We start from the raw sequence: 57,671 nt of genomic DNA on the forward strand, positions 1-57,671 counted from the left end.
TAGGTATTGTTGGCCGTCAGGATGGTCGTGCCGGTACCGATCTGGTCGACCGCGCCAGTGCCGGAGACCGTGCCGCCGAAAGTGAAGCTGTCCGAACGATCGAAGGCCAGCGTGCCGTTGTCGGCGACATTGCCGAGAATGCTGCCCGAGGTTCCCCCATTGCCGAGCTGCAATGTCCCTGCCGAGATCGTCGTGCCGCCGGTGTAGGTATTGTTGGCCGTCAGGATGGTCGTGCCGGTACCGATCTGGTCGACCGCGCCGGTGCCGGAGACCGTGCCGCCGAAAGCGACGCTGTCCGAACGATCGAAGGCCAGCGTACCGTTGTCGGCGATATTGCCGAGAATGCTGCCCGAGGTTCCGCCGTTGCCGAGCTGCAGCGTGCCCGCCGCGATCGTCGTGCCGCCGGTATAGGTGTTGTCGTCCGTCAAGGTCAGCGTGCCCGCGCCTTGCTTGGTCAGGCCGCCTACGCCCGACATGACGGTCGATGCCGTCACATTGAAACCATTGGAATCCAGGATCATGCCCCCGGCACCGATGATGAAATTGTCGGGCGCAAAACCATAGATCAATGCCGAGTCGGGCATGCTGTCGGCGGTCGCCCGCAGGGTGCCGTTATCAAATGTCGCCGTCGCGTCGCCAACGCCCGGCAGCAGTGCCGCTGTTTCGAGGACCCCGTTGGTGTCGACGGTCAGCGTGCCGTTAGTGCCGCTGTCGGCACCGACAAGTACCCCCTCCGACGCCGCAACAAGGCCGCCGTTGCTGATGGTCAGCGTTCCCTGCCCTGGCGTACCCCCGAAGGTGGTTTGCCCGATATAGAGAACGCCGGAGTCCGCGAAGCTGGAACCTGCCCCCGTCACCAGCATCGACGCGGCGCCGTTTACACCGATGCCGGCGTTGACAGCCTGGATCGTGGCGCCGTTGGAAACCGTCACACCGACACTGTTCGTCGCCCCACCCGCCGAGAAGTTGCCGGCGTTCCAGACGGTACCCGCTCCGTCCACCAGCACAGCGATGTTGGATGCCACGGTAAATCCCGGGCCTTCCCCAATCGAGGCGGTGCTGGTCGTGAGCCGGGCGCCGTCTGTCAACGCGATCGAGGCATCCCCGCCCCGGCCGACGGCAAGGTAGTCTGTTGTCAAACTCGAGCCGCTTCCCGTGACCGTCAGGGCGCCCGAGTTGAGGCTCAGGAAGCCAACCTCGACGGTGTCCGGGATCACGAGCTGAGCGCCGTTGGAAACGGTCAACCCGCCGCTGCCCGCCCCGTTGACATCGAAGGCGCCGCCAAAGGTACCTGCGTTCCAGACCGTACCCGCCCCGCTCAATGTCAGGGTAGAGGCGCCCGTGTTCAGGTTCAACCCGTTACCGGAGCCGCTGCCTACAGCCGTTCCGGTGGGCACCACGGTCCCGCTGGGGGTTGTGACATTTCCTGACAGGGTAAGGTCTGGAAGGTAGTCATTATTGGTGTTTGCGTCTGTAATCGCACGGGTCAGATCGGATGCCGTGCCCACGGAGTACGACGCCTGCGCGTTCGCCGGACGCACGCCGGCGGCCGCGCAGAAAAGCGCGGCAATCGCCGTCGACAGCATCAGGGAGCGGCGGGAACGCACGCCCGTGCCTGGGCATTTAGCGGCGGCACGTTCTTCCTTGTTTCCCGGTATGACACGTGAATTGCGTACAGAAACCGTATTTATGGTTTTCGCTGATTTATTGAAATTTTGTTTCATGACGTCCCCGATCGCCGTTATAGGCAGCACAGCATTTTCTAATGCGCATCACTCCCTATTTATTGTGCAAACAGGCGTGATAGGTATTTCACCCTTTCCAGACGATTTCCCCGTCTTCACTATTTTGTCGCGCAGGGCATTGAAGCGCACGTCGACGTCAAGCTCATCGATCTGTGCAGCGTTATCCCCGATACCGGGATTTCGCTTGTATGTGGAGCCCCGTTTCGCACCACCTGCCAGCGGCGGTTAGTCTTTCATTTATCTGTTATACGGATCAACCATGGCTTTGATTTTCCGTGCCAGAAGCGTAGTCGCCGGGCTAGCAAAAAGCAATCTTGATAAGCACACGCAAGACCCGCCCGTTTCGCACAATCGGTGCGACGATCAACAATGCCGGAGATTTGCAAAGGCTGTTAATTCTTGTTAAATACTGGCATTTGAAGCAGGGCTATCTCACGAAACGGTAGATTGCGTTGACGTTTCTGGTCACCAGGTTCTATACACCTGTCTGACGAAGGGCGCGGGTGCCGCATGGCATCTCAAGCCACTGCACCGTATGACAATTTGAACGGCCGGTGTGCTTCTCAAACCGGCCTGTCGATTCGATGGAATCGACAGGCCGCTCGGGGTCGGCTCATGCCTTTCGCATGAAAGGCGCGACCGAGGCAATCGCCGCACCAGGTTGTCGGGCGCTAGCCGGCCAGAAGGACAAGCTCAAGCTGTCAAGGCACGATTCGTTGAACAGCCGAAAGCGGCGGGCGCCCGCCGTTTTGCCGGAGGTCTCGTGCTGCATGGCACTTCCCGCCCGACTGGCGCTATTGCAAGGTCACAGCACCATCACCATCTCGTGCCAGGACATGCCTCCATGGTCGGAACTGGACGGCCTGACGTAGCGATAGCCCATACGTTCATACAGTGCTACGTGACGGTCCTTGCACATCAAATGGATGGTTTTCTTGCCCATCTGGGACATTTGAGCGACGAAAGTTCGCATCATCAGCGACGCGTACCCTTTTCCCTGATGTGATGGATCGATCACGACAGACATGATCACGACGTTGTCCGCAGACGGATCATGTCCGACAAGCTCCTTGAACGCCTCGTCGGACATGACGACTTCGTGCGCGCATCCGCTGTTGATGAATCCGATCAAGTTGCCGTGCAGTTCCATAACCAGAAAACCTTCCGGATATTCGGCAATGCGGGTTGCGATCCTGGCGCGCGTGGCTGCTTCGTCGCCCTCGTAAGCCGAAGTCTCGATTTCGAAGACGCGGTCAACGTCCATGGGCCGCGCCAGGCGGAAATTTGGAACTGTCATGAGTGAGATAGACCGGAACCGCCGGCCTGGAACATTTGAAGTGACAGGATGATAGAACACGCGCAAACTGCAAACACTGCATTTTATTCAGGAAGTACTGCACGTTATGCATTATTTGCTTCGACGGATAGACCTCAATCTGTTGTTGGTCTTCGACGCCTTGTTTCGGCATCGAGGAGTCGTCTCGGCTGCCGAAGAGCTTTCACTAAGCGCGTCTGCCTGCAGCCATGCGCTTGCACGTTTGCGCATTGCTCTGGAAGACGAGCTTTTCGTCCGGCACGGCAACGGAATGTTGCCAACCGCAAAGGCTGAGCAGATGGCTGTGGGAGTGCGCGAGGCGCTGCAGACGCTTACGGACAGCCTGGAAAACGCGAGTCCGTTCGACCCTTCGACCAGCAAGCAAGAGTTCGTGTTTGCGGCAACCGATTTCACCGCGTTCGCGGTGCTGCCGCAGCTCGTTGCAGCGCTGGAGCTGCATGCCCCGGGAACCCGCGTGCGCGTGGTTTACTCGACCCAGCGCGAGTCGCTGGAAGACCTCGCTTCGGGGCGGGTTCATTTCGCGCTGGGTTTTTCGGATGAGACGGAGCTGCAGGCTGCCGGACTCGCGTCTTTACAATGCTTCGTGGACGATTATGTCGTCGTCGTCCGTCGGGGACATCCACGAATCGGGCAGAAGCTGTCCTTGACTCGCTATCTTGCTGAACGGCATGTCGTCGTGACACCCTGGAACACCGAGGGTAGCGTCATCGATGCCGCTTTGCTGGATTCTCAACACATCCGCGATGTGGCAGTGCAACTTCCAAGCGTGATGGCTGCGCCATTCATCGTTGCCAATTCCGAGCTTCTGTTGACGCTGCCCCGACGGGCCGCGTTACAGCTTTCTCTGGCGATACCGCTCGTGATATACCCGGCGCCGTTCAACGTTCCTCGCTACGTTCTAAAAGCACTTTTTTACAAACGACACGCCAGATCGGCAGCGCATCGATGGATGCGGGAGTTGATGATCGATATTTTGGGCAAGGCGAGTACGCCTGATCCTGCTGGCAGTTGACCGCAACCAGATCGAGAGCGGACTGGGTCCCTCACTGCCTGGCGCGGCCCCTTGGGCCCAAACGAGAAAGCCAGGGTTGCAGCCGTACGGCGCGCCCACCGGACAGCACCCAACGAAAGCAACCCCGCTGCCCCCATCCGAACGCTACAAATATCGCGCTTGATCCAGATCCGATATGAGCGACGGTCCGGTCGGCCGCCAACCGAGGCGTGCCTGAGTCCACGCACTGGAAGCCGGCATGTCCATGCCGACGAACATGGCCATCCAGCCGAACTGGGCTTGCGCCTGCTCCGGAGCGATCGACACGACGGGCAGCTTGAGACCTCGCCCTAGCGATTCGGCAATATCTCGGCTGCTAACGCCCTCCTCCCCCACGGCGTGATACCGGGCCCCTCGTTCCGCTTGCTCGATCGCGAGCCGATAGAGCCGGACGACATCGGACAGATGCCCCGCCGGCCAACGGTTGCGGCCCTCGCCGACATAGGCCACGGCGCCTTTCTCACGAGCGATCGCGATCAGCGGAGAAATCAGCCCCTGCTTGAGCGGGTTATGCACTTGCGGCAACCGCATCACCGAGACGTTCACGCCCGCATCGAGCAGCGTGTTTCCCGCTATTTCCGATCCGATGCGCGGATTGGGATGACTCGTGTTGAAAACGCCCTCGCGCGCGAGCTCTCCGGGCTCGTCGTTGCCGACGCCGGTGCCCGACGTGATGAGGATGGGGCGATCCGAGCCGGCCAGCACCGAGCCGAGCGCGGCGATCGCGCGCTGGTCCTTTTCGCAGTTTTCGACGAATCGTGAAAAGTCGTGGTCGAACGCCGCGTGTATCACGGCATCCGCCTTTTCGGCACCGCGCTTCAGGCTTTCGACGTCTTCCAGCGTGCCTGGGTGAGGCTCGGCGCACGCCGCCTTGAGCGCCTGCGCGCCGGCTTCCGAACGAGTCATGCCAATGACATGGTGTCCGGCCTGAATCAGTTCAGGTACCAGGGCCGAGCCGATAAAACCGGTCGCGCCCGTCAAAAAGATTCGCATCGTCAACTCCTCCTGGTCGTGACCTCCACACTATCCGTCGATTTCTTATTCCGTTAAAGTAGTGACGTTATCATGGTAAAACGACTAACAGGAATCTCGTGCCGGTCACCCCGCCTACGTCGCTCGGCGACTTCCTGAAGAGCCGCCGCATCCGGCTCGACCCCGCGAGCTTCGGCTATTCGGGGCGTCGGCGCACGCCGGGGCTGCGCCGCGAAGAAGTGGCGCAACGTGCGAATATCAGCTCGACCTGGTACACGTGGCTCGAACAGGGGCGTGGGGGCGCGCCCTCCGCAGACGTGCTGGAACGCATTGCGAGCGCGCTGATGCTCACCAGCACCGAGCGCGAACATCTTTTCATGCTCGGATTGGGCCGGCCGCCGGAAGTCCGATACCGGGCCGTCAACGACGTCAGTCCGCGGCTGCAGCGCTTTCTCGATTCCCTGCAATCGAGTCCCGCCATCATCAAGAATCCGGTTTGGGACGTTGTCGCGTGGAATCGCGCCGCCGCCGTCGTACTGACCGATTACGGCGCGCTGCCGCCCGATGGGCGCAATATCTTGCGCTTTCTGTTCGGCAATCCGCTGGTGCGTGCGAAGCAGCATGACTGGGAGAGCGTCGCGCGTTTTGTCGTGGGGGCGTTCAGAGCCGACGTGGCGCGAGCGGGCCTCGTTTCGGAGGCCGGCGAACTCGTCGACGAGTTGTGCAGCACGAGCCCCGAATTCGAAGCGTTATGGCGTGAGAACGACTTGCATAACCACGCCGATGGCGGCGTGAAACGTCTGTCGCATCCGGAACTCGGACCGATCGAGCTCGAATACTCGGCATTCTCTGTCGATGGCCGCCCGGATCTAGGCATGATCGTTTATACGCCGCTCGACGACGACACGGCCGAACGTATCAAGGCGCTCGCGTCGTGCCGACCGAACCGCTCAGCCAAAAAATCGATAAACGCGCGCGCACGCGACGATTGATTCCGCTTGTTCGGGTAGTAGACGAACAGGTCTGCAAGCGGTTGAACGAACTCCGGCAACACCACGCGCAGGCGTCCGCTCTCCAGATATTTTGCGAGATCCCACTCCGAGCGCAACAGGATGCCGTGCCCCTCGACCGCCCAGCCGAGCACGATGTCGCCGTCGTTGCTCGACAGCATGCCGTGCACCTTCACCGAATGCGCCTCGCCATGGCGCTCCAGGCGCCAGACACCGTAAGCGTTATCGTTCTGCCGATGGACGATGCACTGATGGTTGGCGAGATCGGCAAGCGTGGCAGGCGTGCCGTGCCGCTCCAGATAACGCGGCGAGGCACACAGCAAGCGGCGGTTCGCCATGATGCGCCGCGCGTTGAGCCGCTTGTCGGGCAATTCGCCAAAACGGATCGCCAGATCCACCCCGCTTTCGACGAGGTCGACGGGCCGGTCAGTCACATCGAGCTGCACCTCGACATGCGGATGGCGCCTCGCAAACTCGGAGACGAGCGGCGCGATCGTCGTGCGTCCGAAGCCGAGTGTCGCATTGACGCGCAGCAGGCCGCGCGGCACCGACCGGCTCGACGACACCACGTCCTCCATTTCCTTCACTTCGGCCAGAATCCGGGTCGCGTAGTGAAGAAAAGTCTCGCCTTCGGCGGTCAGGCTCACGCTGCGAGTGGTCCGGTTGACGAGCCGCACGCCGAGCTTCGCCTCCAGCTGCGCGAGCCGCTTGGTCGCCGCCGGCGGTGTGATATCCATGTCGCGCGCGACGCTCGAAAGATTCCCGTAACGCCCGAGCAGGACGAAAAACTCAAGATGGGAAGTCAGGTCACTTTTCACCGCAGGTTAATAAAGATATGAAAACAAGTGAATCATAGTACCGATCCCGACGCCTAACCTAACGTCTCCCGCACCCCGCTGCCTCGAATGCCGGCCGTGCCCCCAGGAGACATCCGTGAGAATCGTTGAAATCCGCGAAAAGACCGTTCCGATCCGTTCCTCGATCCGCAACGCCTATATCGACTTCAGCAAGATGACGCTCAGCCTCGTCGCCGTGATCACCGACGTGATCCGCGACGGCAAGCCCGTCGTCGGTTATGGCTTCAACTCGAACGGTCGCTATGGCCAGGGAACGCTGATGCGCGAGCGCTTCATTCCCCGCGTCCTCGAAGCCGCCCCGGCCTCGCTCGTCGACGAGACGGGCGACAACCTCGACCCGCACAAGATCTGGGCCGCGCTGTTCACCAACGAAAAACCGGGCGGCCACGGCGAGCGCTCGGTGGCGATCGGCACGATCGACATGGCGGTATGGGATGCCGTCGCGAAGATCGAGGGCAAGCCGCTCTTCCAGCTGCTCGCGGACCGCTACGGCAACGGACAGCCGAACCGCAAGGTCTTCGTGTATGCGGCGGGCGGCTACTACTACCCCGGCCAGGACCATCACAAGCTGAAAGACGAAATGCGCAGCTATCTCGACCGGGGCTACACGGTCGTGAAGAAGAAAATTGGCGGCGCGTCGCTCGACGAGGACCTGCGCCGCATCGATTCGATCCTGAGCGTGCTCGGCGACGGCCAGAAGCTCGCGGTCGACGCCAACGGCCGTTTCGATCTGGACACGGCAATCCGTTATGCAAAGGCGCTCTCGCAATACGACCTGTTCTGGTACGAGGAGCCGGGCGACCCGCTCGACTTCGAGTTGCAGGCCGCACTGCGCAACTACTACGACAAGCCGATGGCGACCGGCGAGAATCTGTTCTCGATGCAGGACGCGCGCAACCTCGTCCGCTACGGCGGCATGCGAGCGGACCGCGACTGGCTGCAGTTCGACTGCGCGCTGAGCTATGGTCTCGTCGACTATCTGCGCACGCTCGACATGCTGCATCAGCACGGCTGGTCGGCGGCCCGCTGCATCCCGCACGGCGGCCATCAGATGTCGCTCAACATCGCGGCAGGCCTCGGGCTCGGCGGCAACGAGTCGTACCCCGATCTGTTCCAGCCCTACGGCGGCTTCCCCGACGGCGTGAAGGTGGACAAGGGCTACATCACCATGCCCGATCTGCCCGGTATCGGCTTTGAAGGCAAGGCCGACCTGTTCGCGGAAATGCAGAAGCTCTCGGCTTGAGGCCGAGGAAAGAAGAGGAACCGCGACCAGAAACACAATCGCTGCACGCACGGCGGTTGGCGGTCGCCCAGATCGACCCGGATGGCGCCATGCTCAGGAGACAGACATGCGGCCCTCGAAATTCAGGAAGTCTCTTTCGAAGCTTTACGTGCAGGTCCTGATTGGCATCGTGGCCGGCGTTCTCGTCGGCCATTTCTACCCGGATATCGGGGCCAATCTCAAGCCGCTCGGCGACCTGTTCATCAAGCTGATCCGCATGCTGCTTGCGCCGATCATCTTCGCTTCGGTCGTCGTGGGCATCGCCCGCATGAACGACCTGCACGAAGCGGGCCGCGTGGGCGTCAAGGCGGTGCTCTACTTCGAAGCGGCCTCGACCATCGCGCTCGTCGCGGGCCTCTTTGTCGTCAATCTGATCCAGCCCGGCAGCGGCATGAACATCGATCCGGCGCACATCGACAGCTCGACGATCGCCAGCTACACACACGCCGCGCATGAACACACGACGCTCGGTTTCCTGCTGAGCATCGTGCCGAACAGTATCGTCGGCGCGTTCGCGAATGGCGAAATCCTGCCGATCATCTTCTTCTCCGTCCTCTTCGCCATTGCACTGGCGAGACTCGGTCCGCGCACCGCGCCGCTCGTGGATATGCTCGACATGTTCCTGCAAGGGATGTTCGGCGTCGTCCGCATCGTCATGTACGTGGCACCGCTCGGTGCGTTCGGCGGGATGGCATTCACCATCGCGAAGTACGGCCTCGGCACGCTGGCATCGTTCGGACAACTGATGCTGTGTCTGTACCTCACGTCGGTCTTCTTTGTCGTGGTCGTGCTCGGCACCGTCATGCGGCTCTGCGGCCTGTCGCTCTGGAAATATCTTCGCTATATCAAGGATGAGATTCTCATCACGCTCGGCACGGCTTCGACGGAGGCCGTGCTGCCCCAGATGCTCATCAAGATGGAGAACCTCGGCTGCTCGCGCCCGGTCGTCGGCATGGTGTTGCCGACCGGCTACACGTTCAACGCCGACGGAACGGCGATTTACCTCACGATGGCGGCAATGTTCGTCGCGCAGGCGATGAATATCCATCTGACGTTGCTGGATCAGCTCGTCGTGCTGGGCGTGCTGCTCCTGACCTCGAAGGGATCGGCCGGCGTGGCGGGCGCGGGGTTCGTCGCACTGGCGGCGACGCTCGCCTCGATGCACAAGATACCCGTCGCGGGGCTGGTGTTGCTGCTGGGCGTGGATCGCTTCCTGAACGAAGCCCGCGCGGTAACGAACCTGATCGGCAACGGAGTCGCGACGATCGTCGTCGCACGGTGGGAAGGCGCCATGGACGTCGAACGGGCGCGCGCCGTTCTGAATCGCGATGCCGACCTCAGTATCGGGAATGCCTCTCCGGAAACGCCGGAATCCGTAGACATGTCGTTGTTGGCGGGCGCGCCTGCGCGCCGGCACCGGACGTGAAAAAAGTTTCACCCGAGTCTCATGGTCCCTTAATCGGCATGGTCTAACGTGGAAACCGCTATGGCCGGAATTGCGACCGATTCGGCGTGAACGGAGGACGAAAATGAAACGTCTCTATTCTTTGGCGGTGTCGTTTGGCCTGTTATTGCCCCTGGTGACACCGGGACAGCAAGCATTTGCGCAATCGGGCGGCGGCAACGGCTCGACGGCGGCAACGAGCCCCAGCGCCATTCCCGACAAAACGCTGGTGCGGCACGTCCAGTGGGCGCTGTCTCGTACCAATGGCCTCGATCCGACGCATATTTACGTCAATGCGCAAGGCGGCAGGGTCACGTTGACCGGCACGGCCATAAGCGAGCAGCAGCTTGAGCTTGCGGGTCAGACAACGCGCGGCGTAACGGGTGTCACCGCGCTTTCGAACCGGCTGACCATCCGCTCAGCGGGCCGAGAGTCCGATTAACCCCCACCCGCCGGGCGGCTCTTCACGTAATCAATGAACGCGCGCAGCTTCGGCAAGATCTGCCGGCGGCTGGGATAGCAGAGGAATACGCCCGGAAGCACCGGCGCGTACGCGTCCAGCGCGTGCACCAGCTTCCCCGCCCTCACCCCTGCGGCGACCATCGGCTCGGGTAGCTGCGCGAGACCCATGCCTTCGACCGCCGCGCCTAGCAGGGTCGGAAAGTCGCTCGCGATCAATGGACCGGATACGGCAATCTCGACGGCCTGACCGTCGCTGTTGAACGACCACGGCGCGAGTGCGCCGCTGGATCGCCGCCATCTGAGGCAGGCGTGTTGCCGCAGATCGTCCGTGTTCATGGGCCGCCCGCGCCCCGCAAAGTAGGCAGGACTACCAACGACGACGAGTCGGAACGGCGGTGTCAACGGCACCGCCACCATGTCGGCGGCGACGAGCTGCCCCAGCCGGATCGCGGCGTCGAACCCTTCCGCCGCGAGATCGATCAGATCCTTGCTGGTGGCCAGCTCCACTTCGATCTCGGGCCAGGCCTTGCAGAACGATGCGATCAGCGGCTCCAACAGCAGCGGCACCACCGCGCGCGGCACGGAAAGCCGCAGCAGTCCGGACGGACGCTGACCCAGGCCGCGCGCGGCCTCGCCGGCAGCAACGAGTTCCTCGAAAGCAGGCTTGGCGCGCGAAAGAAACCGTTCGCCGGCTTCGGTCAGGCCGACACTGCGCGTGGTGCGCGTGAAAAGCGCTGCGCCAATGCGCGTCTCGAGCACGCGCACCGTCTGGCTGACGGCCGACGGCGTCACGCCGAGCGCCGCAGCCGCCTTGCGAAAGCTGCGATGCTGGGCAACGCTCAGGAACACCTCCACACCATCGAGAGCGCCCTGCCTGACTGTGAAGTTCTGCTTCATAGCCCGTCAACATTGTGATGAATAGTCGCTCACTCCGGGTCATGGTACACCTGGCGCATGGGGATCAGCGCGCGTTCCCGCCGATCAATGCTCCCCACAACGGAGGAAGCCCGAATCATGTCGCCGAAACTTCTCTTTCAGTTGCATCTCGTCCTGGGGTATGTCGCCTGGCTGCTCTGCTTCGGCGCCTACGTCTGGCCCAAACTCAAGTCGATAACCCCGTTCGACGCGCAGCGCGCCATCGCCACGTTGCACAGCTTCCGGTTCTTCGGGCTGGTCTTTCTCCTCCCGGGCGTCGTCAGTCCGCAGCTTCCGGCCAGCTTCGCCGTGTTCGCCGCATACGGCGATCTCGCAACGGGCGTGCTGGCCATGCTGGCGCTCGTAACCGCACGGGTTCGCCAGGTCTTCTGGGCCTTCGTCGTAGCCTTCAACGTGGTGGGCACGATCGACCTCGTCGTCGATTACTACCACGCCATCCATGCCGATCTTCCCGCGCATGCCGGGCAATTTGGCACCACGTACGCGATTCCGGTTATCTACGTGCCCTTGCTGATGATCACGCACGTCGCCGCTTTCTGTCTGATGCTGCGCCCGCAGCTCAAGGCCACTCCCGGCTATTGGTCCTTCCGCAAGTCATGACGTCGAGCGGTACGTCGCCCGCTTGCGGCAACCGCGATCGTGGCCGGCTCGGGATCGCTGAACAACGCGAGCTATCAAGGCACCGGCATCAGGATCGATTTGCTCGCCGCAGACGGATCGACGGTGGTCGATAGCACGTTACGCAGCAATCTGACCGTGGTGCCCTTGAGCGGCGCGATGATCGCCGCGCCGAGCGAACTTGATCTGAAACGGCTGCCGCCCGAGGCGACCTGTTTTCCCGAATTCCAATATAGTGGGGTAAACGCGGGGCCTTGAATTTTCCAAACCCGTCGTCTCTCGCCTCGCTCCCCATCCTCGCAGAAAGGTTCATTACAATGTTCGATGCCCTCAAATCGGCTCTGTCTCCGCATCACACCTCGTCTGACCCGGCACACTCGACGCAAACCACAAACACCAGAAAGGTCGATGTCATGCTGATCGGCGGCGGCGTCATGAGCTCGACGCTCGGCGTCCTCCTGCACGAGCTCGAACCGGAGTGGTCGATGCTGATGCTGGAGCGGCTCGACGCGGTCGCGAACGAGAGCACGAACGGCTGGAACAACGCAGGCACGGGGCATTGCGCGCTCGCGGAACTGAACTACACGCCCGTGCAGCCCGATGGAACGGTTCAGATCGAGAGCGCCGTCGCGATCAATGAAGCGTTCCAGATATCGCGCCGGTTCTGGACGTCGATGGTCGAGCGCGGCGTGCTCGGCGAGCCGCGCCGCTTCATCAACGCGGCCCCGCACATGAGCTTCGTTTTCGGCGACGAGGACGTCCGCTTTCTCCGGCAGCGCTACGAAGCCCTTCAGGCCTCGCCGCTGTTCGAAGACATGCACTATTCGGAGGACCAGGCGCAGCTTCATCAATGGGTGCCGCTGATGATGGAGGGACGCAATCCGGCCGAGAAGGTCGCGGCAACGTGGTCGCAAATGGGCACGGACGTGAACTTCGGCGAAGTCACGCGCCAGTACGTGACCCATCTCCAGCGCCGTTCGGACTTCGATCTTCAGCTATCCTGCGAAGCGCGCCATCTGAAGCGCAATCCCGATGGAACCTGGCGGGTGTCGTGGCATAACCTGCGCGACGGGACCGACCACGTGGTCGACGCGAAGTTCGTGTTCGTGGGCGCCGGTGGCGCCGCATTGCCGCTGTTGCAGGCGTCGGGCATTCCCGAGGCGCGCGACTATGGCGCCTTTCCTGTCGGCGGGGCCTTTCTCGTTACCGAGGACGAGGACATTGCGCGCCGACATCTGGCCAAGGTGTACGGCCGCGCGTCGGTGGGCGCGCCGCCGATGTCCGTCCCGCACCTCGATACGCGCGTGCTCGACGGCAAACGGGTCGTGCTGTTCGGCCCGTTCGCGACGTTCTCGACGAAGTTCCTGAAGCACGGGTCGTATCTCGACCTGCTGCACAGCATCGGCCTGGACAACATCGCCCCCATGCTGCACGTCGGCTTCGACCAGTTTCCGCTCGTCGAGTATCTGGCCGAGCAACTGAGTCTGTCCGAAGAGGATCGGCTGAACGCGCTCCGCGAATATTTTCCGCGCGCGCAGGGCGAAAACTGGCGGCTGCTACAGGCAGGCCAGCGCGTCCAGGTCATCAAACGCGACGGCGCCAAGGGCGGCGTCCTGAAGATGGGCACCGAGATCGTAAGCGCCGAAGATGGCAGTATTGCGGGCCTCCTGGGCGCGTCTCCTGGTGCATCGACGGCAGCGCCGATCATGCTCGACCTGCTGCACCGGGTGTTTCGTACGCAATGCGAGTCGGGCCGGTGGCGCGACAAGATTCGCGAGCTCGTGCCGCATTACGGCAGCAAGCTTGGCGATAATGTCCGCGCACTGCGCGCCGAATGGGCGAGTACCAACGCGGTGCTGCAACTGGCTCCATCGTCCTTGCCGAGCTGAGCATCGCTACCGGTCTGCGTCTGATCCATTTGTTTGTTGGTCCAGCGGCAATGTCCCTGGGCCAGCGGCACGCTATCCGAAAACCCGGCCCCAAACCGCCCGGATGCGCCGCGCGCGATCTTCGAATAGCCAGGAGGCGATCAGCGCGAGTAGTCCGGACATGACCCCCGTTGCGATGTGCTCGACAATGGGAATGCGGTAGCGGCTCGTGTGCGAGTAGGCGTCGCCTAACGTCGTCAGGCAGCCGACGATCAGCGCATTGCCGTATCGATGCGCATAGAGTTTTCCCGCAGGCGTAAAAGTCAAAAATACGGCCAGAATTCCGGTGAACAGTCCCGTCTGGAGAGCAATCGTCCAGTGGGCCAGACTCATGACGTTGCCCCAGCTTCCTGGCATGCAGGTCATGCATGCGCTGGTCGGCTGCCAGAAACGCTGGGCAAAGAGCCTGATGCGGCGCTTCCACTCGCCTGACATGATGTATTCCCCGTCTGGATACGCTGGATTGTCGGCGAACTTGAACGATCGCGAAGGTACGGTGGAATACTACACCGCGATTGGGGCATCCCGGTGCAGGACGGCTTTGCCAGCAAGTGCATTCATGACTCGAACGCTTCACGCGCCGTTTTGCAAGGTGGGTTATTCTCGTAGGGACATGAAACGCAAACCATCCGAAGTGAATTTTTCAGCGTGGTTACCGGTTCTTAAAAATCTGGTGCGCGAGGTGGATCATGGCTAAAAATGTCGAAGAAGTTGCATTGGAGCTGACCGAGAAATTCAGCGAAAAATTCAGCGAAAGCACGCACTTCAAGACTTATTGCGAAATCGGCGCCTATCTCTCGTCTCTCGACCATTGCAAGGATGCGTTACGCATATTGGAGCATGCCCTGCTTACGCAGGCGTTGATTCGAATCCCGCTGATCGCTCATAAGATAAAGACCGAACTGGGAGAAGAATTCGAGCACCAGGCGTTATTCAAATTTTTTCTCGGGATTCGAAAGAAAAGATGGCTTGACAGCAACAAATCAGAGGGCGTAGAAAATTACAGAAAATATGAAAAAGAATTCTTCACGAAGCTGTTGAGTTCTACGTTAACAAAATGGGAAAGCCAAAATGGGTTCGCGATTATCGAAGGCGACTCGGCCGATATTTTGTTTGGCAACCCTACCCGGCTCTTTAACGAACAGTTGGCATCCGGGCGTCCGTTCAAAGACATCGGTGCGGGACCTATGCACGGGGAATACTCGCATCGAATACAGTGGTATCTCGCCGGCGTGGGTTTGAAAATCGATCAGATCGGCAGTCTCTATATGGATATAAAGAGATGGATAACGCGAGACAAGCTGGAAGGATTAGATAAAAGTACCGCCATAAAGCGCTATTTATGGGAATGCCTTCTTGATCGTGACGGGATACCGACCAATGCGGCTTCTGTAGCGTTCGGGGCAGACGATAAACTGGATTTCCGGGCGCCGAGCAATTTGAATCTCTACCTGACAAGCGAAGAAGCCGGAGAAATTTATCCTCTTCTTGGGCTTTGCGTGGCGGACCGATATCTAAAGCGGCAAGCCGAAGCCAAAGATTCCTCGCGAATCGATACGAGCTATGTTTACAAAATAGCGAGGAATAATGCCAGGGTACAAATCGTGCACAACGCCAGGCTAGGGGTTCTGGTGCACGGTGAAGCCACCGAATCCAACGCCAAGTACTACAACGTCGCCCAGTCGGGCTTGTTCATTCGACGAAAAGGCACTGTCGTCGATGTCAACTGGCAAGCGTGGCCGGCCTAGAATCAGAAGAGCCAGGACCCGCCGCCTCTCAGTGCAATCGTGCGCGGCTGCCAGTCAAAGCTGCGCTGACGGCGGCGCGACGCTCGCACGGACCCGGTAGAGCAGCGAAGGATCCTGGCCGACGATTTGCCACTCGACCCATTGACCCGCCGGCACGACCAGTCCCGGATGGCTGGCGCGCACCTGGCTAAGCTCCGGCGGCAATTTGCAGCCCTCCGGGGTTTGGGGTGTGGTATCGCTTTCGACCGTCTCCCGTGCCTCGATGGCGAGAACCGCCCCGGTCGAGTCCGCCCGCAGCGGCGAGACCGTGAGGGTGCGCTGCAGGTCGATACTGCCGGCGGGTTGATTCTTGCAGCCGACATTGTGCGTGACGACCTTGTGATGCGTGTTGGTGCTGCCCTGGCCGACGGCGGCCGATCCGTCGAATGAGTCGATCTGCTGGCCGTCGCGGATTACCTGCAGCGTCCAGTTGACGACGGGCTGCGCGGCAGGTTGCGTGTAGGGTTGAGACGCTGGTGCCGGTTGTGCGTAGGGCTGCGGTGCTGGCGCGGGTTGCGCGTAAGGCTGTGGTGCTGGCGCTGGCTGTGCGTAGGGCTGTGGCGTTGGCGCTGGCGGCACGTAAGGTTGCTCCGCCGGTTGCCGCGTTGGCTCAGGAAGAATAGGCGGTGCTAACTGCACAGTGGGCTGCGGGGCGGTCTTATAAGTGGGCTCATGAACACGCCTATGCGCAGGCTTGTGAGCCGCCTTTTCAGGCGGCTTCTCAGCGGGCTTTTCGACACGCTTTGCAGCCGGCTGTTGAGTGGGCTGCGGCGCGGACGCGGGCGGGTTCAGCGGAACGGCGTGCACCACCGGTTGCGAAGCCGAAACCGCAGGCTGCACCACCCCCTCCACCTGCGTTTGCGCCCTCGCGGGCACGAACGCGGCAGCAGCGGCGCACAGGGCGGCGGCAAAGCAGTTCTTCCACGACATCATCTCGCCAGGCTCCATGCACGCGTAACTTTGCCGAGGCGCAGCACAATGCGTGCCCGGACGTTAGCTGGCGAAGAGGCAAAGCACACCCGTCCCGTTTCGCACCCTAAAGCTCAACCTGGATCAGTCTGGTCCATCCCTACCGCATTAGTGCCATAGGGAATTCTTGCATTTCCAGTCGAATATGTGCAAACTGCATATGTGTGTAATGCACATATTTGGGGACCCCAATGACGCTGCGTACGGAAAATCTGCTCGGTGCGCTCGCCCTGCTGGTCACGGACGAGATGTATGCGCTGAACACCCTCCCCGCCCTCGCCGGCCCCACTGCGCGGGCGATGCTCAACGCGATCGGCCAGTATCCGGACGCGTCGATCGAACTGCTTCGCGATGCCGTGGCGCTGTCGCATCCGGCGGCTGTGCGCGCCGTAGCGGGCCTGGTCGACGCCGGTCTCGTCGAGAAGCGGGTCGGTCTCGACAAACGTTCCGTTGCACTCGCGCTGACCAGCGCCGGCCGGCGAGAAGTGAGGCGTCTGCGGAGCGCGCGCGAAAGCCTGCTCACGCGCATCGTAGGTCATCTCGACGGCGATGAGCGCCGGGTGTTCGAAGACTTGCTGATCAAGATGCTCTGGCACGAGACGCGCGACCCCGCGCATGCGATGCAGCTTTGCCGCTTTTGCGATGAAGGGCCGTGTCTCGAAGCGGGCTGCCCGATCGAATGCCGCGAAGAGGGTCTGCCCATGCCAACCCGGGGCAGGTCATGAAATCGCCGGCACCGGTGCGCTGGCCGGCCATCGCCGCACTGACCGCCGTATCGACGCTCGCGCAAATCGGCCAGTTCGGCATCGGCTTCATCGTGCTGCCGGTCTGGCTCGCTCATCAAGGCCTCGACGCGCCGCGCGCAGGCCTCTTCGCCGCATCGCAGTGGACAGGTATGCTCGCGGGCCTCACGGTAGCCCCGGCGCTAGTTGCGCGAATCGGCGCAAAGCGAACGGTGTCGCTCGGACTCGCGGCCAGTATCGTCGCGTTTTCGGCCGTAAGCCGGCTGTCGTGGCCGCTCTGGATCGTGCCCGGTATCCTGACCGGGCTGGGCATCGGCCTGCGCTGGATCGCCAACGAATCGTGGCTGTATAGCCTCGTACCCGAAGAATTGAGCGGCCGCGTGGTCGGCGTGCATGAGACGCTGATTGCAACGGCTGGCGTCATTGCACCGGCACTAGCCGCATGGTGCGGTCCCGACGGACGCGTAACGATTGCCGCCGGCCTGTTATTTACATTGGCCGCCGCTGTCCCGCTCTGGTTGACCGCATCGGGGCATCCGGCAAGTCCCGTTTCCCATGAGGCATCCGTTCACGGAAGCGTCTGGAACACGCCCGTCAGCTCTCGGGTCTGCCTCGGCATGATCGTGGTGGCAGTGGGCGGAATCAGCGACGGCGCGCTCTATGGCCTCTTTCCACTGTATGCCGGTGCGCGCGGCATGAGCGCCACGCAAACGGCCCTGCTGCTGTCGTGCCTTGGCCTCGGCGGGATGGCGCTGCAATTTCCGGTCGGCTGGCTAGCCGACCGTGCGGGTTTGGGATCGACAGTCATCGTGTGCGCGACGGCGAGCACGCTGGCACTGCTCGCTTTCACGCTCGCCCCGCCTATGACGTGGCGGGTTCCGGCGAGCGGCCTCGTAGTCGGCGGCATGAATAGCGCATTCATCACGCTTGGCATGTACGCTGCGGCGTGCAGCGAGAAAGCTGCGCTCGTCCGGAACATGCGTCTGGTGTCGCTGGCATTCACGTCCAGTTCCATCGTCGGGCCACTCATCGCGAGCGCGGCGATGAAGGCCTTCGGCAACGACGTCTTGATGTGGCCACTTGCGATCGCAAGCGGCGCGCTGGCCGTCTTTACCCTCGGCATCTGCGAGGGAAAGCGTCAAAGCAGCCGCCCTGCGCCTGTGACCGGCACTTAAGCGCTGTTCGCCACCGCCCGCTCCTCGCGCGCGTACTGCGCGGGCGGCCTGCCCACATGCCGCGTAAAGGCCACGCTGAACGTACTGGCGGAGCTATAGCCGACACGCTCCGCGATCTCGGCGATACGGCCTTCGTGACGGCGAAGCCAGTCCTTGGCGAGCGCCATGCGCCAGGTCAGCAGATATTCCATCGGCGCGACACCCACTGCGCGGCTGAAGCGTTCGAAGAAAGTCGAGCGCGAGAGCGCGGTCGCTTTCGCGAGTTCGGCAACCGTCCACGCGCGCGCCGGATGCTCGTGCATCCCGCGAATCGCAGCGGCGAGGCGGCCGTCGGCAAGCCCGCGCACGAGGCCCGGAGACGCGCCGGTGCCGGCAGCGGATCGCAGCGCTTCGATAAGCAGCACCTCCAGCAACCTCGAGAGCACCACTTCGCGCGCGGGCCGCTGATCGCGCGACTCCTCCCGCACGAGTTGCACGAGCGTGGCCAGCCTGTGTTCGCCGCGCACATGCACGATCTGCGGCAGCAGCGAAACCAGCAGGTACGCATCCGGCGAACCGAAACTGCAATGACCGGCCATCATGCGCGTGTCGACCGGGCTGCCTTCGGCGCCGATCCGGTATTCACCGTTGCCCAGCGCGACCGGCGCCTGGGTCTCGACGCCCGGCGGCGGCGCTTCGAGGCTGGACATCGCGACGCCATAGGCCGCGGGAATGAGAACGAAGTCGCCCGAGAGCAGTTCGATCGGCTCGTGTCCGTCGATCGCGATGCGGCACCCGCCTTCGAGGATGACGCAATAGAACGGCTGGCCGGCATCCGAGCGGCTGATGCGCCAGGGACTGGCGCCATGGACCAGCTTGGAGAACCGGGCACTGGGCTGCAGCAGCATCACCACCTCAGCCAACGGATCGATCATGACCGGACTCCCGCAAATGAAATTCGGATGATGGATTGTAGCAAGTACGGTCTCGGCAATCTATCGTAGGAGTGCATTTCAACCACCCCGCAGGAGTTTTCGTGAAAACCGTGTTGATCACCGGCTGCTCTTCTGGCTTCGGCCTCGAAATCGCGCGCTATTTCCTGGACCGCGACTGGCGCGTCGTCGCCACGATGCGTACGCCGCGGGCAGACGTGCTGCCGCCCTCGGACCCTCTGCGCGTGCTCGCGCTCGACGTTACCCGCCCGGAGAGCATTCGCCTCGCCGTGGAGGCCGCGGGCCCGATCGACGTCCTCGTCAACAACGCGGGCTTCGGCGCGGCTGCCCCGGCCGAACTGGTCCCGCTCGAATCGGTGCGCGCGGTGTTCGAGACCAACACCATCGGCACGATTGCCGTGACGCAAGCGGTCTTGCCCCAGTTCCGGCAGCGCAAAGCCGGCGTGATCGTCAACGTCACGTCGAGCGTGACGCTAAAGGCACTGCCGCTTCTCGCGGCCTATCGCGCAAGCAAGGTGGCCGTGAACGCCTTCACCGAGTCGATGGCGCTCGAACTCGAACCGTTCGGCGTGCGCGCGCGCCTCGTGCTGCCGGGCCGTGCGCCGGGGACGCGCTTCGGCGAGAACGCGCGCGCCCATATTCACGGCTTCGAGCACGAAGCCTACGCCGGGCTTGTCAGCGAGGTGCTCGCGCGACTCGGCGATCAGTCTGCCCCGATCACCGAGGCACAAGACGTCGCCGAAGCCGTGTGGCGCGCGGCGACTGATCCGTCGTGCCCGATGCGCCTCCCGGCCGGAGCAGACGCCGAAGCCTGGGCGGCCGAGGCACGCTGACGGACCAGCACCATCGCTTTGCACAGTACCTCTAAATACTCAGCAATACAGCAAGGAGATTGCCATGCAGGACAAACCCATCGCGCTCGTCACCGGAGCCAACCAGGGAATCGGTCTCCAGATCGCCAGGGATCTCGTGGCGCACGGTTTCATCGTGCTGGCCGGATCGCGCAATGCCGAGCGCGGCGAGGCGGCGGCTCGTGAGATCGGGCCGGACGCACACGCGCTCCAGCTCGACGTGACGGATCAGGCCTCGATCGCCGCCGCGGCGCAGCGGGTCGGCAGCGAGTTCGGCCGCATCGACGTGCTGATCCAGAACGCGGCCATCTCCAACACGAGCCGGCAGCCCGGCCAGTCCGTCGAGGACTACGCGAGGACAACCCGGCCGGCCAACGTGTCCCTCGATGAAATGCGCGCGGTATGGGACACCAACGTCTTCGGCGTTCTCGCCGTATATCAGGCGATGCTTCCGCTCCTGCGCAAGGCGCCGGCGGCCCGCATCGTCAACGTGTCGAGCGGCGTTGGGTCGTTGGCGGCGAATACGGACCCGGCCTTCCCATGGCGCGCGATCTTCGGCCCCGTCTACCCGGCGTCCAAGACGGCGCTCAATGCGCTGACACTCGCCATGGCGATCGAACTGGAGCCGGAAGGGATCAAGGTCCATGCCGTCTCGCCGGGCTTCACGAAGACCAACCTCAACGGCTATACGGGCACGGACACCGTCGAGGACGGCGCCCGCGAGGTGGTACGGGTCGCGTTGCTGGGGCCCGATAGCCCGACGGCCACGTTCACGCGCTGGGAGAACCAGACGATCCCGTGGTGACGAAGCGGCTCGCCCCCCTCTCGCCCGCCGGCACCGCGATCGCCGCAAGCGCGGCTTCGCGCGGCAGCGCCCATTCGAGCCAGCGCGTGCGCAGCGCAACCACGAGCACGAAGGCCAGCGCGGCAATCGTGCCGAAGGTCGCAAAACCCATCTGATAGCTGCCGGTGCTTTCCTTCGCCATGCCCATGACAACCGGCAGATAGAACCCGCCTATGCCCCCCGCCGCGCCGACGATGCCCGACATCAGCCCCGTGCGGCCGGGCCAGCGGCGCGGCACGAGCTGGAACGTGGCGCCGTTGCCAAGGCCGAAGCAGACGTAGGTGAACGCGAGCAGCACGATGCCCGCCGCGAACGTCGGCATGAGCGCAGCGAAAATAAAATCGGCGAGCGAGATGGCCGCGAGCAGCAGCACGAGAGCGCGTACGCCGGAAATGCGGTCGGCGATCAGACCGCCCACGGGCCGCACCATCGCGCCGGTCAGCGCAAGCAGCGACATGATCATGCCCGCCTCCAGCTTCGGAACCTGGTAGAGCGAAATAAGCAGCGTGGAGATATACGAAGACATGCCGACGAACCCGCCAAACGTGATGCTGTAGACGAGCATGACGACCCACGTGTCGCCCTCGGCCAGCACGCGGCGGTAATGCGCCGGCAGCACCGCGATGGCCAGCAGCGCACCGAACACGGGCAGCAGCAGCACGCCGGTCCTTCCCGCGCCGAACACGCCCGCATGCACGGCGAGCACGAGCGCGAGCAGCCCCGCCAGGGTGATGCAGAACGCGCGCAGCGCCTTGTAGGCGCTGCCCGACTTCTGGCCGAGGTCGCGTGCCCAGAAGCAGACGGCGGTCGCCGCCAGCGCGAGCAGCGGCAGCGCCGCGCCCGTCGCGCGCGCCCAGCCGGAGTGCGCCGCCACGCCTGGAAAGAGGAAGCCGTCGAGCACCGCGCCGATGTTGCCAGCCGCGGCGAGGCCGAGCACGAGCCCCTGCACCTTCGGCGGATAGTTGCTGCCCGCCATCGGCAGCGCAACGGCGAAGCTCGCGCCGCCCACGCCCAGCAGCACGCCGAGCACGAGCAGCAGCGTATAGGACGGCGTTCCCGGCATCGTCAGGAGAACGATGGAAGGAATGGCCGAGATCGCAATGCCGAGAAGCGCGATGCGCCGCCCGTCGCAGGCCTGATACAGGTTGCCCAGCGTGACGCGCAGGATCGCCGCGCCCAGCACGGGCACGGCCACGAGCAGGCCGAGTTCCGCGGGCGACATCGGCACGTCCTTCTGGATGAACGGCGCGAGCGGGCCGAACATCACCCAGACCGTGAATCCGGTGTCGAAGTAGAGGAAGCACGCGACGAGCGCGCGCCAGTTGCCGCTCTTCAGCGAGTGCATCAGTTCTTTCACGAGACGCTCCAGGGTAAAGGGACTTCAACCCGCATGACGGCGGATTCCTGCTTGTTCATCATCAGTAGTACACATGATCCCGCGAATGGTCTGCCATGCACGGCAGCCCACGGCGCTCCGCCTTGGGGCTGGCCAAAAAAAACGTCCCGAAGCCCACCGGGCACGCAATGCATGCTCGAGGTGTCGCTTCGGGACGCCGTTGCCCCGCATCATCCACTTGTCCCCGCAGCATGCGGGGACAGCCATTCTCTGGACCGTCGTTGGCCCGAGGCTGACAAAGCAATACGCGTGCCTATGTCGTCGCGTGGGCCTCGCGCGATAGCCGGGGTCAGGGTAAAAGGCTTGTCAGGCGGGAATCGCGCCGCTGCGGGGCACGATGACCATAGGGGGCCGGGACCGGCCCTCTACGCGCAGACACCGAGGTACGGCCACCATTCATGTGCCGGATGCGACTGCTGCTGGTGCACTGCAGCGTGCCCGCGCACCGCGCGCGGGCATGGCTTTGCAGGAACCGTCACTGCGTACGCAGGACGGGCGTGCGGCGCACTTCGGCAAGATAGATGAGGATCAGCGAAACCCAGACCACGCCGTAGAGAAACATGAAGCACGTCGAGCGCACCCGGAACACGTCGAGCAGCGAACCGAAGATGATGGGCAGCAGGAAGCCGCCCAGCCCGCCCGCGAGGCCCACGATGCCGCTCACGACCCCCATGCTTTCGGGAAAGTCGTCGGCCACGTACTTGAACGTCGAGGCCATGCCGAACGCGAAAACGGCGCCCAGCACGAACGTCAGCGCGACGAATGCCACGACGGGCGTGTGCAATTGCAGCGTCACGTCGCCGTCGAGCGTATGGATCACGAAGTCGGTTGGCGGATACGACAGCAGGAACAGACAGATCCAGGCGACCCACAGACCCCACCAGGTGACGGAGTGCGCACCCAGGCGGTCGGCGAGCGCGCCGCCCACCGCGCGCAGTACCGAGCCCGGCAGCGAAAATCCGGCGGCAAATGCCGAGGCGGCGACGAGCGACATGCCGTACTCCGCCTTCAGGTACTGAGGAATCCACAGCGAGAGCGCGGTGAAGCCGCCGAAGGTGATCGAATAGTACTGGCAGAGCCGCCAGACGTTCGGATTGCGCAGCACCCGGAACGAATCGAGCCACGACCCGCTGCCCTTGCCCGCGCCCGGATCCGGCGCCGACGCGAACCAGAAGATCACCGCGGTCACGAGGAGCGCCACGGCATAGACGCGCGGCACGAAGCGCCAGCCATAGGCGGCCTCCAGCGCAGGCGTGACGAACAGGTTGACAGCGGCGCCTACCGTGCCCGCGCCGAAGAAGCCCATCGCAAAGCCGCGGCGCGCGGGCGGAAAGAAACGCGCGACGTAAGGGGTGCCCACGGCGAACGACGCGCCCACGCAACCGAGAAAGAGCCCGATCAACAGGAACTGCCAGAGCGCGGTCGCATAGCTCACCACGAACACCGGCACGGCGCACGCCGCGAGCAGGATCGTCATGACGATGCGCCCGCCGAAGCGGTCGGTCCAGGCGCCGAGTGGCAGGCGCATGAGCGCACCGGTCAGCACGGGCGTCGAGGTCAGCAGGCCGAACTCGGTACTGTTCAGATGCAGGTCCTCGCGCAACTGCACGCCCAGCACGCCGAACATCATCCACACGACGAAGCAGATCATGAACGCGAAGGTGCTCGCGAACAGGACCAACCACGCCCGGCGAGAGACGGACGCATCGGGTACGGGCCGCACAGGAATATCAGGTGAACTCATGTTGGTTTCCTCTTCATTGGACGAGCGGTCCGGCTGCACCGGCCAGCACCGCACCTTCGACCCGCGCCGCGCCGGCCAGCACGGACACGTACTGCTGCATGGCCTTGTGGCGCACGTGCGTCTCGAGGAAGGCGGCAATATCGGCCTCGACCGCCGCGAACGGCAGCGCCTCGCCCTCCACGCGCCGGTCGATGCGCACGACGTGAAAGCCGAAGCGCGTATTGACGAGATGCGGCAGGATGCCGAGCGCTTCCGTCCCGAACAGCGCGCGCTCGAACTCGGGCACGCTGTCGCCGCGCAACAGTTGTCCCAGGCTGCCGCCCAACGCGCCGGACGGACAATTCGAGCGCTCGCGGGCGGCCGCTTCGAAGTTCTGCGGCGCCTCGCGCACCTCATGCAGCGTCTCCTCGGCCATGGCCCGCACGCGCGCAAGCGGCGAGCGTTCGGTCACGGCAAAGAGAATGTGGCTCGCGTAGACGATGTCGTTGCGCCTGAACCGCGCCGTATGGCCGGCGTAATAGTGTTCGCACTCGGCGCGCGTGGGCTGCGGGACTTGAAGCTCGCGCGCGAGCAACGCGTCGAGCGCCGCGTCGTCGAGCGTGGCGTCCTGGCCCAGCAATTCGAGCGCGACGGCGCGCTGGCGCAGCAGCTCGCGAATCGCGAGCGCGCATCGCGCCGCGCCGTACGGGTCGGGATCGTCTTCGTGATGACGACGCTCGGCCGCGATCTCGGCCATGTCGATCGCGACGTCGTTGACGCGCAGCATCGCCGCCTGCGCTTGCGGTTCCGTCACGCAGGCTTCGCGGTTGTCCATGTCGCCTCCTCTCAACGCCGGCGCACGAGCTGATACGGCCGGATCAGATACGCGACCGAAGCCAGGCCGCTCCAGATATGCACCATCCGCGTGAACGGCGAAACGAGGAAGATCGTGAAGCCAAGCGCGATATGAAGCTGGTACGTGAGCGGCACACCGTCGAGGAGCCCCGCGATGCCGGGCCGGAACGTGACGACGCCTTTCACGTAATCGGTGAGCTGCTCGAACAGCACGCCATCCATGTGATGCAGCGACAGCCACACGGTGCCGAGGCCGAGCGCGAGTTGCACCCACAGCATCAGGACGATCACGATGTCCCAGACGCGGCTGTTGTGGCGAATGCGCGCGTCGGACAGGCGCCGCCAGATCAGGATCGTCAGGCCGATGATCGCCACGGCGCCCGACGCCCCACCCGCGATCATCGCGACGAGCTGGTGTCCCGACGCCGAGAGAAACGGCGAAACGAGCCAGTGCGGCGCGAGAAAGCCCGCGAAATGCCCGAGCACGACCACGAGCACGCCCCAGTGAAACAGATTGCTGCCGAGGCGCAGCGCGCCGTGCCGCAGCAGTTGCGACGAGTCGCTCTTCCACGTGTACTGCTCGCGGTCGAAGCGGATGAGACTGCCCAGCAACAGCACGGCCAGACAGATATACGGGTAGATGCCGAACACAAACTGATGGAAGTAGCCGCTCATGGCGATTCTCCTCGTGCTGGGTGGCCGCGCCCGTTGCGCGGGCGCGGTGTGCGGGCCGTCACCTGCGCGCCGGCCGCTTGTCGTAGAAGTGCACGGGCTCCGCGGCCGGCGCCGTCGCGCCGACGAAACGCACGGGCTCGTCGGTATAGGCGGCGTCGAGCGCGCGATAGTCGGCGGCGGATGGCGGTCGATGCGCGTCGTCCTCGGCCTCGGCGTCGGCGGGCATCGCCGCGCCGCCCGCCAGCGCCAGCAGCGCGCCGATCACGAAGCCGTAGTGGCTGGCACGCTGGCCCAGCGCATCCGCCAGCGACTGCAGGATCTCGACGGTCTCGGCGAGCAGCGCGCGCGCCTCCTTCACCGGCAGACGCGAGAGATATTCCAGGAACACCGGCAGATAGTCGGGCAGCTCGTTGGCGGCCAGGTAGAGCCCGTGGCGCGCATAGGTCTGCAGCAGATCGATCATGGCCTGCCCGCGGTCGCGCGACTCGCCGTGCACGTGCTCGAACAGATAGAGCGACGTCGCGCGCCCGCGGTCGAACAACGCGACATAGTTCTCCTGCAGCGTGACGAGTTCGCGTTCGGCGCAGTAGTCGAAGAAGCGCGCAAGGCCCGCGCGCGCCTCGCGCGGCAGCGCACGCTCCGCCATCAGCCGCTCGCGCGCCTCCGGCAGCGCCTGCACCAGGGCTGCGTCGGGATAGTCGAGCAGCGCCGCCAGCACGGCGTACACCCTGCCCTGCTGCTCGCGTTGAAGCGTTTGCATCATGTCAGGACTCCTGGCGGATCGGAATCGTGCGTCCGCCCTTGCGTGTGCTGAAGAGGCTCGCCTCCGAGCGGCCGTCCGAACAGCCGTTGCCGAACGAGAAGCCACAGGACGAGCGCAGATCGAAGGCATCTTCCGCGTACTCGCGGTGGGTGGTCGGGATCACGAAGCGATCCTCGTAGTTGGCGATCGCGAGATAGCGGTACATGTCCTCCACCTGCGCGACCGACAAGCCCGCTTGCGCGAGCACGCCCGGCGCCTCCACGCCGTCCACGTGACGCGCGCGCATGAACGCGCGCATGGCCAGCATGCGCTCCAGCGCGCGCTTCACAGGGGCTTCGTCGCCGGCCGTGAGCAGGTTGGCGAGATAGCGCAGCGGAATGCGCAGCGATTCGACGTCGGGCAGATAGCCGTTCATGCCGAGATCGCCGCTATTGGCCGCGGAGTTGATCGGTGAAAGCGGCGGCACGTACCAGACCATCGGTAGCGTGCGGTACTCGGGATGCAGCGGAAACGCGATCTTCCAGTCGATCGCCATCTTCCACGTGGGCGAGCGCTGGGCGCTCTCGATCCAGGCGTGAGGGACGCCATCGCGTTCGGCCTGCGCGATCACGGCCGGGTCGTGCGGATCGAGGAAGACCGAAAGCTGTGCTTCGTACAGATCGGTCTCGCGCTCGACGCTTGCAGCCTCGCCGATGCGATCGGCGTCGTAGAGCAGCACGCCGAGATAGCGGATGCGCCCCACGCAGGTCTCCGAACACACGGTGGGCTGCCCGACCTCGATGCGCGGATAGCAGAAGATGCACTTCTCGGCCTTGCCGCTGTGCCAGTTGTAATAGATCTTCTTGTATGGACAGCCGGAGACGCACATGCGCCAGCCGCGGCACTTGTCCTGATCGATCAGCACGATGCCGTCCTCCTCGCGCTTGTAGATCGATCCCGAGGGACAGGCCGCGACGCAGGCCGGATTGAGGCAGTGCTCGCACAAGCGCGGCAGATACATCATGAAGGTGTTCTCGAACTGGCCGTAGATGTCCTTTTGCACGTTCTCGAAGTTATAGTCCTTCGCGCGCTTCTCGAACTCGCCGCCGAGTATCTCCTCCCAGTTCGGACCCCACTCGATTTTCTCGAGCCGCTCGCCGCTGATGAGCGAGCGCGGCCGCGCCACCGGCATCGCGCGCGTGTTGCCCGCGTCCTGCAGATGGGCGTAGTCGAACGTAAAAGGTTCGTAGTAGTCGTCGATCTGCGGCAGCCGCGGATTCGCGAAGATCTGAGCAAGCAGACGCCACTTGCCGCCCAGGCGCGGCTCGATCTTGCCGTCGGCCTTGCGCGTCCAGCCGCCGTGCCAGCGGTCCTGGTTCTCCCATTCCTTCGGGTAGCCGATGCCGGGCTTCGTTTCGACGTTGTTGAACCAGGCGTACTCCATGCCCTCGCGGCTCGTCCAGACGTTCTTGCAGGTCACCGAACACGTATGGCAACCAATGCACTTGTCGAGGTTGAGCACCATCGCAATCTGCGCACGCACTTTCATGACGCTTCTCCTTCGCGGACCCTGCGTTCGGTGGCGGGAGCCATCTGCTGGGGCGGCGTGTCGTCGAGCCAGTCGACCGTGCTCATCTTGCGTACGATGAGAAACTCGTCGCGGTTCGAGCCCACGGTGCCGTAGTAATTGAACCCGTACGAAAGCTGCGCGTAGCCGCCTATCATGTGAGTGGGCTTGAGCGCGATGCGCGTGACCGAGTTGTGAATGCCGCCGCGCGTGCCCGTGATTTGCGAGCCCGGCGTGTTCACGATCTTCTCCTGCGCGTGGTACATCATCACCATGCCGCGCGGAATGCGCTGGCTCACCACGGCGCGCGCGCACAGCGCGCCGTTCGAGTTGTAGCATTCGATCCAGTCGTTGTCGGCCACGCCGATCTGCGCCGCGTCGCGCTCCGAGATCCACACGATCGGGCCGCCGCGCGAGAGCGTGAGCATTAGCAGATTGTCGGTATAGGTGCTGTGAATGCCCCACTTCTGGTGCGGCGTGATGAAGTTGAGCACCATTTCCGGGTTGCCGTTCGAGTGCTTGCCGACCATGTGCTCGTAGCTGCCCGTGTCGATGGGCGGCTTGTAGACGCAGAGCGATTCGCCGAACGCGCGCATCCACGCATGGTCCTGATAGAGCTGCTGACGGCCCGTGAGCGTGCGCCATGGAATCAGCTCGTGAACGTTGGTGTAGCCCGCGTTGTACGAGACATGCTCCGACTCGATGCCGCTCCAGGTGGGCGACGAGATGATCTTGCGCGGCTGGGCCTGAATGTCGCGAAAGCGGATTTTCTCGTCGGCGCGGGCCTCGGCCAGATGCGCGTGTTCGATGCCCGTGATCGAAGAAAGCGCGTCCCACGCCTTGACCGCCACCGCGCCGTTGGTCTCGGGCGCGAGCGAGAGGATCGTCTCGGCGGCGTCGATGGCGGACTCGATGCGCGGCCGGCCTTCGGCCGTACCCGCACTGCCCACGCGATAGTTGAGTTCGCCGAGCAATGCCACCTCCTCGCGCGTATCCCAGTTGATGCCCTTGCCGCCATTGCCCAGCGTATCCATCAGCGGGCCCAGCGAGGTGAACTGGCGATACGTGGCCGGGTAGTCGCGCTGGACGGTTATCACCGACGGCATGGTCTTGCCGGGCACCGGTTCGCATTCGCCGCGCTTCCAGTCGAGCACGTCGAAAGGCTGGGCAAGCTCGGCCGGACTGTCGTGCGCGATCGGCGCGAGCACGACGTCGCGCTCCACGCCAAGCTGCCCCACGCTCAGTTCGGAGAAACGCTTCGCGATCCCCTTGAAAATCTCCCAGTCGCTCTTCGATTGCCAGGCGGGATCGACGGCCGCCGAAAGCGGATGGATGAACGGATGCATGTCGGACGTGTTCATGTCGTCCTTCTCGTACCACGTCGCGGTGGGCAGCACGATGTCCGAATACATGCAGGTGGTGGACATGCGGAAGTCCAGCGTCACGAGCAGATCGAGCTTGCCGCGCGGTGCCTCCTCGCGCCATGCGACCTCCTCGGGCCGCACGCCGCCGTTCTTGCCTATTTCCTCGCCCTGCACGCCGTTCGTCGTGCCAAGCAAATGCTTGAGGAAGTACTCGTGCCCCTTGCCCGACGAGCCGAGCAGGTTCGAGCGCCACACGAACAGGTTGCGCGGAAAGTTGTCGGGATCGTCGGGATCCTCGCAGGCGAGCTTCAGGCTGCCGGCCTTCAGGCGCGCCGCGATTTCGGCCGGCGCGGCCTCGTGCCCGGCGAGCTCGCGCCCGAGGTCGAGCGGATTGCGCTTGAGTTGCGGCGCGCTGGGCAGCCAGCCCATGCGCTCGGCGCGCACGTTGTAGTCGATCGGCGCGCCGTGAAAGTGGGTCGTGTCGGCCAGCGGCGACAGCAGCGCCGTGGGATTCATCGGATCGTAGCGCCACTGGTCGGTGTGCGCGTAGAAGAACGACGTCGCGTTCATCTGGCGCGGCGGGCGATGCCAGTCGAGTGCGAACGCGAGCGCGGTCCAGCCCGTTTGCGGGCGCAGTTTTTCCTGGCCCACGTAGTGCGACCAGCCCCCGCCGGATTTGCCGATGCAGCCGCACATGATCAGCATGTTGATGATCGCGCGGTACGCCATGTCCATATGGAACCAGTGATTGATCCCGGCGCCGATGATCACCATCGACTTGCCCCCGGTCTTGTGGGCGTTCTCCGCGAACTGCCGCGCCACCGCGATCACGTCGGCGCGCTTCACGCCGGTGATCGCCTCCTGCCAGGCCGGCGTGTAAGGCACGTCGTCGTCGTAGCTGGCGGCGATGTCCGCGCCGCCCAGCCCCTGATCGAGCCCGTAGTTCGCGACGAAAAGATCGTAGACGCTCGCGACGAGCATCGTGCCGTTCTGCGTGCTCACGCGGCGAACGCCGATGCGGCGCGTGAGCGTGGACGCATGCGAGGTCGATTCGAAATGCGCATGCGCTTGATTGCCGAAGTAAGGAAACTTCACGTCCACGACGTCGTCGTGCGCGCCGACGAGCGACAGCCTCGGCTTGTGCGCCGCGCCGTTCGACGCTTCGGCGCGCAGATTCCACTTGCCCTTGTCGCCGCCCTCCTGCTGGTTCCAGCGAAAGCCCACCGACCCCAGCGGCACGACGAAGTCGTTGCTCGCCTCGTCGATCGCCACGGTCTTCCACTCCGCGTGATTCGTCTCGCCGAGCGCCCCGTCGAAGTCGGAGGCGCGCACGAGCCGCTCGGGCACGTAGCCCTCGCCATGCGGCACGAGGCGCACGAGGCAGGGCATGTCGGTATAGCGGCGGCAGTAGTCGGCGAAATAATCGCTCTTGCCCGCCAGATGAAACTCCTTGAGGATCACGTGCCCCATCGCGAGCGCCAGCGCCGCGTCGGTGCCCTGCTTCGGATGCAGCCAGATGTCGCCGAACTTCGCGCCCTCCGCGTAGTCAGGAAACACCGAGACGATCTTCGTGCCCTTGTAGCGCACCTCGGCCATGAAATGCGCGTCCGGCGTGCGCGTCTGCGGAACGTTCGAACCCCAGAGCATGATGAACGTGGAGTTGTACCAGTCCGCGGATTCGGGCACGTCGGTCTGCTCGCCCCAGGTCTGCGGCGAGGCCGGCGGCAGATCGCAGTACCAGTCATAGAAGCTCAGGCACACGCCGCCGATCAGCGACAGATAGCGCGAGCCCGCCGCGTACGAGACCATCGACATTGCCGGAATCGGCGAGAAGCCCACCACGCGGTCGGGACCGTGTTCGCGGATCGTGTAGACGTTGGCGGCCGCCACGATCTCGTTGACCTCGTCCCAGCTCGACCGCACGAAGCCGCCCAGCCCGCGGCGCTGCTGATAGCTGCGCCGCGCCGCTTCGTCGGCCACGATCGAGCGCCACGCCTCGACGGGCTCGAGCGTGCGGCGCCGCTCGCGCCAGAGCGTGAGCAGCGCGCTGCGCACCATCGGATACTTGAGGCGGTTCGCGCTATAGAGGTACCACGAATACGAGGCGCCACGCGAGCAGCCGCGCGGCTCGTGGTTCGGCATGTCGGGCCGCGTGCGCGGGTAGTCGGTCTGCTGCGTCTCCCATGTCACGATGCCGCCCTTCACGTAGATCTTCCACGAGCAGGACCCGGTGCAGTTCACGCCATGCGTCGAACGCACGATCTTGTCGTGCTGCCAGCGCTGGCGGTAAGCGTCCTCCCACTTTCGGTCTTCGTCCGTGACAGCACCGTGACCGTCGGAGAAGGTCGGGCGGGTGGTCGTGAAATAGCGCAGCCTGTCGAGAAAATGACTCATGGCAATCTCGATAAAGTGGGAATCGAATCGTGGCCGCACCGCCACGCGGGTAAGGTATCGCGCGTGGCGACGAAGAGGCGCCCGGCATGGATATGCACGGAAAAATATATCGGAGTCCGCATTATCCGATGTCGATACCGCTCGATCATGCGCCTCGCATCGTGACAGATGCTATCGTGCGGCAGCGGTGGCCGTGCGGCCCTGGGACGGAGACTACGCGGTGGCGTGAGTGTTACCGGCATGTCATCAAGTTGTCGAAATCCGGATGGAAACGGGCGTTTCAACACACTGCGAAGCCGTCATTCAAATGACACGAACGACAGCACTGCTCAGCTTCATTGATGCATCGGCGATGCGGACCTGGCTAATCAGGCACGCGATGTGCATCTTTACTCAGACTCGAACGATGGTCAAGCTGAATGGAAGCCGGCTTATCGAGCCACGTGACGTTCACTAACGATCGGCACGAGCATCGATTCGGAACTACGTCGCAGCGAAACGCGTTGTACAGCGGGGGCGATCTTACGTCGCGCCCTCCGGTTCGAGCTGCGAGCAAATGCCACATCGGCAGATTCTACGGACCCGACCTGCGGCGTATATGATGTATATCAAATACATCTATTAGCGGGAGCGCAGAGCATGAATCTCCACAGCATCGCCGAACCGCCGGCTGCGCCGCGCCGCCGCTTCGCCCTCTGGGCGCTCGGCTTTCGCCCGTTCTATCTGGGCGGCGCGCTGTTCGGCAGCGCCGCGATGCTGGCGTGGCTGGCCGCGATAGACGGCCATCCCCTGCCGGGTCTCCAGTCCTCCCTGCCCGGCGTCCTCTGGCACGCCCATGAAATGATTTTCGGCTTTGCCGCGGCCATCGTGGCGGGCTTCCTGCTCACCGCCGTACGCGCATGGACTACCGTGACGCCCGCCCAGGGCCGCTCGCTCGCCGCGCTGTGGCTGCTCTGGCTGGCGGGACGCGCGGCGGTGGCCTGGGCGCCCGCCGCGCTCGCCGCCACGGTCGACGTCGCGTTCCTGCCGGTCTGTGCGTTCGTGTTGCTACGCGTGCTCGTTCGCGCGCAGAACCGCCACAACGTCTTCCTGCCCGTTGCGCTCGGGTTGCTCGCGGCCACCAACCTCGCGTTCCATCTGGCGGCCGGCAGCGGACATGCGGACTGGGCGTTGCGTAGCGCCTGGCTCGCGGTCGGCCTGCTCGTGCTGTTCGTGACCGTCATCGGCGGACGCATCATTCCGTCCTTCACCGCCAATGCGGTTCCGGGCTACACCTCCCGGCGCTGGCGTTTTGTCGAAGCCGCGGTGATGCCGCTCACCGCGCTCGCCTTTGTCATGGACGGGTTTGGCGCGCCGCGCTCCGTGGTGGCCGCCGCGAGCCTCGCCGCCGCCCTCGTGCAGGGTTGGCGGTGGTTTGGCTGGCGCTCGTGGCGCGTCGGCAATCGCCCCATCCTCGCGATCCTGCACGTTGCCTATGCGTGGATTCCGTTCGGCTTCGCGATGCTTGCGCTCGCATCGTGCGGCTACGTCGCGCACTCGCTCGCGATGCACGCGTTCACGGCCGGTGCGATCGGCTGCGCGATCATCGCCATGATCACGCGTACGGCGCGTGGGCATACGGGCCGGCCACTCGTCGCGGGACGCATCGAGATCGCATGCTATGGACTGCTGATGCTGGCCGCCGTGATGCGCGTAGTCGTGCCCGCGCTGGCGCCGGCCTGGACGCTCGCCGCCATCGACATATCGGCGGCCTGCTGGATCGTGGCGTTCGCTGCGTATTGCGCGCGTTACGCGGGATGGCTCTGGCGTCCGCGGCTGGACGGCAAGGAAGGTTAGCGCAAGGCTGTTCAACGCCCCTCGCGGTTCCGTCACCGGCACGTTGCTCGATAGAATTTTTATCTACGTCGTCCCCGCTCCGCATCGCCAATTTGGAAGCATTTTCTCGCGCCGGGCCGGTAGGATTTTCCCCTTCGATTGGCGGAGCCCCTATGACGACGAACCCCGGACACCTGCATTACTTCGACTACGCGGCGACCACGCCGGCCGACCCGCGCGTTATCGCGGCCATGGGCGAATGCCTCGGCATGGACGGCGTTTTCGGCAATCCCGCGTCGAGTTCGCACGACGCGGGCACCCGCGCCCGTGCGCTCGTGGAGCGCGCAAGGCAGCAGGTCGCGGCGCTGATCGGCGCCGAAGCCGCCGAGATCGTGTGGACCTCGGGCGCGACCGAATCGAACAATCTGGCGCTCAAGGGCTATGCCGAAGCCGCCACGGCGCGGCCGCACCTCGTCACGAGCGTGCTCGAACACAAGGCCATTCTCGATACGGCCGCCAGCCTCGAAAAGCGCGGCACGCCCGTTACGTGGGTGCGCCCCGCCCCCGACGGCTCGATCTCGCCCGCGGCCGTTGCCGCCGCGCTGCGCGAGAACACCGGGCTGGTCTCGCTGATGCTGGTGAACAACGAGATCGGCACGCTCACCGACATCGCCGCCATCGCACCGATCGTGCATGCGGCCGGCGCGCTGCTGCACGTCGATGCGGCCCAGGCGCTCGGCAAGACGCCTGTGGACGTGAAAGCGCTCGGCATCGACCTCATGTCGATGTCCGCGCATAAGGTTTATGGACCCAAGGGCATAGGCGCGCTGTATGTGCGCGAAGACATTGCCGCGCGCCTCGCTCCGCAGATGCACGGCGGCGGCCACGAACGCGGACTGCGCTCGGGCACGCTGGCCACGCATCAGATTGTGGGCATGGGCACGGCGTGCGCTATCGCCGCCGCGGACGGGGAAGCCGACAACGCCCGCATCGCGCGGTTGGGCGCACGGCTGCTGGACGGCATTGCCGGGATCGAAGGCGTCTCGCTCAACGCGCGCGAGGCGCGGCGTATTGCGCACACGATGAGCCTGCGCGTCGACCACGCGGGCTTCTTTCCGTTTCTGCTCGGGTCGGACTTCGCGGTTTCTTCGACGTCGGCCTGCAGTTCGGCGGCCGGCACGCCTTCGCATGTGCTGATGGGAATCGGTCTTGCCGCCGAAGCGGCGGCGCGCACGATCCGGCTGAGCCTCGGCCGGTTTACGCAACAGGAAGATGTCGACTTCGCGGTGGGCCGTCTGCGCGAAGTGATCGAATCGGTGAGCCCGGCGGCAGTCCAGGGCGTTTGACGCGTCGACTAATCGTCGGCTTTCAGGCGTGCTGCGCGATCGCGATGATGAGCGCCGAGACAGAGAGCGCAATCGCGACGAGTGCAACGGCGATGGCAGTGTTGTTCGGGAGTTTCATGCTCGGTCCTTGTTCAGGCCGGTACGTTACCGTCTCGCGAGCCATGCGGATGTTAGCAATTGTCAGAAAGCGTATCCACGCTTACCCTGAGTGCCCTGCTTGCACCCCGCTTGCACCCCGTTTCGACCCCGCTAGCGCCCTGCCGGCGCCGCGCTCGCGCCTGCGACATACAAACAGCGTACAAGCAACAACGCCCCGGGGCCGCGAAAGCCCCGGGGCGTGAACGATGACGCGAGGGACGCCCGGTCAGACCGTGTGCAGGTGCAGGTAGTTATAGAGTCCGGCTGCCGCGGCTCCGCCAACGAGCGGCCCGATCACCGGAATCCACGCATAGCGCCAGTCGCTGTCGCGCTTGCCCGGAATCGGCAGCAGCGCGTGCATGATGCGCGGGGACAGATCGCGCGCCGGACTCATCGCGTAGCCCGTGGGGCCGCCCAGCGAAATACCGATGCCCAGCACGAGCAGGCCCACCGGCAACGCATCGAGCGCACCGAGCCCCACCTGCGGCGAAGCAAGATACAGCACGCCGAGAATCAGGATGAACGTGCAGATGGCCTCGGTCAGCACGTTGTGCTTCACGCTGCGGATCGCGGGCGCCGTGCAGAACACAGCGAGCTTGAGGTCGGCGTCGGCTTCGCGCGCGAAGTGCTGGCGATAGGCAAGCCACACGATCAGCGCGCCGGCCATGCCGCCCAGCATCTGCGCGGCAATGTAGCCGCCCACCTTCGACCACGCGAACTTGCCCGCGAGCGCGAGGCTGATCGTGACGATCGGATTCAGGTGCGCGCCGCTGAACGACGCCGTGACATAGACCGCGACGAACACGGCCATGGCCCAGCCAAACACGATGACGATGAGATCGGCGCCGTTGCCTTTCGTCTTGGCGAGCAGCACGTTGGCGACCGCGCCGTTGCCGAGCAGCACGAGAATCGCTGTGCCGATGAATTCTGCAATGTATGGTGACATGATGTGTCTCTCTACCCACGCGGCAGGTACGCGCTCATGCGCGTCCCACTGCATGAAAAATGTTTTTTGTTGGTATGCCTGATTGATTGGGAATGCGGCTCAGTGCGTGTCGTCCGCCCATGCCTTGGCCGCCCGCACCGCGCGCTGCCAGCCGGCGCGGCACTTGTCCACCTGGTCGGCCGCCATCCCGGGGCCGAAGCGGCGGTCGAGCTGCCACTGGCTCTGCACTTCGTCGATGCTCTTCCAGTAACCCGTCGCGAGGCCCGCGAGGTACGCAGCGCCCAGCGCCGTGGTCTCGGTGATCTGCGGGCGCACCACGTCCACGCCCAGCATGTCGGCCTGGAACTGCATGAGCAGATTGTTCGCGCTCGCGCCGCCGTCCACGCGCAGCTCGCCGATGCTGATGCCCGAGTCGGCTTCCATGGCCGAAAGCACGTCGAGCGACTGGTAGGCAATCGAATCGAGCGCCGCGCGCGCAAGGTGCGCCGAGGTCGTACCGCGCGTCACGCCGAAGAGCGAGCCGCGCGCACGCGCGTTCCAGTGCGGCGCGCCGAGACCGGCGAACGCCGGCACGAGATAGACGCCGTCCGTATGCGCCACGCTCGCGGCAATCGCCTCGATCTCGGCCGCGCTCTTGATGACGCCCATGCCGTCACGCAGCCACTGCACCACGGCGCCCGCAATGAAGATGCTGCCTTCGAGCGCGTAGTTCACTTCGTTGCCGATCTGCCAGGCGATCGTCGTGACGAGATTGTTCTTCGACTCGATCGGCTTCGTGCCCGTGTTCATCATCAGGAAGCAGCCCGTGCCGTAGGTGTTCTTCACCATGCCCGAAGTCGTGCACATCTGGCCGAAGAGCGCCGCCTGCTGGTCGCCCGCGATGCCCGCGATGGGAATCTTCGAGGCGAACACCGTGGTCTTCGTCGGCCCATAAACTTCGGATGACGAACGGACTTCGGGCAGCATGCTGCGCGGAATGTCGAGCGCCTCTAGCAGGTCGTTGTCCCACTCGCGCGTATGGATGTTGAAGAGCATCGTGCGCGACGCGTTCGTCACGTCGGTCACGTGCAATTCGTGCTTCGTGAAGTTCCAGATGAGCCAGCTGTCGACCGTGCCGAACGCGAGCTTGCCCTGGCGCGCTTTTTCGCGCGCGCCTTCCACGTTGTCCAGAATCCAGCGGATCTTCGTGCCCGAGAAGTACGAGTCGATCGGCAGGCCGGTCTTCGCGCGCACCTTCGCTTCGAGACCCTGGGCCTTGAGCTGGTCGCAGAAGTCGGCCGTGCGGCGGTCCTGCCAGACGATCGCGTTATAGATCGGCTGGCCCGTCTCGCGGTCCCAGACGATGGTCGTCTCGCGCTGGTTCGTGATGCCGATGGCGGCGATATTGGCGCCGTTCATGCCCGCACGCGTGACGGCTTCGGCGGCCACGCCGGCCTGGGTGGACCAGATTTCCTGCGGGTCGTGCTCGACCCAGCCCGGCTGCGGGTAGATCTGCTCGAACTCCTTCTGTGCCATCGAAACGATGTTGCCCTGGCGGTCGAACAGCATCGCGCGCGAACTCGTCGTGCCCTGGTCGAGCGCGAGAATGTATTGATCCTGCATGTCTCTCATCTCCTTCCGTTGGTAGTTGTGATTCGCGCCGCACGAGGCGGCACGTTTTGATTGCCAGGCCTCGCTGCCCGGCTTTAGTGCACCACTTAGTACGCCGCGCCCTGGGCTGCCGGAGCCGCCGCTGCTCGCGCGACGCCGAACCAGGCGTCGATGGCGGCCGTCACGTCGCCGAACGTATCGGGCGCAATGTGCAGGCCAAGCTTCGAACGGCGCCACAGGACGTCCTGCGCGCAGGTCGCCCATTCGGCGTCGCGCAGGTAACGCAATTCCGCTTCGTAGATTCCCGGCGCGATCTCCTCGCCGAGCCCCGCCAGCGAGACCGCGTCGCCCACCACGCGGCTCGCGCGCGTGCCGTAGGCGCGCGCATAGCGGTGCAGGAGCGGCGCGGGCAGCCACGCGTGACGTTTCGCGAAGGCCTGCTCGAACGGCTCGAAGCGCGCATTGGCCATGTCGCCGCCCGGCAGCGGCGCGCCCGCCGTCCACGTGCCGGCATTCGAGCCGAGCGCGCGGCACAGCAGGTCGGACGCCTCTTCGGCAAGCTTGCGGAAGGTCGTGATCTTGCCGCCGAACACGGAGAGGAGCGGCGCGCCTTCGCCTTCGTCCAGCTCCAGCTTGTAGTCGCGCGTCACGGCGGCCGGGTTGTCGGCGCCCTCTTCCTCGAGCAGCGGACGCACGCCCGAATAAGTCCAGTAGACGTCGGCGGGCGAGATCTTGCGCTTGAAGTAGCGGTTGATCGAGTCGCACAGATAGCGCGTTTCGTCGCCGTCGATGGCAACCTGTGCGGGATCGTTGTGATACTCCACGTCGGTCGTGCCGATCAGCGTGAAGTCGTGTTCGTAAGGAATCGCAAAGATAATGCGCTTGTCCGGATTCTGGAAGATGTACGCATGATCGTGCTCGAAGAGGCGCTTCGTCACGATATGGCTGCCCTTCACGAGCCGCACGCTGTGCTGCGCGCCGCGGCCCAGCGCGCCGTGCAGCACCTCGCCCACCCACGGGCCCGCCGCATTGGCGATCGCGCGGGCGCGCACGTCGAGGACCGATCCATCCGCGCGCTGCAGCCGCGCCTGCCACTCCGCGCCATTCGCACGACGGGCCGACACGAGCTTCGTGCGCGTGAGGATCTCGGCGCCGCGCTCCTTCGCATCCATCGCATTGAGCACGACGAGGCGCGCGTCGTTCACCCAGCCGTCCGAATAGACGAAGCCGCGGCGAATCGAATCGACGAGCGGCGCACCTGCCGGGTGGCGGCGCATGTCGATGCCGCGCGAGCCCGGCAGCAGTTCGCGCTTCGCGAGGTGGTCGTAGAGGAAGAGGCCGACGCGGATCAGCCATGCGGGACGCAGGTTCGGCATGTGCGGCATCACGAAACGCAGCGGCCACATGATGTGCGGCGCCGCGCGCAGGAGCGTCTCGCGCTCCTGCAGCGCCTTGCGCACGAGACCGAACTCCTTGTACTCGAGATAGCGCAGGCCGCCGTGAATCAGCTTGGTGCTGGCCGAAGACGTATGCGAAGCGAGATCGTCCTGCTCGCAAAGGAGCACGGAGAGGCCGCGCCCGGCCGCGTCGCGCGCGATGCCCGCGCCGTTGATCCCGCCGCCAACCACGAGCAGATCGTACCGATTCTGTTGACTCACCTGCTGTCCCTGAAAATTAGACGAACCCGAAATGTTCGAATTCGAAATCTAACGAACAAATTCGAAAAAGTAAAGTTCGTTCTTGATTAGGGTTTGCCTGAGTATGCGGGCCGCTACAGCAGCCGGAGGCCCAACCTGGCGCGACGGCAACGAGGCCGTACCGGACGGCCTCTGCGTGGAAGAAGACCTCGATAAATGGGCTCGAAACCCGGCCTGGCAGTACGCCATTCAGGTCCTGAGCGAGCACGGTGCGTGCCGCAGTGGCACGCGGCTGGGGCGGTTTCGATGTTCGAATCGTGCCGGTTTCATGTTCGAACGAACATGAAACGCGTGCCCGGCACGCTCCCGCCCCTGGAGAGGCCGCTACTCGGCCACGTAGACCTGCGTGCCCGCCGCCGCAATGGTCTCGTTCATTTCGGGCGGCAGCGGTTTGTCGGTGAAGAGCGCGTGGACCTGGCTCAGATGCCCCTGGCGCACAAGCGCCGGCCGGTCGATTTTCGAATGATCCGTCACCAGATAAACGGTGCGCGCGTGCTGCATGATGGCCTCCGCCACGCGCACCTCGCGCGTGTCGAAGTCGCGCAGCGTGCCGTCCGTTTCGATGGCCGAGGTGCCGATGATCGCGTAGTCCACCTTGAACTGGCGGATGAAGTCGATGGTCAGCTCGCCTACGATACCCTTGTCCCACGGCCGCACGATGCCGCCCGTGATCAGCACTTCGCACTCGGGATAGCCGCTCATCATGCTCGCCACGTTCAGGTTGTTCGTGATGACGTGCAAGCCGCGATGGTGGTTCAGGGCGCGCGCCACCTCCTCCGTGGTCGTGCCGAGGTTGATGAAGAGCGAGGCCTGATCGGGAATGTGTTTCGCCGCGAGCGCCGCGATGCGCCGCTTCTCGTCATGGAACAGGCCCTGGCGCGCGCTGTACGAGAGGTTCTCCGAGCTCGTCGGCAGGCTCGCCCCGCCGTGGTAGCGGCGCAGGAGGTTCATGTCGGCGAGCCAGTTCACGTCGCGGCGGATCGTCTGCGGCGTCACATTGAAGTGCGCCGCGAGATCGTCCACCGTGACGAAGCCGTCGCGCTGCACCCAGTCGAGCAACTCCTGCTGGCGCGCATTGAGGGTGAGGCGTAGGTCTCGGGTCATGGTCTGGGCTGGCCGGGCGTGAAAAAGCTGTCCCTATTGTAAGGGGAGTCATGCGACTAAAAATTTTTGCGTGGCGCGCGACGGATTCCGGATGCCGGGCCGTTAAAGGAAAAACGGGACACTGTCCCCGTCAACGCCCCGGAGAAAAAGTCATGCAAACCATCCCTCTCAAGCGCCTCGCGGTCGCCGTCATCGCAGCGCTCGCCACCTCGGCCGCGGTTGCCCAGGTCATTGTCGCCGCGCCGCCGCCGCCGCGCGTCGAAGTCGTGCCGCCGCCGCGCGCCGGCTTCGTCTGGGATCCGGGCCACTGGCGCTGGGACCAGGGGCGCTACGTCTGGATTGGCGGCCACTGGCAGCGCGTCCACCCCGGCTACCGGTGGGTGCCGGGCCACTGGGTCCAGCGCGGCCCGAACTGGCGCTGGGTAGAGGGCCACTGGGCGTAAGCCCGCGGTGCTTCCGGCGACAAACATGAAAACGTCCCTGCTACTTGTGTTGACCGCGGTCTTGACCGCCGCCCTGCTGTCGGGCTGCATCGTGGTCCCTGAAAGGCCCGCCTACTACCATCCGGCGGTCGTCGTATATTGAACCTGAACGCTCGCGACCCCGTCGATCCCGCCACGCGGGGCGATCCGCCTGGCGGGCACGCGCGGCACCTGTACAAGCAGAACCGGTGGCCCGGCCGGGTCTCGCCCGCGCGCGGCCGAGGCGCCTGGACGGAGGCCGCCGGACCGCTGTTCAGCCTGGGAGTGGATAACGATGAAACACGCGCGGCAGGCCCGACGACCTGTCCGAACGAGGTGGCACAGCCGGCTCACGCCGGGCACGTTGCGCCCGAACCGCTCCGGTGTGTCTTGAGCGAGCGCGATCCCGACGCGGAACTCGTCGCCCGGGTGGGCGCGCGCGATGCGGGCACCGTGCGCACGCTCGTCACGCACAAGCTGCCCCGGCTGCTCGCGCTCGCCACGCGCATGCTGGGCGACCGCATGGAAGCCGAAGACGTCGCTCAGGAGGCCTTCATGCGCATCTGGAAACAGGCGCCGCAGTGGCGCACCGGTGAAGCGAAGTTCGACACCTGGCTGCACCGCGTGGCGCTGAACCTCTGTTACGACCGCCTGCGCGGCCGGCGCGAAGAGCCCGTGGACGATCTGCCGGACGAGCCAGATCCGGACGCCGCGCCCGAAGCGCGGCTTGCCGCCCGCGCGCGCGACGAACGCGTGCGCGAGGCGCTCGCCACGCTGCCCGTGCGCCAGCGCGAGGCGCTGGTGCTCACCTACTATCAGGAGTTGTCGAACATCGAGGCCGCGGTTCTGATGGATATTTCCGTCGACGCACTGGAGAGCCTGCTCGCGCGAGCGAGGCGCTCGTTGCGCGCGCAACTGGCCGGCGACGGCGCAAGCAAGGACATAGCATGACACCCGAACGCTTCCACACACTCGTAGGCGCCTATGGCGCCGATCCGCGCCGCTGGCCGTCGCACGAACGCGAGGATGCGCTCGCATGGGCGCGCTCGCACCGGGCCGAAGCCCAGGCAACGCTGGAAGAAGCCCTGGAGCTGGACTCCTGGCTCGCGCGCGACACGATCGCACCGCCCACGCGCGCGTTCATCGAGCAGATCGTCGCCACGGCGCCCACGCCCGCCCCCGTGCGCGCCGCGGCGCCGAAGCGGCGGCTCTGGTGGTCCGGTGCGGCGTTCGCGGGGGCCGGCCTCGCGGGCGTCCTGGCCGGCGCGCTCGTGATGTCCTTCTTCGTGCTCGGCAGCACGCCGCACGCCTCGTACGACGCGTACGAGGCGCATGACAGCAGCTATCTGGGCACGGGCTTCGGCGGGTCCAGCGCCGACTGGAGCGACGAATGAACAGCCGCGGCTGGAAGGTACTGATCGCGGGATCGGTACTGCTCAACGTCTTTCTGCTCGGCGCGATCGCGGGAGGCGCGTGGCGCTGGTTCGCCACGCAAGGCGCGCGCGAGGTGCAGCCCGCGCAGCGCACGGCCCTGCGCTTCGCCGCCGACGATCTTTCGCCCGAGCGGCAGGCCCAGTTCGTCGCAGCCCTGAAGAACGCGCGCCGCGAAGGCAGGGCCTACGCGCGCGAAGCCCGCGACGATCGCCGCGTGGTGCTCGACCTGCTCGCCGCGCCGCAACTGGATCGCGCCGCGCTGGACGACGCCCTCGCGCGCACGCGCACGGCCGACTCCGCGCTGCGCGCGCAGGTGGAAAGCGGCATCGCCGACTACGCCGCCACGCTGACGCCCGAAGAGCGCGTGAAGTTCGCCGAAGGCCTGAGGCAGCGCGGCCAGTGGCGACTGCCGGCCGCGAAGCCGCCGAAACCGGTGAGCGACACGCAATGATGCGGGTGCCACGCGTTTAAAAAACTTCGGGGACGAGCGACGGATTTGCGCAGTGTGTCCGTTTAACGAGGGTACGCACTGCATGCAGCACTCTGAAGGACTCCGCATGGAAACCCAGCCCACCATCAGCACCGCGGCGATCGCGATGAACCGTTTCGGGCTCGGCGCGCGCGCCGACGAAGCGCCGCCCGCCGAGCCCCGCGACTGGCTCCTCGCGCAGTTCGCGCAATACGAACCGCTGCCCGCCGCATGGAGTCAGCAGCCGGGCGCAGCCGCGATCGCGCAGCGCTTTGGCGCCGAGCGCGAGCAGGCCATGACCGACATGGCCGCCAGCGATGCCTCGAAACCCGCCCGGCAATCCTCACAATCGCCGCAGTTGCCGCAATCGCCGCAGTCGCAACAGGCAGCGCGCCAGGCGGCGAACCGCGATATCCGCCGCGAGAGCGTCGAGATCTATCGCAACGCCGTGAACGCTCGCCTCGCGAGCGCGCTGGCGAGCGATACGCCCTTCGTCGACCGTCTCGTGTATTTCTGGTCGAATCACTTCGCCGTCTCCGTCGACAAGGGCCAGGTGGCCGGGCTCGCGGGCGCGTTCGAAATGGAGGCGATCCGGCCGCACGTGCTGGGGCGCTTCGAGGACATGCTCGTGGCGGTGGAGCAACATCCGGCCATGCAGGTCTTTCTGGACCAGACGCGCTCGGTGGGCCCCGACAGCAAAGCGGCCCTGCGCGCGGACGCACACAACCCGGCCCAGAAGCGCGGGCTCAACGAAAACCTCGCGCGCGAGATCATGGAGCTGCATACCTTAGGTGTGCGTAGCGGTTATACGCAGGACGACGTGAGCCGGTCTGGCGGCCCGGCTCGCCGGCCGGCTACGACGACATTGCCGCTAGCTGGGCCGCGCCCGACGCCCTCGTGCGCCGCGTGGAGGTGGCGCAGCGCTTCGCCGCCCGCGTGGGCGACCAGATCGACCCGCGCACGCTGGGCCAGACGCTGACGGCCGGCTCGCTCAGCACGCCCACGGCCACGGCGGTCGCCCACGCCGAGAGCGCCCCAACGGCGCTTGCGCTGCTGCTCGTCTCGCCCGACTTTCTGAGGAGGTGATCGCCATGGTCCCCCGTATCGATTCCCGCGGTGGCGCTTTCTCTCGCCGCCGTTTCCTGCGCGTTGCCGCCGCCGGCGCGGGCGCGATGCTCGTCGCGCCGCAAATGGTCTTTGCGAACGTGGCCACGGACCGCCGCTTCGTCTTCGTGATCCAGCGCGGCGCCGCGGACGGGCTCAATATCGTCGTCCCCTACGCCGAGCCCGCCTATGCGACGCTGCGCGGCCCGCTCGCCATCGACGCGGCAAGCGCGACGAAGCTCGACGGCACCTTCGCGCTGCACCCGTCGCTCGCGCAGATGGCGCAGATGTACCAGTCGGGCGAAGCGCTCTTCTATCACGCCATCGCTTCGCCGTACCGCGACCGCTCGCACTTCGACGGCCAGAACGTGCTGGAAACGGGCGGACGCGCGGCGTACCAGGTCAAGGACGGCTGGCTCAACCGGCTCGTCGGCCTGATGCCCGCCACGCGCGAAAACGCCATCGCGCTCGCGCCCACGGTGCCGGCCGCGCTGCGCGGGCCCGCGCGCGTGACGTCGTACGCGCCTTCGGCCCTGCCGACCGCTTCCGACGATCTGCTGCTGCGCGTTTCGGCGCTCTACGAGGCCGATGCGCAACTGGCGCCGCTGTGGGCGTCCGCCATGAGCGCGCGCGGACTGGCCGGCGACGTCGGTCCGCGCCAGGACCCGGCGAGCCTCGGCAAGCTCGCGGCACAATTTCTCTCGCGCCCCGACGGTCCGCGCATCGCGATGATCGAAACGGGCGGCTGGGACACCCACAGCGCGCAGAACGCGCGCCTCGCCAACCAGCTCAAGGCTCTCGATACGATGCTCGCCTCGCTGCGCGACGGTCTGGGCGCGGACTGGAGCAAGACGACCGTGCTCGTCGCCACCGAGTTCGGACGCACGGCGGCGGCCAACGGCACGGGCGGGACGGATCACGGCCAGGCCTCGGTGGCGATGCTCGTGGGCGGCGCCGTCAAGGGCGGCCGCGTGGTGGCCGACTGGCCCGGCCTGCGCAGCACCGATCTCTACGAAGGGCGCGACCTCAAGCCCACGGCCTCGCTCGACGCGCTCATCGCGGGGGCGGCCAGCGAAAGCCTGGGACTCGATCCGCACCGCACCGCGACCGCGCTCTTCGCCGAAGCGGGCACGCCGGGCGCGATGACTGGCCTGATCCATACCTGAACGCGCTCACCATCATGCATGAGCAATACACCGGCTTACCACTCTAAGGAGTACGAAACGTGAAGAAGAACGTAAAAATCTCGGCGACGCTGCTCACGTGCACCGCGCTGCTTTCAGCGTGTGTGGTCGAACCGGCGCGGCCGCCCGAGCCCCCGCCGCGCGTGGAAGTCGTCCCGGCCCCGCCGGCGCCCGGCTACCATTGGGTCAAGGGGCATTACCGCTGGGATGGCAACCACTGGCAGTGGATCCCGGGGCACTGGGTAGCCGCCTGGTGAGTCAGGCAACCGAGGGGTGCGCCGTGTGCCACTCGTCCACGGTGTCCTTCGCTCGGTGCTCGACGGCCGAAAGCGCCATCAGCACGTCGATCTTCAGCTTGGGGATCGTCAGCTCGACGGAAGGCAGCGTTACGTTCTGTGCCTCACCGGCAATCCCTTCGATCTTTGCACTGCACAGCCATTGCGTGTCTGTTGCGTCTGCCTTCGCATCGACAGCGACTCGAAAACCACGGTACTCGACTGCCATTTTCTCTCCGATACCTTACAAACAGTAATGCCACTGCCGCGTTCGCAGCCAAAGGGAGAATATAGCACTGCTGTGCACTGCGCTCAGCAGTGCGCACACCGTCGCGCGAGGCGTCATTCGACACGCTTTGACGCACGATTTGGCGCGTCAATTCAAGAGCTTGGGCAAGATTCGCTCAACAGCCCGCGGCAAGCCCGTCGCGCCGCGAATCGCTCGCGGCCACGTAGCCGCGCTCCGGGTCGTTGCGGTCGAGCTTCCAGATGAACTGGCCCGAGCCGAAGTCCATGTACGGGTCGTCGATGCGCTTGATGGAATGGCCGCGGTCCTGCAGCGCTTGCACGGTATCGGGGTCGAAGGTCGATTCCACGTCTAGCGTGAAATCTCGGTTGACCTTCCAGCGCGGCGCATCGCAAGCGGCCTGGGGCTGCTGGCCGTAATCGAGCATGCGCACCGCCGTCTGCAAGTGGCCTTGCGGTTGCATGTCGCCGCCCATCACGCCAAAGCTCATCACCGCCTCCTGGCGGCCATCCACCTGCTGCGTGAGGAACGCCGGAATGATCGTATGGAACGGCCGCTTGCCGCCCGCCACCACGTTAGGCGAGGCCGGGTCCATCGAAAAGCCGCAGCCGCGATTCTGCAGCGCGATACCCGTGCCTGGCACGACCACGCCCGAACCGAAGCCCATGTAGTTCGACTGGATGAAGCTCACCATCATGCCGCGCTCGTCCACCGCCGACATGTAGATCGTGCCGCCCGCCTTGGGCATGCCGAAGCCGAAATGCGTCGCGCGCTTCGGGTCGATCAGCTTTGCGCGCGACTCGAGGTAGGCATCGTCCAGCATCTGGGCGGGCGTGACCTCCATCGAGCGCGGATCGGCCACGTAGCGATAGACGTCGGCAAACGCGAGTTTCATCGCCTCGATCTGCACATGCTGGGCTTCCGCGCCGTCGAGCGGGAGCGAGGCCATGTCGAACTGTTCGAGGATGCCGAGCGCGACGAGCGCCGCGATGCCCTGCCCGTTCGGCGGAATCTCGTGCACGGTGTAGCCGCGGTAGGTCTTGCCGATCGGCTCGACCCATTCGGCGCGATAGCCGCGCAGGTCGTCCAGTGTCATCGCCCCGCCGCACTCGCGCGAGAACGCCGCGATACGCTCCGCGATCTCGCCTTCGTAGTACGCGCGCGGCCCCTCTTGCGCGAGCCGGCGCAGCGTGGCCGCGTGACCGGGGAAACGCACGCGCTCGCTCACCTTGGGGGCGCGGCCGTGCGGCATGAAGGTTTCCGCAAAGCCCGGCTGATTGCGCAACTCGGGCACCGCGGCCTGCCACTTGTGCGCAACGATGCTGGCCACGGCATGGCCGCGCTCGGCGATCTCGATGGCAGGCGCCATGAGATCGGCGAACGGCAGCGAGCCGAACTTCGCATGCAGGGCTTCCCAGCCCGCGATGACGCCGGGCACCGTCACGGCGTCCCAGCCGCGTACGGGCTGCTTCGCGAGGCCGCCTTCCTCGCCGTGGCGGCGGCGAAAATACTCGACGTTCCAGGCCGCGGGCGCCGTGCCCGAAGCATTGAGGCCATGGAGGCGCGCGCCGTCCCACACGAGCGCAAAGGCGTCGCCGCCGAGACCGCACGAGACAGGCTCGACCACGGTAATGGCCGCCGCCGCCGCGATGGCCGCGTCGACGGCGTTGCCGCCTTTCCAGAGCATGCGCAGACCGGCCTGCGCCGCGAGCGGATGCGAAGTCGAAACGATGTTGCGCGCGAATACCGGCAGGCGCACGGTCGGATAGGGGTTGTGCCAGTCAAAGCGTGTCATGGGCAGTCGGGAATGTTGACGGTCTGGGAGAAAGAATAGCAGCCCCGCCTGGATTTGCTGCAACGAAAGCGCCCTGCCGCAAGACGAAAAAAAACGATATGAGCATCCCGCCCATATCGCCCACAGCACACGTCGTGGAAAAAACGCCGGCGGGTGGAGACGCGCCGGCGGACAACACTCATTCACACGCGCCGCCTGCGATTGCGGTACTGGTCCGCAATGACGGCCGCCACGATGATCGCGCCTTTGACGATTTCCTGGTAATACGCGTCGATGCGCAGGAACGTGAAGCCCGAAGTCATCACGCCAAGAATGAGCACGCCGATGATCGTGCCGCCGATACGGCCAACGCCGCCGGCCAGCGACGCGCCGCCGATCACCGCGGCCGCAATCGCGTCGAGCTCGTAGTTCACGCCCATGCCGGCCTGTCCGGTAATCGCGCGGGCAGAAGTCACCATGCCGGCCAGCCCGGCGAGCAAACCCGCGATCGAATACACGAGGATCAGGTGTCGGCCGACGTTGATCCCCGACACGCGCGCGGCCGCGCGATTGGCGCCGATCGCATAGGTAAACTTACCGTATCGGGTGTAGCGCAACGCGATATGAAACACGAGCGCGACCGCAAGAAAGATCACCACGGGATGCATGCCGGCGCCGATCCAGGCAAAGTCGTCGCTGAGCATGCTGATCGGGCGGCCATGCGTGTACCACTTCGCCGCGCCGCGCGCCGACACCATCATGCCGAGCGTCGCGATGAACGGCGGCAGGCCGGTATAGCTGATCAACGCGCCGTTGATGAGGCCGCACACGAGTCCCACGGCAAGCCCCGCAAGAATCGGCCAGACGATGGGCAAGCCGGTCAGCGCCGGATAGACCGCGCGCTCGTATCCCGCCTCCTGCGCGAGACTCGCCGAAACCATGGCGGCCACGGCCACCACCGAACCGGACGAAAGATCCACGCCGCCCGTGATGATCACCTGCGTCACGCCGACCGCGATGATGCCGATGACCGACATCTGCAGGATCATCACCTCGAGCCGATCGGCGTTGAGCAGGAAGCTCTGGCCATTGACGATCCAGCCCAGCACTTCGAAAAAGAGGCTCATGCCCACCAGCACGAGAAAGATGCTGGCCTCGGGCGGCCAGCGGCGGCGCAATGGCCGGACCGCAACGGCCTGCGCTTCGATTGCAACGTTGCTCTGTGTCATCTTCGTCTCCTGAATGTGGGTTTATCGTGCGGCGCCGCGGCCCGCCCCAGCCTCAGCGCGAGGCCAGATCCATGATCGTCAGCTGATCGGCCTCCGCACGATCGACCACGCCGGTCATGCGTCCTTCGTGCATCACGACGATCCGGTCGCACATGCCCAGCACCTCGGGCAGCTCCGACGAAATCATCAGGACTGCGACGCCCTTGCCCGCGAGCTGGCACACGAGCCGATGAATTTCGGCCTTCGCGCCCACGTCGATGCCGCGAGTCGGTTCGTCCAGTATCAGCACCCTCGGTTGCGTCAGCAGCCAGCGCCCGATGAGCACCTTCTGCTGGTTGCCTCCCGAGAGGTTCTCAACAGGTTCGTAGAGACTCGGCGTTTTCACGCGCAGCGCCGCGGCCATCTCGCGGCAGGCATTCGCCATCGCGCCCTGCTCGACAAAGCCCGCCTTCACGTAGCGCTGGTTCAGCACGGCGCTCTCCATGTTCGAAAGCACGTCCAGCATCAGAAAGCAGCCCGTTTCCTTGCGGTCTTCGGTGAGGAACGCAAAGCCGCGCTTCATCGCGGTGGCGGGCGAATCGATCCGCACCGTCTCGCCGTCGATACCGATCGTGCCGCGCATGGCGGGCACGACGCCGAACAGCGCTTCGGCCACGTTCGAGCGCCCCGAGCCGATCAGCCCCGCCATGCCGACGATCTCGCCCGCGCGCACGTCGAAACTCACGCCGTCGAACACGCCGTCCACGCCGAGATCCCGCACCGAAAGCACGACGTCGCCAATCGGTACGGTCTCCTTCGGGAACATCTGCGTGATCTCGCGGCCCACCATCATGCGGATGATCTCGTCGCGCGTGACTTCGCTCGCCGCATGCGTGCCGATGTAGCAGCCGTCGCGGAACACCGACAGTTCGTCGGCGATCTGCGCGAGCTCGTTCATCTTGTGCGTGATGTAGACGATCCCCTTCCCCTGCGCCTTGAGGCCCCGGATGATTCTGAAGAGGCGCTCCACTTCGTGCTCGGTCAGCATGGACGTCGGCTCGTCCATGATCAGCACGTCGGGGTTGCAGGAAATGGCCTTCGCGATTTCGACCATTTGCCGGCTCGCGATCGAGAGGTGCCGAACTTCGACCGCCGGATCGATATCGACTTCGAGGGTCGCGAAGAGCGCGCGCGTCATCGCCTCCATCTGCCGGTGATCGATTAAACCCAGGCGGTTGCGCGGCTCCCTGCCGATCCAGATGTTTTCCGCCACGGTCATGGTCGGCATCAGGTTCAGCTCCTGATGGATCATGGCGATACCGTTGGCGAGGGCGTCGATGGGCCCGCGCAACTGCGCAGGCCGGCCGCGCAGGCACAGCTCGCCCTCGTCGGGCGTGTAAACCCCGGCAATGATCTTCATCAGCGTGGATTTTCCCGCGCCGTTTTCGCCCATCAGCGCGTGCACGGTCCCGCGTTTCAGTGCGAAGCGCACGTTGTCGAGCGCCACGACGCCGGGAAACGCCTTGCGCACGCCGCGCACTTCCAGCAGGGGGCCGCTGTCTTCCGGGTTGTCCGTGCCGGCCAAAACCCCGCCTGTAGCCCGATAGGCCGGCGAACTCATCGCCGCTTCAGCTTCAGTAAGCATCACACACTCCTTTCCTTCGTCAAGGTATCCTCATGAAGGCATGACCGACGAGGAAAGCTCAGTTCCGGCTGGCGAACCTGGGCAGATTCGCCGGCGTGACGAGTTCAAAAGGAATCCAGACCATGGTGTCCACTTTCTGGCCGCGGGCAAGCTTGAGCGCCGTTTCCACGGCGTCCGCGCCTTGCGCCGCACCGTTCTGGAACACGGTCACCTTCAGGTCGCCGGCCTTCATCGAGGCCAGCGCATCCTGAGTCGCATCGATCCCGGCCACGATGGTGCCCTTCTGGAATTTGCCTGCCGACTTCAGCGCCTGAATCGCGCCCAGCGCCATCTCGTCGTCATTGGAGACGATCGCGTCGAAGCTGAGGCCCGCGGAGAGCCAGTTGTTCATCAGATCCACTGCGTCCGTGCGCTGCCAGTTCGCCGAGCGGGCATCGACGATCTTGATGCCGTTGCAGGGCGGCTTCGCAATCACGTTCTTGATGTCCTGGGTGCGCTGACGCGCGGCCTGATTCGCGAGGTCGCCGATCATCACGAGGATGCTGCCCTTGCCGCCCATCAGCCGGCAGACCTCGCTCATCTCCAGCGTGCCCGACTCGACCTCGTTGGAGCCCACGAACGACACCTTAGGCGGCAACTGCTTGTCGGACGGCATGCGGTTGACATAGACGAGCGGAATGCCGGCTGCCGCCGCGAGCTTCGTCATCTTCGGCGTCGCGTCGGTATCGACCGGGTTGACGATGATCGCGTCGACCTTCTGCGCAATGAAGTTCTGGATCTGGTTCAACTGCTTGCCGACGTCGTTCTGCGCGTCCTCGAACTGCAGGCTCACGTCTTTCCGCTTCGCGGCGTCGGTACTCATCGCACTGCGAACGACGGTCAGGAAGTTGTCGTCGAAGGCCGACATGGACACGCCGATCTTTTCCGCCCGCGCGGCCGACGAGGTGGCCAGCACCGCGCCCGCCACGAGCGCCATCAAATATCGCTTCATGTTTCCTCTCCTCCTTGTGTATGCCCGGCCCGGTTGTCTCCTCCGGGGGCTTGGGGTCGATCTGCCTGCGGCTCAGGCCAGCCCGGCCCGAACGTAGTCCATGCTGGTCCGCAGCCGGTGCTCGATGTCGCCGGCCTCTGCGACCTCCGCGGCGAAGGGCTCGAACGAGAACGCGCCGCGATAGCCGCGCCGCAGCAGCGTCTTCAGTTGCCGGACGTTGCCCAGACGGTCCGCCGCGCCAACCAGCACGCGATGGCCATCCCGCATGCGCGCGACGGGCAGGTCGTCCTCCACGCCCGAGATGTGCACGAGCCCCGTGAGATCGGGATAAAAGATGTCTTCGCCCGACAGGTGATGATGAAAGGTGTCGTGGACGAGCTTGAACACACGCTCGCCTGCCGCGGCATAGATGCCCTTGACCGCGTCGGACTTGCGGCGCAGCGCGCATTCCTCGAAGCCGAGCGGCTCGATCAGACCGATCAACCGCCGCTCGCCCAAGATGGGCGCCAGCGCCTGCAAGGCTGTGACCAGATCGGCGTGTCGGTCGCCCGCCGTACGCCGGTCGTCGCGCGAATTCGTCGGGCACAGCACCAGCGCCTGCACACCGCAACGGGCCGCGAAATCGGCCAGTTCGATAGCCTCGCGCTCGCGCCCGGCATCCCATTGCTCGAAGCGCTGCAGCGCGTTGATGGTGAGTATCGTGAGATCCGCGTCTTCGGCTGCCGCACGAAGCTCGGCGGCCGACGTACCGTCGCGCGTTTCCACGCCGTCCAGATCGTTGCGGATCTCGATCGTGCGAATGTCGAGCCGCTTGCACAGCGAGACGTATTGCCCGAAAGGCAAACGCGGCGCGCTCATGCGATTGAGGGAAAAGTGAAATCCGGGTGTTGTCATCGCTTCCTCTATGGCCTGCGGTTTGATTCACTACGTTATGCTTATCGATTTACCGATGATGATGCCGACGTGGCGGCGCACCGCCGTACCGCGCTTCCATCTGATCGAGCCACAGGTCGCGCAGCCAGCGCGCGCACGCCACGTTATCGCGCAGCGCGTCGAGCCCGGCGCCGTTGCGGCGACCGGCCGGCGACGCAAAGGCGCAGGTAATCTGCCGCAGCCGCGGCCGAAGTTCGCTCGCCTGCCAGTGGATCAACTGATGCAGGCCTCGGCGCCAACCTTCCGCGCGGGCTTTCGCCCAGAGCTGCGGGGCGGCAGGCGAGCCGGAACGCTCCCCAGGCGCCGACGCAGTCCCGGCGCGTCCTTTCCCCGCCGACCGCGACAGCGCACCGCGGGTCCGCACGTGACAGACCCAGCCACGGTCGATCCAGTCCGCGTGCCGCTGCGCGACCGCCCTGGCGTGAGACGTCCCGGCGAGCATCGTGTCGGCGTCTTGCGCAGCAGGCGCTTGCAACGCTTCCTCTTTGATGAGGAGATCAGAATGATCCAGCGTGACCCGAAACGGCGCCCCCATGAGCGCGAGCCGGTCCCCAAGTCGGGCGATGCGCGTGCGGTCCCGGCCGGACGCGAAGCAGGCATCGAGGCTCGGCACGCAACCCGCCCGCTCGCCCCATTCGCACAACTGCAGCCAGAAGGCGACAAGCTGTTCGTCCGAGGGCGGCGCGTCGTCGCGGCGCCCGGCGAGGCGCACGTTGAGCACCTTGCCGCCCACGCGCGAGCCGGCGTCGATGAGATCCTTCGCGTTCGCTTCGTCGCCGCCAACGCCCCACGTGCCGTCAATCACGCGTATGGGCAGTGCGTAGCGATCGACGAGTTCGAAAAAAGGCTTGAGATGAGCGGCCGCGCTCGCATGAATCTCGACAAAGTCGAATACCCCCGCTTCCGCGGCCACCCGAAAACCGTCCGCCTGCCGCGCACGGCGCGATCCGCCATTGCCCGGCAAGCCGTCGATGTCGACGCCGATGAACATCGGTTCCGCCATGATCTGCCCGCTCCCGCATCCGGTTCGGATTCAATGTAGTGAGCGTGCCGCCGTCAGGCACGGGCTTTTTTGCCGAAAAATCGGCATAATGAATGTCGATTTTTCGTCAAAACGAGCGACCCGGACGCCCCATGGCCAAGTCACCGTCACGCCGTAAACGTTCGGCACGCTTCGTCGAAATCGCCGAGGAGGCAGGGGTCTGCACTGCCACGGTCGACCGCGTGCTCAACGAGCGCGGCAGCGTCTCCGCCGCCACCCGCACGAAGGTGGTGGAAGCCGCCCGGCGGCTGGGCGTGCCGCGCGTCCTGCCGGAGGTCCGGCATGGCCTCGTCCACCTCGACATCCTGCTGCCGAGAAACAGCACGCCATTCCATCGCCGCCTTGCGCTCGCGCTGCATCGTTCCATCCAGATGCTCGACCGGCGCGTCATCGTGCATCGCGCCGCGCTACCGGAAGACGACGAGGCCTTGATTCTCGACGCCATCCTGTATCCGCCCTACCGCCGCCACGGGCTGATCATCACCGCCCACGACACGCCGCCGGTACGCAAGGCGCTCGACACGGTCGTCGCGGCGGGCGAACCCATCGTGACGCTGGCAACGGATATCGGCGGCATCGACCGCGTGCATTACGCGGGCATCGACAACTACCGGGCCGGCCGCGCGGCGGGCCATTTCATCGGACGCATGGCGCAAGGGCCGGGGCGCGTGGTGGTCTTGTGCAACGCCCTGCAGTACCGGTCGCACGTCGACCGGACGCGCGGTTGCCGGGACGCGATAGGCGAGCGCTTTCCGGGCCTGGTTTGCGATCCGGCGAGCGTGGAAACGCACGACGATCCCGACCAGTGCTATCTGGCCATCCTGCGTGCGCTGAAGAAGCACCGCGACGTCGTCGCGCTCTACAACAGCGGTGCGGGTTCGACCGGCATCGACGCGGCGCTGCACAAGCTGGGCGTTGCCGGCAAGATCGTCTGGGTCGGGCACGAGATCTCCGACGAGCATCGGCGCTATATCGAGGACGGCACGATGGACCTCGCCATCGATCAGGACCCCGACGGACAGGCCATCTCCGCGTTGCAACACCTGCTTCATGCCTGCGGCGTGGTGGACGAAGCACCGCCCGCCGAAGGCAACGAGTTCCGGCTGTACATGTCGGAAAATCTGCGCAAAACCGGCTATCTACCCGAATCCTGAAGCGCCGCCGCGTGCGCATGCGCGGAACGCCGCGTGCGCCGAGCCGGTATAGTGATTCCGCCATGCGAGCCACGCCCTTCCGATTACCGGTCGCGCACCGCCACAGCGCGCTGCGCGGGCGCTGCCTTGCCGCGCTCACGCTGCTGCTGTGCGTGGCCACGCTGTCGGGCTGCCAGTTGCCGCCGCTCGCGCCGCGTACGCAATCGGCGGCACTGGACACGCAGGAAGCACTCGCCACGCCGCTGGGCGCGGCCGTGGCGCCCGAACTCGCCGAGCATCGCGAACTCACGGGCATCGACCCGCTGCCGGACCCGCTCGAAGCCTTCGCCGCGCGCATGGCGCTCGTGCGCCATGCGCAGCGCACGCTCGACGTGCAGTACTACATCTGGCGCGACGACCTCACCGGCACGCTACTGCTCGAAGCCCTGCACGAAGCCGCGGATCGCGGCGTGCGGGTGCGCCTCCTGCTCGACGACAACGGCATCCCCTCTTCTCTCGATCCCACGCTCGCGGCGCTCGACGCGCATCCGAACGTCGAGGTGCGGCTCTTCAACCCGTTCGCGGTTCGTAGACCTAAGCACATCAGTTTCCTCTGGGACTTCGCGCGACTGAACCGGCGCATGCACAACAAGTCGCTCACGGCCGACGGCATTGCGACGATACTCGGCGGACGCAATATCGGCGACGAATACTTCGGCGCGACCGACGGCGTCGTGTTCGCCGACCTCGACGTGCTCGCCGTCGGCCCGGCGGCCACCGACGTGGCGCACGATTTCGACCGTTACTGGGCCAGCGCCTCGGCGTGGCCCGCCTCGCAGCTTCTCAAACCGGCGCCGCCCGACGCCCTCGACCTGCTGGACCGCGCGGCACAAGCCGTGGAGGCAAATCCCGCCGCAGCGGACTACGTGGCCGCGCTGCGCAAAACGACGGACGTGCGCCGCCTGCTGGACGGCGCGCTGCAGTTCGAATGGGCGAAGACGCGCCTCGTGAGCGACGATCCCGCGAAAGCGCAAGGCAAGGCCGCGCCCAACTCCCTCGTGATCGCGCAACTGCACGCCATACTCGGCAACCCGCAACACGCGCTCGATCTCGTCTCGCCCTACTTCGTGCCGGGAGAGGCAGGCACGCGCTACTTCACGGATCTCGCCGCACACGGCGTGGACGTGCGTGTGCTGACGAACTCGCTCGAAGCCACCGACGTGGCGGCCGTGCACTCGGGCTACGCGCGCAGGCGCAAGGCCCTGCTCGAAGGCGGCGTCAGGCTATTCGAGCTGCGCAGCGCGGCCGCCATGAATACCGACGAGGCCGGCAAGACCGCGGGCGGCAGCGGGTTCGGCAGTTCTGGGTCGAGCCTCCACGCCAAGACCTTCTCCGTGGACGGTCAACGCGTGTTCGTCGGCTCGCTGAACTTCGACCCGCGCTCCCTGCGCCTGAACACCGAACTCGGACTCATGATCGAAAGTCCCGTGCTCGCGGAGCGTATCGATACCCTGTTCCACACCCAGATGCCGCAGCTTGCCTACGAAGCGAAGCTGGACGCCGACGGCTCGCTCTACTGGCTCAAGCGCAGCGGCGACACGGTCACGCGCTACGACACCGAACCCAATACGCCGTGGAGCGCGCGCCTCGGCGTATGGTTCTTCTCGATCCTGCCGATCGAATGGTTGCTGTAAGACTTCCGTTAGCGGGTTGACGCGACAACGAAGATGACCGGGGTTATTCCCTATTCCGCCCGAGTTGTCTATACAACATCATCCGGAAAACCCGCCGTTCCGCGTGCGGACATTTTTGCCGATCCGCCCCTTTCCGGAGTCCATCGTGGCCCAACCCGAATCCCTCGTCCGACCCGCGCCCGAGAGCCGCAAGCTGCTCGAAACGCGTTCCATCGACTATATCCCCGACACGGAACGCCACGGCAGCCTGTTCAGCCAGTTCACGCTCTGGCTTTCGGCCAACCTGCAGGTCACCGCGATCATCACCGGGGCGCTCGCCGTGGTGCTGGGCGGCGACGTGTTCTGGTCGCTCGTCGCGCTGTTGATTGGACAACTCGTGGGCGGCGCGGTGATGGCCCTGCACGGTGCGCAGGGGCCGCAACTGGGCCTGCCGCAGATGATTTCGAGCCGCGTGCAGTTCGGCGTCTACGGCGCGGCCATTCCCATCGTGCTGGTGTGCGTCATGTACATCGGTTTTTCGGCGAGCGGCACCGTGCTCGCCGGCCAGGCCACCGCGCAGTTGCTCAATGTTTCCGACACCACCGGCATCTGCCTCTTCGCCGCGCTCATCGTCGTGCTCACGCTGCTCGGCTACCGCTCGATTCACTTCGTCGGGCGCATTGCAAGCGTGATCGGCGTCGCCGCCTTCGTGTTCATGTTCGCGCAACTGTTCGCACACCATGACATCGGCGCGCTGCTCGCCAACCGCCACTTCACGCTGCCGAGTTTCCTGCTCTCCATGTCGCTCTCGGCTTCGTGGCAGATCGCGTTCGGCCCTTATGTGGCCGATTATTCGCGCTATCTGCCGCGCTCGACCTCGTCCGTGCGCACGTTCCTCGCCGTGGGATCGGGGTCGGTGATCGGCGCGCAGGCCGCGATGGTGTTCGGCGTGTTCGCCGCCGCGCTCGCCGGGCACGCGTTCGCGCATCACGAAGTCGCGTATATCGTCGGGCTCGGCGCGAGCGGCGCCGTGGCCGCCATGCTCTACTTCAGCATCGCGTTCGGCAAGCTCACCGTCACCACGCTCAATGCCTACGGCAGCTTCATGTCGATGGCGACCGTGGTGAGCGCATTCCGCGCGAAGCGCGCGATTTCCACCCGGCACCGCTTCGTTTATATCGTCGCGATGGTGGGCATCTCGACCGCCGTCGCACTCGCGGGCCGCCACTCGTTCCTCAAGGAATTCACCGCGTTCATCCTGTTCCTGCTGGCGTTCTTCACGCCGTGGAGCGCGATCAATCTCGTGGACTACTACTGCTTCACGCAATCGCGCTACGACGTGCCCGCGCTCTCCGACCCGAACGGACGTTACGGCCGCTGGAACACGCGGGCCATCGCCATCTACGTGCTCGGCGTGCTCGTGCAGATGCCCTTCATTTCGAGCAGCTTCTATACGGGTGTTTTCGTCGACGCGCTGGGCGGCACCGACATTTCGTGGATCCTCGGCCTCATCGTGCCGGCCGTGGTGTATTACCTCGCTCAGCGCCGCTCCCCGCAATCGATCCCGGACCGGCTGATCCTGCCGGCCGAAAGCCGCTGATCGCAATCGAGGCCATCATTCCGTAATTGTCCGATTTCTGGTTCCCTGCCCGGGCTTTACGATGGAGCCGGAAACCGGCCTCCCCGGACAATATGGAGTGATCGAATGGAAGGACAGCAGTCAGACAGCCGCAACGAGCGAACCGAAACCCCGAAGCCGATTGGCATGGTCTTCGTCAACGCCCTTGCGCTCTTGAAGGTCAGT

At 65.0% G+C, this 57,671-nt stretch carries 49 protein-coding genes and 3 pseudogenes (1 of these 52 only partly in view); 26 read left to right on the plus strand and 26 right to left on the minus strand.

Annotated features, from left to right (window positions below; all coding sequences use genetic code 11):
- The coding region (locus tag V8683_RS10650) for a beta strand repeat-containing protein (protein WP_462880633.1) at positions 1 to 1,724 on the minus strand (1,724 nt) is incomplete at its 3' end.
- 826 nt (positions 1,725 to 2,550) lie between these two features.
- On the minus strand, positions 2,551 to 3,042 hold the full coding sequence (locus V8683_RS10655; RefSeq protein ID WP_411191058.1) for a GNAT family N-acetyltransferase: 492 nt from the start codon (positions 3,040 to 3,042) through the stop codon (positions 2,551 to 2,553).
- A gap of 106 nt (positions 3,043 to 3,148) precedes the next feature.
- Between V8683_RS10655 and V8683_RS10660 the strand changes: the two genes are divergently transcribed.
- Positions 3,149 to 4,093, plus strand: a complete 945-nt coding sequence (locus tag V8683_RS10660; RefSeq protein ID WP_411191059.1) for a LysR substrate-binding domain-containing protein — start codon at positions 3,149 to 3,151, stop codon at positions 4,091 to 4,093.
- 144 nt (positions 4,094 to 4,237) lie between these two features.
- Here V8683_RS10660 and V8683_RS10665 read toward each other — a convergent pair whose 3' ends face one another.
- Positions 4,238 to 5,125 carry an SDR family oxidoreductase gene (locus V8683_RS10665; RefSeq protein WP_411191060.1) on the minus strand — a complete coding sequence of 296 codons (888 nt, stop codon included), beginning with the start codon at positions 5,123 to 5,125 and terminating at the stop codon, positions 4,238 to 4,240.
- Positions 5,126 to 5,223: 98 nt separating this feature from the next.
- Between V8683_RS10665 and V8683_RS10670 the strand changes: the two genes are divergently transcribed.
- Complete coding sequence (locus V8683_RS10670; RefSeq protein WP_411191061.1) at positions 5,224 to 6,096, plus strand: helix-turn-helix transcriptional regulator; 873 nt, start codon at positions 5,224 to 5,226, stop codon at positions 6,094 to 6,096.
- On the opposite strand, the gene V8683_RS10675 is transcribed toward V8683_RS10670, so the two are convergent.
- Positions 5,988 to 6,932 (minus strand): LysR substrate-binding domain-containing protein, encoded by a 945-nt coding sequence (locus V8683_RS10675; RefSeq protein WP_411191062.1) that lies wholly within the window; start codon positions 6,930 to 6,932, stop codon positions 5,988 to 5,990. The two genes, V8683_RS10670 and V8683_RS10675, sit on opposite strands and share 109 nt — an antisense overlap.
- 115 nt (positions 6,933 to 7,047) lie before the next feature.
- Between V8683_RS10675 and V8683_RS10680 the strand changes: the two genes are divergently transcribed.
- The 3 genes from V8683_RS10680 to V8683_RS10690 all read left to right on the plus strand — a co-directional run bounded on the left by V8683_RS10680 (position 7,048) and on the right by V8683_RS10690 (position 10,139).
- Entirely contained in the window at positions 7,048 to 8,214 is a 1,167-nt protein-coding gene (locus V8683_RS10680; RefSeq protein WP_411191063.1) for a mandelate racemase/muconate lactonizing enzyme family protein, read from the plus strand.
- Between the two features lie 106 nt (positions 8,215 to 8,320).
- Positions 8,321 to 9,679 (plus strand): C4-dicarboxylate transporter DctA, encoded by a 1,359-nt coding sequence (dctA, locus tag V8683_RS10685; protein WP_411191064.1) that lies wholly within the window; start codon positions 8,321 to 8,323, stop codon positions 9,677 to 9,679.
- Between the two features lie 103 nt (positions 9,680 to 9,782).
- On the plus strand, positions 9,783 to 10,139 hold the full coding sequence (locus V8683_RS10690; RefSeq protein WP_411191066.1) for a BON domain-containing protein: 357 nt from the start codon (positions 9,783 to 9,785) through the stop codon (positions 10,137 to 10,139).
- On the opposite strand, the gene V8683_RS10695 is transcribed toward V8683_RS10690, so the two are convergent.
- A complete protein-coding gene (locus tag V8683_RS10695; protein WP_411191067.1) occupies positions 10,136 to 11,056 on the minus strand; it encodes a LysR family transcriptional regulator in 921 nt (306 codons plus the stop codon). The two genes, V8683_RS10690 and V8683_RS10695, sit on opposite strands and share 4 nt — an antisense overlap.
- A 117-nt stretch (positions 11,057 to 11,173) precedes the next feature.
- Between V8683_RS10695 and V8683_RS10700 the strand changes: the two genes are divergently transcribed.
- From V8683_RS10700 to mqo, 3 genes are read left to right on the plus strand one after another with little or no spacing between them, the layout of a single operon-like run.
- Positions 11,174 to 11,695: a hypothetical protein gene (locus V8683_RS10700; RefSeq protein ID WP_411191068.1), complete on the plus strand. Its 522-nt coding sequence runs from the start codon at positions 11,174 to 11,176 to the stop codon at positions 11,693 to 11,695.
- Between the two features lie 39 nt (positions 11,696 to 11,734).
- Positions 11,735 to 11,971, plus strand: coding sequence for a hypothetical protein (locus V8683_RS10705; protein WP_411191069.1), 237 nt, complete (start codon positions 11,735 to 11,737; stop codon positions 11,969 to 11,971).
- 59 nt (positions 11,972 to 12,030) lie between these two features.
- Positions 12,031 to 13,602: a malate dehydrogenase (quinone) gene (gene mqo / locus V8683_RS10710; RefSeq protein ID WP_411191070.1), complete on the plus strand. Its 1,572-nt coding sequence runs from the start codon at positions 12,031 to 12,033 to the stop codon at positions 13,600 to 13,602.
- Positions 13,603 to 13,674: 72 nt separating this feature from the next.
- Here mqo and V8683_RS10715 read toward each other — a convergent pair whose 3' ends face one another.
- Entirely contained in the window at positions 13,675 to 14,076 is a 402-nt protein-coding gene (locus tag V8683_RS10715) for a hypothetical protein (RefSeq protein ID WP_411191071.1), read from the minus strand.
- 254 nt (positions 14,077 to 14,330) lie between these two features.
- Here V8683_RS10715 and V8683_RS10720 point away from each other — a divergent pair, with 254 nt between their 5' ends.
- Positions 14,331 to 15,389 (plus strand): LirA/MavJ family T4SS effector, encoded by a 1,059-nt coding sequence (locus V8683_RS10720; RefSeq protein WP_411191072.1) that lies wholly within the window; start codon positions 14,331 to 14,333, stop codon positions 15,387 to 15,389.
- A gap of 54 nt (positions 15,390 to 15,443) precedes the next feature.
- Here the strand turns inward: V8683_RS10720 and V8683_RS10725 are convergent.
- Positions 15,444 to 15,884, minus strand: a pseudogene (locus tag V8683_RS10725) (hypothetical protein); the annotation flags it as partial.
- Between the two features lie 704 nt (positions 15,885 to 16,588).
- Here V8683_RS10725 and V8683_RS10730 point away from each other — a divergent pair.
- Positions 16,589 to 17,122: a MarR family winged helix-turn-helix transcriptional regulator gene (locus tag V8683_RS10730; RefSeq protein ID WP_411191073.1), complete on the plus strand. Its 534-nt coding sequence runs from the start codon at positions 16,589 to 16,591 to the stop codon at positions 17,120 to 17,122.
- Positions 17,119 to 18,315 (plus strand): MFS transporter, encoded by a 1,197-nt coding sequence (locus V8683_RS10735; RefSeq protein WP_411191074.1) that lies wholly within the window; start codon positions 17,119 to 17,121, stop codon positions 18,313 to 18,315. Before V8683_RS10730 ends, V8683_RS10735 begins: the two co-directional genes overlap by 4 nt.
- Here V8683_RS10735 and V8683_RS10740 read toward each other — a convergent pair.
- Complete coding sequence (locus V8683_RS10740) at positions 18,312 to 19,229, minus strand: AraC family transcriptional regulator (protein ID WP_411191075.1); 918 nt, start codon at positions 19,227 to 19,229, stop codon at positions 18,312 to 18,314. The genes V8683_RS10735 and V8683_RS10740 overlap by 4 nt on opposite strands.
- Positions 19,230 to 19,330: 101 nt before the next feature.
- Between V8683_RS10740 and V8683_RS10745 the strand changes: the two genes are divergently transcribed.
- Both V8683_RS10745 and V8683_RS10750 read left to right on the plus strand, forming a co-directional pair.
- Positions 19,331 to 20,080 carry an SDR family oxidoreductase gene (locus V8683_RS10745; protein WP_411191076.1) on the plus strand — a complete coding sequence of 250 codons (750 nt, stop codon included), beginning with the start codon at positions 19,331 to 19,333 and terminating at the stop codon, positions 20,078 to 20,080.
- 64 nt (positions 20,081 to 20,144) lie between these two features.
- Positions 20,145 to 20,903 (plus strand): SDR family NAD(P)-dependent oxidoreductase, encoded by a 759-nt coding sequence (locus V8683_RS10750; RefSeq protein WP_411191078.1) that lies wholly within the window; start codon positions 20,145 to 20,147, stop codon positions 20,901 to 20,903.
- Here V8683_RS10750 and V8683_RS10755 read toward each other — a convergent pair.
- The 7 genes from V8683_RS10755 to V8683_RS10785 all read right to left on the minus strand — a co-directional run bounded on the left by V8683_RS10755 (position 20,869) and on the right by V8683_RS10785 (position 31,658).
- Positions 20,869 to 22,299 (minus strand): MFS transporter, encoded by a 1,431-nt coding sequence (locus V8683_RS10755; protein WP_411191079.1) that lies wholly within the window; start codon positions 22,297 to 22,299, stop codon positions 20,869 to 20,871. The two genes, V8683_RS10750 and V8683_RS10755, sit on opposite strands and share 35 nt — an antisense overlap.
- A gap of 514 nt (positions 22,300 to 22,813) precedes the next feature.
- Complete coding sequence (locus tag V8683_RS10760) at positions 22,814 to 24,082, minus strand: MFS transporter (RefSeq protein WP_411191080.1); 1,269 nt, start codon at positions 24,080 to 24,082, stop codon at positions 22,814 to 22,816.
- Between the two features lie 13 nt (positions 24,083 to 24,095).
- Positions 24,096 to 24,896, minus strand: coding sequence for a peptidylprolyl isomerase (locus tag V8683_RS10765; RefSeq protein ID WP_411191081.1), 801 nt, complete (start codon positions 24,894 to 24,896; stop codon positions 24,096 to 24,098).
- An 11-nt stretch (positions 24,897 to 24,907) separates the two neighbouring features.
- A complete protein-coding gene (gene narI, locus V8683_RS10770) occupies positions 24,908 to 25,591 on the minus strand; it encodes a respiratory nitrate reductase subunit gamma (RefSeq protein WP_411191082.1) in 684 nt (227 codons plus the stop codon).
- Positions 25,592 to 25,649: 58 nt separating this feature from the next.
- Positions 25,650 to 26,351 (minus strand): nitrate reductase molybdenum cofactor assembly chaperone, encoded by a 702-nt coding sequence (narJ, locus tag V8683_RS10775; RefSeq protein ID WP_411192497.1) that lies wholly within the window; start codon positions 26,349 to 26,351, stop codon positions 25,650 to 25,652.
- 4 nt (positions 26,352 to 26,355) lie between these two features.
- Positions 26,356 to 27,882: a nitrate reductase subunit beta gene (gene narH / locus V8683_RS10780; protein WP_411191083.1), complete on the minus strand. Its 1,527-nt coding sequence runs from the start codon at positions 27,880 to 27,882 to the stop codon at positions 26,356 to 26,358.
- On the minus strand, positions 27,879 to 31,658 hold the full coding sequence (locus V8683_RS10785) for a nitrate reductase subunit alpha (protein ID WP_411191084.1): 3,780 nt from the start codon (positions 31,656 to 31,658) through the stop codon (positions 27,879 to 27,881). Before V8683_RS10785 ends, narH begins: the two co-directional genes overlap by 4 nt.
- A 639-nt stretch (positions 31,659 to 32,297) precedes the next feature.
- Between V8683_RS10785 and V8683_RS10790 the strand changes: the two genes are divergently transcribed.
- Positions 32,298 to 33,494 (plus strand): NnrS family protein, encoded by a 1,197-nt coding sequence (locus V8683_RS10790; RefSeq protein WP_411191085.1) that lies wholly within the window; start codon positions 32,298 to 32,300, stop codon positions 33,492 to 33,494.
- 152 nt (positions 33,495 to 33,646) lie between these two features.
- Positions 33,647 to 34,813, plus strand: a pseudogene (locus V8683_RS10795) (cysteine desulfurase family protein); the annotation flags it as partial.
- Between the two features lie 370 nt (positions 34,814 to 35,183).
- Here the strand turns inward: V8683_RS10795 and V8683_RS10800 are convergent.
- The 4 genes from V8683_RS10800 to V8683_RS10815 form a co-directional block, all read right to left on the minus strand.
- Positions 35,184 to 35,903: an MIP/aquaporin family protein gene (locus V8683_RS10800; RefSeq protein WP_411191087.1), complete on the minus strand. Its 720-nt coding sequence runs from the start codon at positions 35,901 to 35,903 to the stop codon at positions 35,184 to 35,186.
- Positions 35,904 to 36,002: 99 nt separating this feature from the next.
- Positions 36,003 to 37,505, minus strand: a complete 1,503-nt coding sequence (gene glpK / locus V8683_RS10805) for a glycerol kinase GlpK (protein WP_411191088.1) — start codon at positions 37,503 to 37,505, stop codon at positions 36,003 to 36,005.
- A gap of 95 nt (positions 37,506 to 37,600) precedes the next feature.
- Entirely contained in the window at positions 37,601 to 39,151 is a 1,551-nt protein-coding gene (gene glpD / locus V8683_RS10810; protein ID WP_411191089.1) for a glycerol-3-phosphate dehydrogenase, read from the minus strand.
- 363 nt (positions 39,152 to 39,514) lie between these two features.
- A complete protein-coding gene (locus V8683_RS10815; protein ID WP_411191090.1) occupies positions 39,515 to 40,294 on the minus strand; it encodes a DeoR/GlpR family DNA-binding transcription regulator in 780 nt (259 codons plus the stop codon).
- 152 nt (positions 40,295 to 40,446) lie between these two features.
- Here V8683_RS10815 and V8683_RS10820 point away from each other — a divergent pair, with 152 nt between their 5' ends.
- From V8683_RS10820 to V8683_RS10850, 7 genes and pseudogenes are all read left to right on the plus strand, one after another.
- Positions 40,447 to 40,737, plus strand: a complete 291-nt coding sequence (locus V8683_RS10820) for a hypothetical protein (RefSeq protein WP_411191091.1) — start codon at positions 40,447 to 40,449, stop codon at positions 40,735 to 40,737.
- A 288-nt stretch (positions 40,738 to 41,025) separates the two neighbouring features.
- Positions 41,026 to 41,706, plus strand: a complete 681-nt coding sequence (locus V8683_RS10825; protein ID WP_411192498.1) for an RNA polymerase sigma factor — start codon at positions 41,026 to 41,028, stop codon at positions 41,704 to 41,706.
- Complete coding sequence (locus V8683_RS10830; RefSeq protein ID WP_411191092.1) at positions 41,703 to 42,149, plus strand: hypothetical protein; 447 nt, start codon at positions 41,703 to 41,705, stop codon at positions 42,147 to 42,149. The genes V8683_RS10825 and V8683_RS10830 overlap by 4 nt, the downstream gene beginning before the upstream one ends.
- Entirely contained in the window at positions 42,146 to 42,640 is a 495-nt protein-coding gene (locus tag V8683_RS10835; protein ID WP_411191093.1) for a periplasmic heavy metal sensor, read from the plus strand. Before V8683_RS10830 ends, V8683_RS10835 begins: the two co-directional genes overlap by 4 nt.
- 106 nt (positions 42,641 to 42,746) lie before the next feature.
- Positions 42,747 to 43,744: pseudogene (locus V8683_RS10840) on the plus strand (DUF1800 family protein).
- A gap of 5 nt (positions 43,745 to 43,749) precedes the next feature.
- Positions 43,750 to 44,928 (plus strand): DUF1501 domain-containing protein, encoded by a 1,179-nt coding sequence (locus V8683_RS10845; RefSeq protein ID WP_411191094.1) that lies wholly within the window; start codon positions 43,750 to 43,752, stop codon positions 44,926 to 44,928.
- 59 nt (positions 44,929 to 44,987) lie between these two features.
- Positions 44,988 to 45,203, plus strand: a complete 216-nt coding sequence (locus tag V8683_RS10850; protein ID WP_411191095.1) for a YXWGXW repeat-containing protein — start codon at positions 44,988 to 44,990, stop codon at positions 45,201 to 45,203.
- Position 45,204: 1 nt separating this feature from the next.
- Here the strand turns inward: V8683_RS10850 and V8683_RS10855 are convergent, their stop codons facing one another.
- The 7 genes from V8683_RS10855 to V8683_RS10885 all read right to left on the minus strand — a co-directional run bounded on the left by V8683_RS10855 (position 45,205) and on the right by V8683_RS10885 (position 53,022).
- A complete protein-coding gene (locus V8683_RS10855; RefSeq protein ID WP_411191096.1) occupies positions 45,205 to 45,450 on the minus strand; it encodes a hypothetical protein in 246 nt (81 codons plus the stop codon).
- A 175-nt stretch (positions 45,451 to 45,625) separates the two neighbouring features.
- A complete protein-coding gene (locus V8683_RS10860; RefSeq protein ID WP_411191097.1) occupies positions 45,626 to 47,263 on the minus strand; it encodes a gamma-glutamyltransferase family protein in 1,638 nt (545 codons plus the stop codon).
- A gap of 182 nt (positions 47,264 to 47,445) precedes the next feature.
- The gene (locus V8683_RS10865; RefSeq protein ID WP_411191098.1) at positions 47,446 to 48,471 is read right to left on the minus strand and encodes an ABC transporter permease; all 1,026 of its coding nucleotides are present in this window, start codon (positions 48,469 to 48,471) and stop codon (positions 47,446 to 47,448) included.
- A 52-nt stretch (positions 48,472 to 48,523) separates the two neighbouring features.
- Positions 48,524 to 50,095: a sugar ABC transporter ATP-binding protein gene (locus V8683_RS10870; protein WP_411191099.1), complete on the minus strand. Its 1,572-nt coding sequence runs from the start codon at positions 50,093 to 50,095 to the stop codon at positions 48,524 to 48,526.
- Between the two features lie 58 nt (positions 50,096 to 50,153).
- Positions 50,154 to 51,086, minus strand: coding sequence for a sugar ABC transporter substrate-binding protein (locus V8683_RS10875; RefSeq protein ID WP_411191100.1), 933 nt, complete (start codon positions 51,084 to 51,086; stop codon positions 50,154 to 50,156).
- A 72-nt stretch (positions 51,087 to 51,158) separates the two neighbouring features.
- Positions 51,159 to 51,980 carry a TIM barrel protein gene (locus tag V8683_RS10880; protein ID WP_411191101.1) on the minus strand — a complete coding sequence of 274 codons (822 nt, stop codon included), beginning with the start codon at positions 51,978 to 51,980 and terminating at the stop codon, positions 51,159 to 51,161.
- A gap of 49 nt (positions 51,981 to 52,029) precedes the next feature.
- The gene (locus tag V8683_RS10885) at positions 52,030 to 53,022 is read right to left on the minus strand and encodes a hypothetical protein (RefSeq protein WP_411191102.1); all 993 of its coding nucleotides are present in this window, start codon (positions 53,020 to 53,022) and stop codon (positions 52,030 to 52,032) included.
- 131 nt (positions 53,023 to 53,153) lie between these two features.
- On the opposite strand from V8683_RS10885, the gene V8683_RS10890 reads away from it, so the two are divergent.
- The 4 genes from V8683_RS10890 to V8683_RS10905 form a co-directional block, all read left to right on the plus strand.
- Positions 53,154 to 54,215, plus strand: coding sequence for a LacI family DNA-binding transcriptional regulator (locus V8683_RS10890; RefSeq protein WP_411191103.1), 1,062 nt, complete (start codon positions 53,154 to 53,156; stop codon positions 54,213 to 54,215).
- 62 nt (positions 54,216 to 54,277) lie between these two features.
- A complete protein-coding gene (locus V8683_RS10895; protein WP_411191104.1) occupies positions 54,278 to 55,888 on the plus strand; it encodes a phospholipase D family protein in 1,611 nt (536 codons plus the stop codon).
- Positions 55,889 to 56,081: 193 nt separating this feature from the next.
- Positions 56,082 to 57,467, plus strand: a complete 1,386-nt coding sequence (locus V8683_RS10900) for a purine-cytosine permease family protein (protein WP_411192499.1) — start codon at positions 56,082 to 56,084, stop codon at positions 57,465 to 57,467.
- 105 nt (positions 57,468 to 57,572) lie between these two features.
- A protein-coding gene (locus V8683_RS10905) for a hypothetical protein (protein ID WP_411191105.1) crosses the window boundary here: on the plus strand, positions 57,573 to 57,671 show its start. Its footprint extends 198 nt past the window's final position; only the first 99 of its 297 coding nucleotides appear in the window; its start codon is at positions 57,573 to 57,575; its stop codon lies off the right edge, out of view.

The organism is Paraburkholderia sp. AV2, from assembly GCF_054968425.1.

Bases quoted from the DNA above. Each gene is read 5' to 3' on its own strand.
- V8683_RS10790 (WP_411191085.1), top strand. From the start codon at position 32,298: ATGAATCTCCACAGCATCGCCGAACCGCCGGCTGCGCCGCGCCGCCGC.
- V8683_RS10895 (WP_411191104.1), top strand. From the start codon at position 54,278: ATGCGAGCCACGCCCTTCCGATTACCGGTCGCGCACCGCCACAGCGCG.
- V8683_RS10845 (WP_411191094.1), top strand. From the start codon at position 43,750: ATGGTCCCCCGTATCGATTCCCGCGGTGGCGCTTTCTCTCGCCGCCGT.
- V8683_RS10720 (WP_411191072.1), top strand. From the start codon at position 14,331: ATGGCTAAAAATGTCGAAGAAGTTGCATTGGAGCTGACCGAGAAATTC.
- narJ (WP_411192497.1), bottom strand. From the start codon at position 26,351: ATGCAAACGCTTCAACGCGAGCAGCAGGGCAGGGTGTACGCCGTGCTG.
- mqo (WP_411191070.1), top strand. From the start codon at position 12,031: ATGTTCGATGCCCTCAAATCGGCTCTGTCTCCGCATCACACCTCGTCT.
- V8683_RS10660 (WP_411191059.1), top strand. From the start codon at position 3,149: ATGCATTATTTGCTTCGACGGATAGACCTCAATCTGTTGTTGGTCTTC.
- V8683_RS10815 (WP_411191090.1), bottom strand. From the start codon at position 40,294: ATGACCCGAGACCTACGCCTCACCCTCAATGCGCGCCAGCAGGAGTTG.
- narH (WP_411191083.1), bottom strand. From the start codon at position 27,882: ATGAAAGTGCGTGCGCAGATTGCGATGGTGCTCAACCTCGACAAGTGC.
- V8683_RS10735 (WP_411191074.1), top strand. From the start codon at position 17,119: ATGAAATCGCCGGCACCGGTGCGCTGGCCGGCCATCGCCGCACTGACC.
- V8683_RS10695 (WP_411191067.1), bottom strand. From the start codon at position 11,056: ATGAAGCAGAACTTCACAGTCAGGCAGGGCGCTCTCGATGGTGTGGAG.
- dctA (WP_411191064.1), top strand. From the start codon at position 8,321: ATGCGGCCCTCGAAATTCAGGAAGTCTCTTTCGAAGCTTTACGTGCAG.
- V8683_RS10880 (WP_411191101.1), bottom strand. From the start codon at position 51,980: ATGACAACACCCGGATTTCACTTTTCCCTCAATCGCATGAGCGCGCCG.
- V8683_RS10800 (WP_411191087.1), bottom strand. From the start codon at position 35,903: ATGTCACCATACATTGCAGAATTCATCGGCACAGCGATTCTCGTGCTG.
- V8683_RS10820 (WP_411191091.1), top strand. From the start codon at position 40,447: ATGCAAACCATCCCTCTCAAGCGCCTCGCGGTCGCCGTCATCGCAGCG.
- V8683_RS10760 (WP_411191080.1), bottom strand. From the start codon at position 24,082: ATGAGTTCACCTGATATTCCTGTGCGGCCCGTACCCGATGCGTCCGTC.
- narI (WP_411191082.1), bottom strand. From the start codon at position 25,591: ATGAGCGGCTACTTCCATCAGTTTGTGTTCGGCATCTACCCGTATATC.
- V8683_RS10865 (WP_411191098.1), bottom strand. From the start codon at position 48,471: ATGACACAGAGCAACGTTGCAATCGAAGCGCAGGCCGTTGCGGTCCGG.
- V8683_RS10730 (WP_411191073.1), top strand. From the start codon at position 16,589: ATGACGCTGCGTACGGAAAATCTGCTCGGTGCGCTCGCCCTGCTGGTC.
- glpK (WP_411191088.1), bottom strand. From the start codon at position 37,505: ATGCAGGATCAATACATTCTCGCGCTCGACCAGGGCACGACGAGTTCG.
- V8683_RS10765 (WP_411191081.1), bottom strand. From the start codon at position 24,896: ATGGACAACCGCGAAGCCTGCGTGACGGAACCGCAAGCGCAGGCGGCG.
- V8683_RS10835 (WP_411191093.1), top strand. From the start codon at position 42,146: ATGAACAGCCGCGGCTGGAAGGTACTGATCGCGGGATCGGTACTGCTC.
- V8683_RS10860 (WP_411191097.1), bottom strand. From the start codon at position 47,263: ATGACACGCTTTGACTGGCACAACCCCTATCCGACCGTGCGCCTGCCG.
- V8683_RS10665 (WP_411191060.1), bottom strand. From the start codon at position 5,125: ATGCGAATCTTTTTGACGGGCGCGACCGGTTTTATCGGCTCGGCCCTG.
- V8683_RS10700 (WP_411191068.1), top strand. From the start codon at position 11,174: ATGTCGCCGAAACTTCTCTTTCAGTTGCATCTCGTCCTGGGGTATGTC.
- V8683_RS10715 (WP_411191071.1), bottom strand. From the start codon at position 14,076: ATGTCAGGCGAGTGGAAGCGCCGCATCAGGCTCTTTGCCCAGCGTTTC.
- V8683_RS10690 (WP_411191066.1), top strand. From the start codon at position 9,783: ATGAAACGTCTCTATTCTTTGGCGGTGTCGTTTGGCCTGTTATTGCCC.
- V8683_RS10830 (WP_411191092.1), top strand. From the start codon at position 41,703: ATGACACCCGAACGCTTCCACACACTCGTAGGCGCCTATGGCGCCGAT.
- V8683_RS10870 (WP_411191099.1), bottom strand. From the start codon at position 50,095: ATGCTTACTGAAGCTGAAGCGGCGATGAGTTCGCCGGCCTATCGGGCT.
- V8683_RS10785 (WP_411191084.1), bottom strand. From the start codon at position 31,658: ATGAGTCATTTTCTCGACAGGCTGCGCTATTTCACGACCACCCGCCCG.
- V8683_RS10655 (WP_411191058.1), bottom strand. From the start codon at position 3,042: ATGACAGTTCCAAATTTCCGCCTGGCGCGGCCCATGGACGTTGACCGC.
- V8683_RS10750 (WP_411191078.1), top strand. From the start codon at position 20,145: ATGCAGGACAAACCCATCGCGCTCGTCACCGGAGCCAACCAGGGAATC.
- V8683_RS10885 (WP_411191102.1), bottom strand. From the start codon at position 53,022: ATGGCGGAACCGATGTTCATCGGCGTCGACATCGACGGCTTGCCGGGC.
- V8683_RS10740 (WP_411191075.1), bottom strand. From the start codon at position 19,229: ATGATCGATCCGTTGGCTGAGGTGGTGATGCTGCTGCAGCCCAGTGCC.
- V8683_RS10855 (WP_411191096.1), bottom strand. From the start codon at position 45,450: ATGGCAGTCGAGTACCGTGGTTTTCGAGTCGCTGTCGATGCGAAGGCA.
- V8683_RS10890 (WP_411191103.1), top strand. From the start codon at position 53,154: ATGGCCAAGTCACCGTCACGCCGTAAACGTTCGGCACGCTTCGTCGAA.
- V8683_RS10875 (WP_411191100.1), bottom strand. From the start codon at position 51,086: ATGAAGCGATATTTGATGGCGCTCGTGGCGGGCGCGGTGCTGGCCACC.